Below are 57671 nucleotides of genomic sequence, written 5' to 3'. Positions count from 1 at the left end.
CGCGGGCACCGAGGTCCTCGTCGGCGGACCGAGCGCGGTCCTGGTCGACGCCAAGGCCACGGTGGGCGACCGGATCCCGCCGGCGCTCGCGCTGATCTCCGTCACCACCTTCGCGCTGCTGCTGGGCTTCACGCGCAGTCTGCTGCTGCCGCTGAAGGCCGTCGCGCTGAACGCGCTGAGTCTCGCGGCCGTCCTCGGCGCCATGGTGTGGGTCTTCCAGTCGGGTCATCTGCACCAGTTGCTGGGCTTCACGCCGGGGCCCCTCAGTACGACCATGCCGGTCCTGCTGTTCTGCATCGTCTTCGGACTCTCGGTGGACTACGAGGTGTTCGTCCTCGCGCGCATCAAGGAGGCGCACGACGCCGGGCAGGACAACGCCCGCTCGATCGTCACGGGCATGGCCCGCACGGGCGGCATCGTCACCACCGCCGGCGCGCTGCTCGCCTTCACCCTTCTGAGCTTCGGCACCTCGCAGGTGTCCCTGCTGCAGTTCTTCGGGATCGGCGCGGGCCTCGGCGTCCTCCTCGACGCCACGCTCGTACGGGGGGTCCTCGTGCCGGCGCTCATGCGCCTGGCGGGCGGCCTGAACTGGTGGGCGCCGCGTCCCATCCGGCCCAAGGAGCCGCTCCCGGCGTCCCGTCCGCCCCCGGCTCCCGTCCGCAGGTGTCCCACGGCCCGGCCCGCCCTGCGGACCCCGGCCCGCGCGCGCCACTGACCACCGGCCCGTACCCGTACGCGTACCCGTCCCCTCCCCCGTACCCGTCCCCCCTCACGGCAAGGAAGAACTCCCATGACCGACATCGCCATCACCGGACTCGGCTGCCGCTTCCCCGGCGCTCCCGACATCAGCGCCTACTGGAAGCTCCTGCTGAGCGGGGAACGGCAGTTCTCCGCCGTGCCGAAGGAGCGCTGGAACCATGAGACCTTCCACGAACCCGGCAATCCGTCGGCCCCTCATGCCGCGTACACCGACCAGGTCGCCTTCCTGGACGACGTGGACCGCTTCGACGCCCTGCACTACGGCGTACCGCCCGCTCGCGCCCGGGCCATGGACCCGCAGCACCGGCTGCTGCTGGACGTCACCCGCGAGGCCCTCGACGACGCGGGGCTGGGCCGGGGCGACTTCGACCGGGAGAACACCGGGGTCTTCTGCGGCATGTCGGTGTCCGACTACAAGGACCTCATGTCGGCCCCCATCCGGGCCATCGCCCTGGCCGAGGACGCGCGGCAGGCCGCGGCGGACCCCGGCGGCCTCCTCGACGCCGTCAAGGACCACGCGGGATCGCTCGGCACCGTGCAGGCTTTCAGCCTGCCGGGGAGCCTGCTCAACATGGCCCCCGGCACCGTCAGCCGGCACTTCGACCTCGGCGGGCCCAGCTTCACCGTCGACGCCGCCTGCTCCGGCTCGCTCGTCGCCCTGGACCAGGCCATGGCCCAGCTGCGCCAGGGCAGCTGCCGGATCGCCGTCGTCGGTGGCGTGTACCTCAGCCTCACCCCCGACAGCCTGATCGGTTTCTCCACGCTCCGGGCGCTGTCCGCCACCGGGGTCTGCCGCCCCTTCGACGAGGGGGCCGACGGTTTCGTCCTCGGTGAGGGCGCCGGCGCCGTCGTCGTACGGCCGCTCGCCGACGCGCTCGCCGCGGGCGACCGGGTCTACGCGGTGATCAAGGGCATCGGCACGGCCAACGACGGCGCGTCCCCCGGGCCGCTGGCGCCCGCTCCCGAAGGCCAGCTGCGCGCCATGCGCCGGGCGTACGACGACGCGGGGGTCGCCCCGTCCACGGTCGGCTTCCTGGAGGCCCACGGGACCGGTACCGCCACCGGCGACCGCGCCGAGGTCGAGGCGCTGCGCCGACTGCGTACCGAGTACCCCGACGACGACCCCTCGCTGTGCTACGTCGGCGCCGGCAAGGCCCTCATCGGACACTCGCTGTCCGCCGCGGGCATCGCCGGACTGATCAAGACGGCCCTGGTCGTCCACCACCGGACGATCGTTCCGCAGCCGAAGACCGCCCCGCACCCGGGGCTGGGCATCGACGCCGCGGGCCTGCGTCTCGCCGACGCCTCACGGCCCTTTCCGGAGTCTGGCACTCCGATCCGGGCCGCCGTCAGCTCGTTCGGCTTCGGCGGGACGAACGTCCACGTGGTGCTGGAGGAGCGGCCCGCCCCCGACCCTGCCGCCGGCCGTCTTCCGGAACGGAGCACCGGGGACACCGGGGACACGCGGGACACCCTGGACACCGGCCCTCGGCTCGTCCTGCTCTCGGCCGGCAGTGCCGAGCTCCTGGACCAGCACATCGGCGACGTTCTCGACGCACTCGACACGGCGGACCCCGCCCCGCTGGCAGCCGTGGCCCACACCCTGGGCTCCCGCCGGCCGCTGACGGCCCGGCTCGCGATCGTGGCCGACGACACGGAGGCCTTCGTACGGCGGCTGCGCCACGCCCGCGAGCAGCTCGTCGAGGGCGAGCGGGGCGACCTCGGTGACGACGCCTGCGCCGCCGACGCCCCGCTGCCGGCCGAGCGGCGGCGCCTCGCCTTCCTCTTCCCCGGTCAGGGCAGCCAGAAGCCCGGCATGATGCGGGACCTCTACGAGCGGTTCCCCGGCTTCCGGGCGACCGTCGACGGCCTGGGCGCCGCGGCCCGCGAGGCCACCGGCTTCGACATCGGCGACCTGCTGTACGGCGAGGCGGCGACCGCCGGGGGCGACGCCGAGGAGAGCGGGCGCCTGCTCGCCTCCACCGAGGTGTGCCAGCCGCTGCTCGGGACCGTCCAGATCGCCGCCACCCGGCTCCTCGCCGGCTTCGGCATCGCGCCCGACCTGGTCCTCGGCCACAGCGTCGGGGAGTTCGCAGCGGCCGCGGCGGCCGGCGCCCTCACCGACGAGGACACCGTACGGCTGCTGGTGCACCGGGGCGCGACCCTCCGGGAGGCCGAGAGCAGCCTGCGCGGCGGGATGCTCGCCGTGCAGACCGACAAGGAGACCTGCCGTCGGCTGGTGACCGGCATCGACGACGTGTGGCTCGCCTGCTTCAACCAGCCGCGGCAGGTCGTGGTCAGCGGTACGCCGCAAGGTCTCGACGCCATGCGGCAGGCCTGCGCCGAGGCGGGGGTCGTCACGGTGGCGCTCGACGTGTCGAACGCCTTCCACTCGCCGCGGCTCGCCGCCGCCGACGAGAAGATGAGTGCGGACCTCGCCGGCCGCCCCGTCAGCAGCCCCGTCCTGCCGTTCGTCTCGTCCGTGAACGCGGCCGTCTGCAGCGACCCCGAGCGGCTGCGCGAGCTGTGGGCCCGCCACGCGTCCGCGCCGGTCCGGTTCGGCGATGCCGTGCGCACCGCCTATGACCAGGGGGCACGGGTCTTCCTCCAGGTGACCGGCGGCAACTCGCTCCTGACCTCGGTCCGCCGCAACCTCACCGACCACGGCGACGTCCACGTCGTCCCGGTCGCCGGGGTGGCGCCGGACGGCGGCCGGGGCTTCGTCCGGGCCCTCGCCCGGCTCGCGGTCCTGGGTGCCCCGGTCGACCCGCGCGCCCTGGTTCCCCAGGAGGAGCGCCGGCTGCTCGACCTGCCGGTGGCGAAGCTCGCCACGCAGTCGTACTGGGTGCCGCGCCGGCGCGGCGGGACGACGGGCGCCTCCGCCCCCTCCCACCAGCCCCAGGCCCAGGCCCGGCCCCAGGCCCGGCCCGTATCCCCCGAGGAGATCGCGATGAACGGCTCGCCGCTCCACCCGATGGACGAACTGCTCCAGCTGGTCCAGCAGCAGACGGCGCTGCTCGCCCGCCTCGCCGAAACCCTCCCCGGGCCGAACCCGGCCACGGAGGCCGCGCTGCTGGCCCGCCTCGCCGAGACCCTGCCCGAGCGGAACCGGGCCGCGGAGGCCGTCGCCCCGGCGACGGCCGAAACCACCCCGGTGCCCCCGGACGCTCCCACGGCGCCCGCCGCCCCCGCCGTACCCGCCGTACCCGCCGACGAGGAACCGTCGCCGACCGGGGACATCACCACGGTCACGGAGTCCGTGCTCGCGCACGTGGCCCGCGTCAGCGCGTTCCCCGTGGCCCATCTGCGCGATGACCAGCTGCTGATCGACGACCTCGGGTTCGACTCGCTGATGCTGACCGACCTGTTCACCTCCCTCAAGCGGCAGTGGCCGCAGTGGACCCGTGACGAAACGGCCACCGACCGGCCGACCGTCGGAGGGATCGCCGCGATGATCGCGAGCGGCTGCGGCGACGCCGTACCGGCCCCCGTCCCCGAGCAGCGCTGCGGAACCGGCGAAGCCCCGGCGGCGGCGCCCGCAGACCCGCCCGCAGACCCGCCCGTCTCCCTGGCCCCCGGCCCGCCGACGGCCACGGACCCGGCCGCCTCCCCGCTGCCCGAGCAGCACACACGGATCGAGTGCTTCCCGGAGGTCACCGCCCACTCCGAGCGCATCGCCACGCTCTCCGGGCTGGGGCTGGCCAATCCGTACTTCCTCGTCCACGAGGGCGCGCTGACGGACACCACCGTCGTCGACGGCCGGGAGCTCCTCTCCTTCTCCAGCTACAACTACCTGGGCATGGCGACCCACCCGCAGGTGAACGCGGCGGCCCACGAGGCGATAGAGCGCTGCGGCACCTCGGTCTCCGCCAGCCGGCTGCTCTCCGGCAGCCGACCGCTCCACCTGGAACTCGAGAGCGAGATCGCCGACCTGCTCGGGTGCGAAGCGGCGATCACCCTGGCCAACGGCCACGCCACCAACGTCACCGTGATCGGCCACCTCGTCGGACCGGGGGACCTCATCGTCCACGACTCCCTCGCGCACGACAGCATCCTGCAGGGGTGCAGGCTCTCCGGCGCGACCCGGCGGCCCTTCCCCCACAACGACGCCGCCGCCCTTGACGCCCTGCTGACGCAGGTCCGCGACCAGTACCGGCGGGTGCTCGTCGTCGTCGAAGGCGTCTACAGCATGGACGGGGACATCGCCGACCTGCCCGCCCTCGTCGACGTCAAGCGCCGGCACGGCGCGCTGCTGATGATCGACGAGGCGCACAGCATCGGGACGATCGGCCGGACGGGCCGCGGCATCGGTGAGTACTACGGCATCGACCGCTCGGCCGTCGACCTCTGGTCGGGCACGCTGTCGAAGGCGCTGGCGAGCTGCGGCGGCTACGTCGCGGGGAGCCGCCCGGTCGTGGAGTACCTGCGCTACACCGTGCCGGGCTTCGTCTACAGCGCCGGGATGACCCCGGCCGACACCGCGGCCTCTCTGACCGCACTGCGCATGCTGCGTGCAGAGCCGCAGCGGGTGGCACGGCTCTCGGAGAACGCGGCGCTCTTCGTCCACCTCGCGCGCGAGGCGGGCATCAACACCGGGGACAGTCATGACACACCGGTCGTGCCGTGCATCGTCGGGGACTCGCTGAAGACCCTGCAGCTCGCGGAGGCCCTGTTCCAGCAGGGCATCAGCGTCAACCCCATCCTCCATCCGGCCGTACCGGAGGAGCTGGCCCGGCTGCGGTTCTTCATCACGTACGACCACACGCCCGGCCAGATCCGCCAGGCCGTGGCCGCGCTGGCGCGCGAGCTGCTGCTCCTCGACCCGGTCCCGGTCTCGTGACCGCCGCCGTGACCGCCGCCGTGGATGCCGTCTTCCGGCCGATCGTGCCGGGCCGGGTCCACCGATGGGGCGGAGCCCGCCTGATCGTGGCCCGGGCCCACGAGCTCCGCCAGGTGCCGCCGCTCTCACCGTCCGAGCGGCGCGTGCTCCGGGAGCTGCGGGCCTGGCGGCAGGCCGAGTGGACGGCCGGCCGGCTGCTCGCCAAGCGGCTGGTGGGCGAGGTGGTCTCCGCGCCGGCGGACGGCGTGGAGATCCTCCCCCGGGACGACGGCAGCCCCCGCGTCGTCGTCGGCGGCAGCCCGATGCCCGCCCTGTACGTCTCCATCAGCCACACGGCCGGGTACGTCGCCGCGGCTCTCGCGCCGGAACCGGTCGGGGTGGACCTGTGCGAGATCGGCTCGGCCGACGCCGTACGCCGGGTCGCGGACCATTTCCTGTCGCCCGAGGAGCTCTCCCTCGTCGGCAGGGAGCGGCCCGACGCCATGACCGGGGCCTGGGCTCTGAAGGAGGCCGCGGTCAAGGCCGACCGGAGCGCGGTCTTCGGGGCCGCTCCGCGCGGCATCCCGATCCTCGGCCTCCGGCCGCCCCTCCTCGGCGGACGGCGCCGCGCGATGGTCTGGCGGGCGGACGACGCGGCGCTCGCCCTCGTCCTCGCGCACCCGGGTGGCTGAGTGCCCCGCGTGACGGTACTGCGTTGGTGCTCCTTGCCCGGCTGGATCATTCTGGTCAGAGGAGCGCCTGGCCGTGCACGTCCCCCGTGGGACGGCGGCAGCGGAACGAGCGAGGGCGAGATGAGTGGCGATGGAGCAAGTTCCCACCTCTCCTGGTGAGCGGCCCGAGGAGACGGGCGCCTCCCTCGAGTCGGCCTACACGGCCTCGGCGACGATCAACGAGCAGGGCGTCATCACCGAGTGGAGCGAGGGCGCGACCCGGCTGCTCGGCTATGTGCCGTCCGAGGTCGTGGGGCTGCCCGCCGCCCACCGGCTCGCCGATGTCCTCGGTGACGCGGCGCGGCGGGTGCCGTCCGAGCAGGAGCGGTGGAGCGGCACGGTGGCGCTGCGCCACCGGGACGGTCACCGCATGGAGGTGGCCCTGCTCGCGCACCGCTGGACGTCCAGCGGCGGGACCACCAAATGGTTCGTGGTGTCCGCCGTCGGGGGCGCGCGCCGCTCTCCCTGGGACGAACCGATGAAGGAATGGGCGTTCACCCAGTCCCCGTGCTTTCTGGCGGTCTTCGACGCGGACCTGCGCCTGGTGCGGGCGAACGCCGGCATGGAGCGCACGCTCTCCCTGACGGAGGCCGAGATGCGGGGTCTACGGCTGCCGGAGATCGCGCCGGATCCCGTGAGCGACGAGACCGAGCGCCGGATGCGCCTGGCGTTCGACTCCGGTGAGCCGCAGTACATGGAGGCCTTCGTCCACCCGACGGGCGCCGGCGCGGAGCACGGTTGGGCCACCTCGCTGGCGCCGTTGCGGGACCCGGACGGCCGGGTGCGCGCCGTTTGCCTGGCCGCGCACGACCGGAGCGGGGTGGAGAGCGTCCAGCACCAGATGCTCCTGACGGACGAGGTCGACACCGCGCCGATCGGGACCACGCTGGACAGTGTCCGCACCGCGCACGAGCTGGCCGACGCCGCCGTCCCCCGGTTCGCCGATTTCGCGGTCGTCGACCTGCTGGAACCGCTCCCGCGCGGCGACGAGCCGTCCTCGGTCCAGGCTGACGGGCCGGTCACCGTGTGCCGCGCCGCGGCGCGGTCGGTCCTCGACGGAACCCCCGAGTCCGGCGTCGCCGTCGGGGACACGACCAGCTATCCGCCGCTCTCGCCGCCCGTCGAAGCGCTGGTCGCGGGCCACGGCGCCGTGTACGGGGCCGCGGACCCGGACCTCGCCCGGTGGGCGGCTCAGGACCCCGGGGCCGCCTGGATCGGGGAGTACGGGGCCCACTCGATCATGGTGGTGCCGATGCGGGCCGGCGGGGGCACGCTCGGTGTGGCCGTCTTCAGCCGCCACCGGCGCCGGGAGCCCTTCCAGCCGGAGGACCTGCGGGTGGCCGGCGAACTCACGGCCCGGGCGGCGGCCGGGATCCGCAACGCGTACCGGTCGGGCCGGGAACACACGACGACCATGACGCTGCAGCGCAGCCTGCTCCCGCACACGCTGCCCGACCAGGCCGCGCTGGAGATCGCCTCCCGCTACCTGCCCGCGGCCGGCGAGGCCGGGGTGGGCGGCGACTGGTTCGACGTGATCCCGCTGTCGGGCGCCCGGGTGGCGCTGGTCGTGGGGGACGTCGTCGGCCACGGCATCCGGGCCACCGCCACCATGGGGCGGCTGCGCACCGCCGTACGCACCCTGGCCGATGTCGACCTGGGACCCGACGAGCTGCTCACCCACCTCGACGACCTCGTCATCCACCTGTCCGCCGACGAGGGCGACCAGGAGTCCGGCGGGGAGACGGCCGGGGGCATCGGCACCACCTGCCTCTACGTGGTCTACGACCCGGTCATCCGCCGCTGCACGGTCGCCCGGGCCGGCCACCCGCCGCCCGCAGTGGTCTCCCCGGAGGGCTCCGTGTACCTCCTCGACGTCCCGGCCGGTCCCCCGCTGGGCCTGGGCGGTCTGCCCTTCGAGACGCTCGAGGTCGAACTGCCCGAGGGCAGCATCCTCGCCCTGTACACCGACGGTCTGCTGCAGGCCCGCGACCACGACATCGACGAGGCGCTGGACAGCATGTTCGCGGCCCTGGTCCGGCCCGCGGACACGCTGGACGCGGTGTGCGACCGCGTACTGACGGCCATGCTGACGCACCGCCCGGACGACGACGTGGCCCTGCTCGTCGCCCGGACCCGGGGCCTGCACGCCGACCAGGTCGTCGTCTGGGACCTGCCCTCCGACCCCTCCGTGGTCGCCACGGCCCGGCGCCAGACCACCGACCAGCTGACGTCCTGGGGTCTGGACGAGGCCGCCTTCGTCACCGAGCTCCTGGTCAGCGAGCTGGTCACCAATGCGATCCGGTACGGCCAGCCGCCCATCCAGCTGCGGCTGATCCACGAGAAGAACAGCACCCTGATCTGCGAGGTCTCCGACGCGAGCAGTACCGCCCCGCACATGAGGCGGGCCCGGACCTTCGACGAGGGCGGGCGGGGCCTGCTGCTGGTCGCCCAGCTCGCCCAGCGCTGGGGCACCCGGCACGCGGCCATCGGCAAGACCATCTGGGCCGAGCAGTCCCTCAGCGAGTACTGAGGACGCGTACGAGGCCGGGTGATATGCACGGAAATGTTCCCTGTGACGCGCCTGTGACAGTCGACGGACACCTCCATGAAGTCCCGCCGACAAGCTCTTTATCAGGGACAAACACCGACATTCCGGTATACGTCCCCTGCTTCCGAGGACGTGAGCAGTGATGACCAGGCCGCTCCGTCGGAGGAAATCATGAGTCTCACCCTCGTCGCCCCGCAGACCGAAGCCGCCGCCCCCACCCTCGCCCCGCGCGAGCAGGAGGCACTGCGACACATCGCCGCAGGCTGCACCTACCTGCAGACGGCCCGCCAGATGGGGCTCTCCAAGCACACGGTCGACGCCTACCTGCGCCGCATCCGCGCCAAGCTGAACATCAGCACCACGGCCGAGATGACCCGCCTGGCCATCTCCATGGGGCTGTGACAGCCGCAGGAACCGCGCACGGATCGCGCAGGAACGACGTACGAAGGAATGCGGAAACGCCCGTGACGGGCGAGGCGGTCTACGGACCGCCGCCGGGCAGGCCGTAGAAGACCGGCCGGGCCCAGACCGGGGGCTCCCTCGGGGGCACGGAGTCCCCCGGGACACCGGGGGGACGGGAATCCTCCCGCGACGGCGGATCGGCGTAACGGCCGGTGCCGCCTCCCGTGGCGTCGCGCAGAGCGGCCACGAATTCGAGGCAGGACCCGTAGCGGTCCTCGGGAAGCTTCGACAGAGCCTTGGTCAGTACGTCGGCGGCGGCGGGAGCGATTCCCGGCCGCCGTTCCGTCAGTGGGGGCGGGGGGTCGTACTGGTGCGCCCACAACAGCGCCGCATCCTCCTCGCGCTGGAAGGGCGGCCCGCCGGCGAGGGTTTCGTAGACGACGCACGCCAGACTGTAGAGATCGCACCTGCCGTCCACCGGCCTGCCCGAGATCTGTTCCGGCGCCATGTAGTCGAGCGTGCCGACGAACTCGCCGTCCGTGGTGAACCCGGTCAGCGCCAGCGACTTCTTCGTCAGCCCGAAGTCCGTGAGGTAGATGTGCTCGGGGTGCTCGCTGTCGGTGCCCGCGGCGACCAGGATGTTGCCGGGCTTGACGTCCCGGTGCACGAGATCGTGGTCATGGGCCGCGTCGAGCGCCGATGCCACCTGGGCGGCGATGCGCAGGGCGGTCGCCACGGGCAGCGGGCCCTCGCGGTCCAGCAGCGCGCGCAGGTCCAGGCCGGAGACGTAGCGCATGGCGATGTAGAGGACGCCGTCGGTCTCACCGGCTTCGAAGATGGGCACGATGTGCGGGTGGTCGATCGACGCGGCCACCCGCGATTCGTGCGTGAAGCGGCGCCGGAAGGTCTCGTCGCGGGCGCGCTCGGGGGCGATCAGTTTGAGCGCGACCGTACGGTCCAGGCGCAGGTCCTTCGCGCAGTAGACGACGGCCATGCCACCGCGGCCGATCATGCGCTCCACCCGGTAGCCCGCGATCCGCTTGCCGATGAGGCCCGAGGCACGGCCCGCGTACACGCTGAGGTTGGACACCTCGCTCATCGGACGCCCCCCTCACCCGGCTGGGTGACGCCGCCGGACGCGGCAGGCCGCTCTTCCATACCTGGAAGTCTATCGAGCGGCCCATCCGCGCGCCGCCCCGTCGAGCGGCACGGACGCGCACACGGACGCGCACACGGACGCGCACCGTGACCGGTCCCCGAAGGGAACCGGTCACGGTGCGCACTGCGATCCATGGCGGTCAGTCGTCGTCGCTGCCGCCGGCGCCGCCGTTACCGCCGAAGCCACCGGTGGTCCCGCAGCCGAAGCCGAAGCAGAGGCCACCGTCCCCGCCGTTGCCGCCCTTGCCGCCGTCACCACCGGGCAGCGCGACCCCGCCGTTGCCTCCGTTGCCTCCGTTGGCGCTGCCGTTGCAGGTCCCGGCGCAGATTCCGCCCTTGCCGCCGTTCGTACCGCTGCCGCCCGGCACGCCCGTGGTGCCGTTGCCTCCGTTGGCGCTCCCGTTGCACAGCCCGGCGCAGATTCCGCCCTTGCCGCCCTGGGTGCCGTTCACCGATCCTTCGCAGTTGCCCGCACAGACCCGGTCGCCGACCCGGACGCTGCCCTTGTCCACCTTGACTCCGCCGAGCGCCGCCCGGCCGTCGAACCGGCCCCCGCCCGGACGCGCGTCGCCGCTGCCGAACGCGGAGACCGTCTGGGCGGACGGCGCCGGGGCCGCCGTGGCGACCGGTGCCATCGCACCCGCGCCGATCAGAGTCGCCGAAATGATGAGACCGAGCCGGAACTTCGTGGATCGCGTACGCATGAGATTCTCCCTTGCCTGGAATTGTTTTCCGTGACGCGGTTGCGGTCTCCCGATTTCCCGCTTTCCCGCATTTCCGTCGAATGGGCCGATTCATGTCCGGCCGTTCGTTCCCCGAGGTTTCGCCGGCGCCCCGGCCCGCTGAGGGCCGGGGCGCCGGGGCCTCACGAGCGGACGTCGTCCGCCATCAGGGCGAACCAGTCGCCGTCGACGTAGTACTTCTTCCAGGTGTCGATCTGCTCGTCCGAGATCTTGTACTTCTCGGCGATCTTCTTCGTGGTCTCGTCCGGGTCGTCGGCCGCCAGCACGATGAGCACGATGCGCACCTTGTCGACCACCGTCAGATCCGCCTTCGGCTTGTCCGGCAGGTCCTCGAACTTGAAGCAGCCGGTCCCGCCGGGCTTGCCGGGCTCACCCGGCTGACCGGGCTCGCCGCCCCGTCCGCCCTTGCCGCCCTCTCCGCCCTTGCCGCCGGCGCCGAACCCGATGCAGTGTTCGGGCTGGTCGGCCGGGGCCGAGGCGCTGATGCCCGTGGGGGTGTGGGACTGCGACGCCTGCGCGGCGCACGCCGTACCGGTGACGAGGGCCAGAGAGGCCGTGACCAGGATGATCGGACGCTGCCAGGGCTTCGTGAACATGAGGGGTTTCTCCGTTTCGGCACATACCGACGAGGGGGGTGGGACTGGGGGGTGGGGGGTGGAGGCCCGAAGGCCTCCACCCCGTTGAGCCGGGTACTGCGGTGAGCGGTCAGAAGAGGCTGCCGCCACCGGCGCCGCCGTTGCCGCCGGCGCCACCGATCAGGCCACCGAGGCCGCCGTCTCCGGCCTTGCCGCCGTTGCCTCCGTTGAAGAAGCTGAAGCCGCCGTTGCCGCCGTTGCCGCCCTTGCCGCCCTTGATGAAGCCGTCGCCGCCCCCGCCGCCGCCACCGGCGTTGCCGCCCTGGAGGACGCCGAAGCCGCCGTCGCCACCGTTACCACCGGCGCCACCGATGCGGCCTTCGCCGCCACCGCCGCCACCGCCGCCGGCGCCGCCGACCAGGAAGCCGTCTCCACCGGTACCGCCGTTGCCGCCCTTGCCGCCGGTGCCCAGGACACTGCCGCCACCGGAGCCTCCGGCGCCACCGGCGCCACCGACGAGACCGCCGGTACCGCCCTTGCCACCGTCACCTCCGGCGCCCCCACCGTTCGGGAGGGCCGTAGCGACGTGGGAAGCCACCGGAGCGGCCGAGGCCATGGACGCCGGAAGCACGACTCCTCCTGTGACCACAGCGGCCGCGGCGACCAGAGTGGCGATGCGGAAACCGCGACGGCTGGGACGGACAACGTTGCTGGTGTGCATCTTGCGGTTCATGACTTTCTCCTACAGGTTCAAGAGGTATAAGACGTGCCCGGTTTTCCGGGACGCTGCGGTGATATCGGCGAGAGAAGGGATCCTCGGGGAGGTATTCCGTTTCTTTCGTCTGCCTCGTTTTGTTTCCGGTGAGGCCCGCACCACAAGTAAGCCCCGGGGGCCACATCCGGGTCATGTTCCGGAAACTCGGGACTTGACACCCTCAGGAACACCGGCTAAAAGCGCCCCTCACCCGGCAGCCCGGCCGGGCGGCGGTCCCGCTATTCGGCTCCGGGCGGCGCGGTCAGTGCCCGCAGCCGGCCGCCTCCTGGAGCCGTCCGAGGCCGGCCGGTGCCGCCGCGAGCAGGGAGAGCGCGTCTGCGAGGAGGGCGCCGTGGACGCGGGGATCGCCCTGGCCCAGGTCGGGCAGGATGGCGACCGACTCCTCCGCGGCGGCCGGCGACGCCTCCCGGCTGAAGTGGGTCCGGGCGAGTTGCCGAGCGCCATCGCCACGTCCCGCCGGTGGACCGCCGGCTCGGCCCGCGCCAGCTGCCGGTAGAGGTCCACCGCCTCCTGGGCGAGCCCGACGGCGTGCGCGGCCGGATCCGCCGAGGTCAGCCGCCGGTACAGCGCGACGGACTCCTTGGTGGCCTTCCGTGCCTCGGCGTGCAGCCCCAGACGGGACAGCGCCACGCCGAGCAGGCTGAGCGCGCTGCCGAGCTGCGGGCGGTACGCGGCGTCCGCGCGGGCGAGCCTGCGGTACAGGCCGACGGACTCCCGGGCCATCGCGAGGGCCTCCTGCGGGCGGCCGAGTCCTCACAGGGCTGTGGCGAGGCCCATCGGGTGGCGCCCAGCGGCGCGGCGAAGGGCGCGTCGGCCTTGCTGCGTGCGGCTCAGGGCCACGGCCTCGGAGGCGGTGCGCAGGCACTCCTCCCACCGGCCGGGCTTCGACAGCGCCTCGCAGCGGAACACCAGGACGCAGGCGAGCGAGGCGGCCGCGCCCAGGGCTTCGAGCCGCCCGGCCCGGGCGTCGGCCATCCGCTCCCGGTAGAGCCGCGCGGCCCCGTCCGTCGCCGTCAGGGCTTCCTCGTACCGGCCGGACCGGGTGCGGCCCATGCGGTCCGGCCCCGCCCCGGGAAGCGGGGCGGGGCCGGGGTGGTTCAGCGGGACTGTACGAACGTGTGGCCCTGGTGGCCCTCGGCGGCGCAGGAGCGCTTCTCCGAGGGCGTCATCTTGCGGGTCTTGACCACCACCGCGTTGCTCTTGCCGTCCGTGCCGTTCTTGGCCGGGCTGGTGATCGTGTCCTGGAAGAACCAGTAGTAGTGGCTCCACTTGGGGCTGTCGTAGTGGGTCTGCCAGGTACCGGAGACCTTCTGCATCACCTGGGCACGTGAGATCCATCCGACCTCGCCGGGCTTCACCGTCATGTTGAGCGAGCTGCTCTCCGAATGACTGCTCGACCAACTATGGCTGTAACTCGCGGTTACGCTCAGGTCAACGATGCCCGCTATGTTACCTCCCGCCGTCACGGAGACGCCCAGCGAGTCGGTGGAGCCCACCGTGTCGTCCCAGGTCATCGACTGGGTGGAGTCGGACGTGCTGCAGTTGAACAGCGAGTTCGACACCTGCCGGAGCTCACCCAGGTACGCCTCCCCGAGCTGGGGCGAGTTGAAGGTGCACTTGCCTTCGCCCGAGGCACAGTCCGCCATGAGCAGCTGCCTGGTCGGCTGGTCGGCGGCGGATGCCGGAAGGGTGGTCGCCGCAGCGACGGCGCAGGCCGCGACCGCCATGGTCAACGTGCGTGCCGCGTAACGCCTGACGCGGTGTGTGGTCATCGTGGTGCCTCTCACGGTACTGGGGGGATCGGTGAACCTCCGTACGTCAGCGGCGCATTCACTCGCCCCCACCCGCACGGTCGATCACCGCCTCTTGCTCCTGAGATTCTCCCGACCGACCGGAGGGGTACGGTCCGATTGAGTCAACCTGCCGCCGGGCGCAGCACCGTGACCTCCGGGCCGAAGGCGACCACGAGCCGCCCGCCCGGCGCGGCCCCGAGCGCGGCCGCCGGCAGCGGCAGCGCGTACTCGTTCCCGGCCTCCCGCCCCGTGGCGAGGTCCCAGAACCGCACGGCCCGGCCCTGGCCGATGGCCAGCACCGGCCGGGCGCCCCCGTCGGTGACGACCATGGGCCCGTTCGGATCCGTGTGGCCGGTCAGGGGTTCGCCGGTCTCCCGCATCGTGGCCAGGTCCCACAGGCGCACCGTCTTGTCCCGGCTCCTGCTGACCGCGACCGGCCTGCCGTCGACGAGCGTGGTGGCCACCGATGTCACCCAGTCGGTGTGGCCGGTCAGGGGTTCGCCGATCTGCCGGCCGGTGGTGAGGTCCCACAGCCGTACGGTCTTGTCCCAGCTTCCGGTGACCGCGACGGGCCGCCCCGCCAGTTCCGCCGTCGCGACGGCGGTCACCCTGCTGGTGTGGCCGGTGAGCGGTTCACCGACCGGGCGGCGGGTGGCGAGGTCCCAGATCGCCGCGGTGCGGTCGGCGCCGGCCGTGACCACGACCGGCCGGCCGTCCAGGGTCGCGCCGGCCAGGGCCAGCACCCGGCCGTGGTGGCTGGTGACGGGCTCGCCGAGGCGTTCCCCGCCCACCGGATCCAGCAGGTGCAGGGTGTCACCGGAGCCTGCGGTCACGACCACCGGCCGCCCGTCCACCACCGATGCGACCATGGCGGTCACCTCGCCCTCCAGGCCGGTCACGGGGGCCGTGACCGGCTGACCGGTGGTCAGGTCCCGGACGTGCAGGGTGCGGTCGGCGGCTGCCGTGACGACCACCGGGCTCCCGTCGAGAACGGCGGTGGTGATCGCCGAAACCGTTCCGGTGTGGCCGATGAGGGGACGCAGCCGCCGCTGGTCCGGTACGGGGCCGTCGGCCCACTGCACGGTCCACCGCGGACCGTCGAACGGGGCATTCAGGTCGTCGGGCGCACCCGTGGAAGTCTCAGACATACCCCCGAGGCTAGACACCGCCTCTGACAACGCCCTTCTCTACCACACCGGGTGCCGCCGGCCGGAGCGTGCGGACCACCACCATTCCTCCCCGTGCCGGGCGGCATTCCGGTGGGGGGCGCGGGCGGAGATTATGCGGGGCCACCGCCCATGTGCGGGTGGAGCGGATGGCGTTGAGTCGGACCTGCCGATCGGCCGGCAAGGAATCCACATCAGCGCGACCCGCGCACCCGACCTTCGAGGAGGTGATCCGGATGAGCGTCCTCAAGCTTCAGAACATGGAGGCCCGCGTCACGCCCAGTGCTGCCGCCACCATCAGCCTGACGAGCAGCAGCAGCGACTGCTGCAAGGCTCCGCGCGAGCCGCAGAACCCGAACTGACCTGCCGGGTCCGTGCGTGGGCTCGGCGCGCCCCCGCACGGACCCACCGTTCCCGACGGCCGCTGCCGCAGCCGCTGCTGCCGGCGGCCCCTCGGACGATCACAGAGGCTGACATGCGCAACGAACGCTGGGTCTACCGCTTCCTCTTCGCGTGGAACGACACACTGTTCTTCGACCCGCTCGACGTCTTCTACGAGCCGAACGCGGACCACTTCCTCGCCGCGTTCGACGAGCGGGTGCGGGCCCGGTTCGTCCGCAGCGGTATCTGGTGGAGCTTCCGGCACAACCAGAACCTGCCGGCGCAGGGCTGGAAGATCCACGTCTCGTCGAGCCACCGCCACGTACGCGAGGTCGCCTCTTCGGTGATCGGCCACCTGACGGAACGCGAGATCGATTTCAAGATCGCTCTCGATCTCAACGTCTTCGAGATGCTCAACTCCAAGGCCATCTCCCGGGGCAGCGGCGGCAAGCTCGTCACCGTCTACCCGCGCGACGACGACGAGTTCCGCACGTGCCTGGCCGACCTCGCCCGCCTCCTGAAGGGCGTCGAGGGCGCCTACGTCCTGTCGGACCTGCGGTACCGGGACAGCAAGGCCCTCTACTTCCGCTACGGCCAGTTCCTCGGCACCCACACCGTCGACGTCCTCGGCCGCAGCCTGCCGCGGATCCTCGGACCGGACGGACCCGTCCCCGACGACCGGCGCCCGGGCCACGCGCAGCCCTCCTGGGTGCCCTGGCCGTTCGACGACTGGCAGCAGCCCGCAGACGAGGACGAGGGGGACGACGGCCTGCTCGGGGGCCGCTTCCGGGTGACCGGCGCGATCCAGTTCTCCAACAGCGGCGGCGTGTACACGGCCGAGGACACCGCGGACGACGACCGCCCGGTGCTGCTCAAGGAAGCCCGCCCGCACACCAACATCAACCCGCGGCAGGACCACGACGCCGTGGACATCCTCGGCCGCGAGTGGATGTTCCTGAACCGGCTGGCCGACGCGGGCTCGTACCCGGCGCCGATCGCGAAGTTCCGGCACTGGGAACACCACTACATCGCCGAGGAGTTCGTCGACAGCTCCGACATCCGCTCGGTGCTGCTGGAACGCAACCCGCTGGCGCGGCCGGGGTTCGACATCGAGGGGTCACGGGAGTACCTGCGGATATTCCTCGCCGTCTTCCGCGGGCTGGCCCGCGCGATCCAGGCCGCCCACGACCGCGGTGTGATCCTCGCCGACTTCACCGCCGCGAACCTGCTCATCGACCCGGACACCTACGAGGTGACCATCGTCGACCTGGAGGCCTGCCGGCTGGCCGAGAGCGGTGACGCCGCCCTGGCGAAGCCGGTCGAGCTCTACACGCCGGGGTTCAGCCTCTCCCGCAACCGCTTCAAGGCGCACGGGCCGGAGGGCGACCGGTACGCCCTCGCGTCGACCATGGCGTACTTCATCTTCCCGATCGCCGCCATGTCGTTCCTTCGCGAGGACGTCCTCGATCTGTACCGGATCTTCATCACCGAGGGACTGGGCTGGCCGGAGCGGGTGCACCGGCTGATCACCGACCTGGCCCAGGACCGGATGGACCTCACCGGCCTGCTGAAGGCCCTGGAGGACGAGGCCGGCCTGCTCGACGCGGTCGAGGCCCTGCCGCGGCACCCGGTCGTCGAGGAACGGCTCGCCCTGGCGGAGGCGGAGGCCGGGGTGGCCGCGTTCGTCGAGGCGACCGCCGACACCGGCCGCGACACGCTCTTCCCCGTGGACCCCTTCGCGCACGTCACCAACCCGCTGAGCCTGGGCTTCGGGGCGAGCGGCGTCCTGTGGGCGCTGCACTCCAGCGGTGTCCCGGTCCGGCCCGAGTGGCGTGCCTGGCTGAACAGCCGGCTGGCGGGCATCGATCCGGCCCGCTACCCGGACGGTCTCATGAACGGCCTGTCCGGCATCGCCTGGGCGGCCGACTCCCTCGGGCTCGGCGTACCGGCCAGGGAGCTGCTGACCCGCGCCAACGAGCGCGCGGTGGAGAAGGGCGACCACACCTTCTACTACGGCCTCTCCGGGGTCGGCATGACCAACCTGCGCTTCTTCCTGCGCGGCCACGACCCCCGCGACCTCGCCGCGGCGCAGGAGTGCGCGCAGGCGCTGTGCGAGACGGCTCAGCGGGACGGCGGGCGGGCCCACTGGCTGAACGAGTTCACGGCGAAGGAGCCGCTGACCGGCCTGGGCTTCGGGCAGGCCGGTGTCGCGATGTTCCTGCTGCGCATGCACCAGATCACGGGAGAGGCGCGCTACCTGCGGCTCGGGCGGGAGGCGCTCGCCTGGGAGATGGCCCACGCCAAGCCCATCGACGACGACGGCGGCCCGGTCATGTTCGAGCACGAGGGGACGATGGAGCCGTACGTCGAGGTCGGTTCCGCGGGCGTGCTGAAGGTGCTGCTGCGCTACGGGGACATGGACGCGGCCCGGACCGTCCTGCGCGGGCTGGACGTCCGGTACTCGGTGATGCCGGGCTACGCCTTCGGCATGGCCGGGGTCGCCGACGCGCTGCTGGACGCGGCCGAGTTCACCGGCGACCGGTCGTACCGCGACACGGCGCTGCGCCAGCTCGACTTCGTCCGGAAGGTCTTCCTCTTCGAGCCCGCGGAACGTTTCGGACTGCCCCGCGCCGACGGCCGGCCGCCCCTTCTGGGACTGCCCGGTGACGGGCTGCTGCGCTGCTCCACCGACTATCTGACCGGCTCGGCGGGCGTGCTGCGGGTGCTCCACCGGGTGAACCGGGGCGGCCCGGCCGACTTCCTGCTGGACGAGGCAGGCCGGTGAGGCAGCTCTGGCGCACGCTGCGGGGGCACCGGGCCCCCTTCGTGGTGATCCTCGTCGCCGAGGTCACCACGAGCGGGCTGGAGGCGCTGCTGCACCCGCTGCTGCTCAAGGCCCTGTTCGACGAGGCGATCCTGACCGCCGACCTGCGGCGCTTCCTTTTCCTCGGCCTCACCTACCTCGCGCTCGGGCTGACCCTCAACCTCACGGGGTACTGGATCGCCTGCCGGCGCAAGCGGTTCGAGAACGCGTTCACACTGGTGCTGGAGACGGAGCTGCTGGCCCGCGCCCTCGGCCTGGACGGCCGGAAGGTGTCGCGGGCGGGCAACGCCTCGTACGTCAGCCGCATCCACAACGACGTGTCCCAGGGGGTGCTGCCCGCCGTCGACGTGTCCCTGCGCATCGCACGGCAGGCGGTCACCTCGGTCGTCTTCCTCGGGGTGCTGCTGTACCTGTCCTGGCAGGCCAGCCTCGTCCTGCTGGTGATCGTGCCGCCGCTGGTGTTCGTGAGCAACCGGCTCGGCAGGCGGATCGAGGAGAACACCGGTCCCGAACGCGAGGCGGAGGCCCGGTACGTCAACACGCTGACCCGGACCCTGGAGGCCTTCCCCGCCCTGCGCGGTCTGCCGTCGCTGCTGCCGGGAACGCGCCGCGCGAACCAGGACGCGCTGCGCGGCTTCCTCGGCATCACCTTCGTCAACTTCCGGCTGGCGCAGCGCCAGCGGACCCTCAGCGACCTGGTGATGAACCTGTCGGACACCGCTTCGATGATCGTCGGGGCCTTCTTCGTCTTCTCCGGCCGGATGTCCTTCGGCAGCTTCCTCGCCTTCGTCAACTCGCTGTGGCGGGCGGTGACCGGGATGTTCGACCTCATCAACATGATTCCGCAGGCCCGCCGGAGCACCGCCGTCCTCGAACGGATCGAGTCCCTGCGGGAGGCCCGGGAGACCCCGTACCACGACGAGGGGGCGCTGGTACGGATCCACGGAGCCCGTGTCGTGTACGGCGGCGCCGACGGGGACGGGCCCGGGGCCGGGGAGAGCGGGGTGGCCGGGGTGGCCGGGGTCTCGTTCGACACCTTCGAGCTGCGCGCCGGCGAGCACGTGCTGCTGCGCGGTCCCAACGGCTGCGGGAAGACCACGCTGCTGCACATCATCTCCGGGTCGCTCGCCCCCGACGCCGGGTCGGTCACCCTGCCGCCCCGGGTGGCGAGTCTGACCGCTCCGGTGAACCTGCCCCCGCTGCCGGTGCGCGATCTGGTCCCCGACGAGCGGCTGCGCACCGCGCTGGACCTGGACGCGGCGGCCGGCCAGCTGCCCTCGGAGCTGTCCTCGGGCCAGCGCCAGCGCGTCGGGGTCGCCGCGCTCCTGTGCGAGGACGCGGACGCGTACCTCGCGGACGAGCCGTTCGCGAACCTCGACGACCGTGGCAGGGAGCTGGTGTTCCGGCTGCTGCGCGAGCGGACCGCCGGACGCGCGCTGCTCGTCGTGCACCACGGGGACGAGGACCTCGACGGCCGCTTCGACCGTGTGGTGACCCTGACGGCCGGACACCCGCTGGCCCGCCTTTCCTGACCCCGGAGGAACCCCCTAGGTCCTGTCGTCGAAGTGCCTCCCCCAGCTACCGCCGGGAGGTGCCTCCAGGCCCGGCGCCACTTCGACGACAGGACCTAGGCCACCAGGTCGCGGGTGGCGGTGGCGAAGGCCGTCCGGTTCGGGTGGCCGGTCTTCTGCAGGAGGCTCGCCACGTGTTTCTCGACGGTGCGCAGCGAGATGTGCAGCCGGCCGGCGATGTCCTTGTTGCTGATGCGTTCGGCGACCAGCCGGGCCACCTCGAACTCGCGGACGGTGATCCCGCAGCGGCGCAGGTCCGGCGGCACCCGCTCGGTGCCCGTGCGGCGTTGCCGGACCGACGCTCCCATCCCGCGCAGCAGGGCCCGGCTGGCTCCGGCGACCGCCTGGAGTCCGGCGTCGTGGAAGTACTCCTCCGCCTCGCGCAGCCACTCGACCGGCGTGCCCCAGCCGTCGTCGTACGCCGGCTGCGCGACGAGGCGCAGACACAGCCTGCGTGCCATGGGGAAGGGTTCGGCCGCCTCCAGTGCCTTGCCCGCGGCGGCCGTCGCCTCGTCGGGGCGGCCCTCGCGGCCGAGCAGCACGGCGTGCGCCAGGCCGGTGAACTGATGGTTCCAGCGGGTGGAGCCGGCGCTCGCCAGCGTGACCTCGGCGTGGTGGCGCCGGCCCATGCGGCCGGCTAGTACGCCGAGCAGCAGGATGATGCCGTGCTTGCCGAACCCGCCCATCGCGGGGTTCTCCGCGTCGTAGGCGAGGGCCTGCGCGAACTCCTGCCCGGCGGCCTCGTGCCGCTCCTCCAGCAGCGAGCAGAACGCCCGCGCCAGCCCGTACGACATCGCGCGTACGCCGGGCGCCGCGTCAAGCAGCGGGGCCAGTCGCTCCAGCGCTCCGCACATCTCGGCACGGCGGCCCTGGTGGGCGTACCGTACGGCCTCGGCGAGCCGCAGCATGGCCAGGGGGCGGCCCAGTCCGAGGCGTGAGGCATCGGCGGCGGCCTCCCGGATCCGGTCCCGGGCCTCGTCGTACCGGCCGTGCTGGATCCGGTCCAGCGCGAGGACGAAGCCGGTTTCGTGGGCCAGGGGCAGCAGGCCCATGCCCAGGGCCTCCTGCCGGGCCTGTTCGATCCGGGTGGGCAGGCCGTCGTGGCTCGCGGCGACGATGGCCAGGTGGACGTCGGCGGCCATGCGCGGGACGGGGAGCCGGCGGGCGAGGGCGATGGCGCGCGCCCGCCGGAAGTGGGCCGCGGCGGTCGGCTCGTCCTGTTCCCGGGCCAGCTGACCGAGCAGCAGCAGGGCCCTGCAGGCCACGTCGGGCAGGTCGACGCGCTGGGCGGCTTCCAGGGCCCGGTGGGCGTACCTGGTGGCGGTGCGCAGCCGGTCGGGGGCGAGCCGGCTCAGTTCCACGTGCACGGCGGAGAGGTCCACGAGGGCGGCGTACTGGTCGGCCGGGTGGCTTCCGAGCAGTGCGCGGGCGATGTCGAGGTGCCACAGGGCTTCCGCGGGGCGGCCCGTCAGGGTGGCGATGTCGCTCAGCCGGGCGTGGAGTCCGGCGCGCCGCTGGGCGGGGACGCCGTGCTCGCCGCCGTCGCCGCCGAGCGTGTCCAGGAGGGCGGCGGGCGCGGGCAGGCGGTCGAACCGCGCGGAGCGGGCGACGGCGTCCAGCAGCCGCTCCAGCACCGTGGCGTGCAGTTCGGGCGCGGTACCCGGTTCGACGAGCCGGTGGGCCCGGGTGAGCAGCTCCACCGCCCGGTCCACCGCGCCCTCGCCCGCCGCCCGCCCGGCCGCCTCGGAGTACAGGCGGATGGCCTCGGGGGTGTCGCCGGCGTGCTCGTGCAGCTGGGCGGCGTGCTCGCACCACGTTCCCGGCAGCCCGGGGTGGAGATCGGTGAGGGCGCGCGCGGCCCGCCGCAGGTACCTGGCCCGCTCCCCCGGGCCGAGGTCGTCCAGCAGGGCCTCGGCCGCCAGCGGGTAGCGGAAGGTGTACCACTGGGCGCCCGGCCCGTCCGGCGTGATCAGGTACGAGGCGACCGCGGTGCGCAGGACCGCGGACAGTTCGGCGTGGTCGCGGCCGATGGCGCGCTCCAGTACGGGCAGTGCGAAGCGCCGGCCGAACAGGGCCGCCATGCCGAGGAGTTCCACGCCGAGCGGGCCGAGCCGCCCGGCCTGGCGCCTGACGTTGTCCGCGACGGTGGGCGGGACGGCCGGCGTTCCCGGGTCGTGGCGGGCGGGACGGCCGGTGAGGTCGTGGACGAGCTCCTTGACGACGAAGGGGATTCCGGCGCTGCTGTCGAGCGCGCGGTGGACGAGGTCGGGGCAGACCTCGGCCGGGGGGACGCGCAGCTCGGCCGCGATGAGCAGGTGCACGTCGGGGCGGCTGAGGGGGGCGAGGTCGAGCACCGCGGCGGCCCCGCGCTGGCGGGCCCACGTGGCGAGTTCGGTCGCCGCGCAGGGCGCGCATCCGGTGACGAGGAGGAGTACGGCCGGCTGGTGCCCGATGTTGTCGAGGAGGTATTCGACGACCGCCAGTGTTCCGGCGTCGGCGTCGTGCAGGTCGTCGAGGACGAGCAGGCAGCCCTGCCGCTCCCCGACGACGGTGAGCAGGCGCAGCATGGTTTCGGCGACGACGAGGTGCGGGGCGGCGTCGGCGTCCGTGTTCCGGGCGCCGGTCAGCAGCCGGGCCATGACCGGCCCGTAGCGGCCGAGTTCCTCCGGGTCGGGCAGCAGGCCGGCCCGGGACAGCAGGAGCAGCGACTCGACCAGCGGCCGGTAGGGGACGGGTGAGCCGACCGCGCTGGCCCTCCCCCGTACCGTGACCATGTTCGTCTCGGCGGCCATGGCGAGGGCCTCGGTGGCGAGCCGGGTCTTGCCGACACCGGGCTCGCCGGTGACGAAGAGTGCCGTGCCGCGCCCGGACCGGGCGGCCGCCAGCGCGAGCATGATCTGCCCCATCTCGGTTCCGCGGCCGACGAGTTCCCCTCGCCTCGGGTGCGGGCCGCCGCCCGGGCCCGCGGCGGTACAGTCCTCCGGCAGCGCCGGCCAGAAGATGGACACCGGCTCGTCCCCTTTCCGGCGGGCCCTCCGAGGCGCCGCCGTGGATGACGATAGGGACGGTGCGTGTGCCCCCTGTAGCCGTCCGTTTGGGGGGCTTGTGCGGGTGGTCAGCCCGCGTCGAGACTGTCCTCCCGTACCCGTCGGGCCAGGTCGAGCTTGGTGTAGGTGGGGCGGCCCGCCTGCTGGTACTTGGCCTTGACCCGGTCCAGGTAGTCCTTGGCGGTGTGGACGGTGATGCCGGCGCGCCGGGCGGCGGATTTCAGGGTCAGTCCGGAGGCGTAGTCGAGGAGGATCTGTCGTTCCCGGGGTGAGAGGCGGGGGCGTGCGGGGCTGTCGTCGTAGGCGCAGGCGAAGGCGAGTTCCGCGGAGAGGGCGCCCTGGCCCGAGGCCAGGTCCTTGATGGCGGCGACCAGGGTGGGCAGGTCGTGGTCCTTGGTCAGGTAGCCGTCGGCGCCGGCCCGGATGGCCTCGATGATCCGGGACTGGTCGGGCACCGTGCTGATCATCAGGACGCGGCTGCCGGTCCGCAGCAGCCGCCGGATGTTGTCGGCGGGGGCGGAGCCGTCGCGCAGGACGAGATCGAGGAGGACGATGTCGGGCGGGGAGTAGCCCGTCGCCCCGAAGCCGTAGGGACGTTGCGCGTCCGGTGCGCCGAGGAGCTCCCCGACGGTGGCGGCGGTCGCCACGAGCCGCAGCTCCGGTACGCCGCCGAGCCAGGCCCGCAGTCCGTCGAGGAGCATCCGGTCGTCGTCGACCACCGAGACGGTGATCACCCGGGCCATCTCAGCTCCACCCGTACGCCCTCGCCGGGGGCGGTGTCCACGGTCGCCCGGCCCCCCACCTCCGCCATCCGGCCGTGGACCGAACCGCGCAGGCCGAGGCCGGGCTCGCACCGCTCGGGGTCGAATCCGGGCCCCCGGTCGACGACGGTGACGACGGCTCCCCCGCGTGCGTCCGGGTCCCTGGTGGCGGTGAGGTAGGCGTGTCCGGTGCCCGCGTGGCGCCGTACGTTGTTCAGGGCCTCGCGGACGGCGTCCCCCAGGGCGGCGGCGACCTCGGGGGGCACCTGCGGCAGGTCGTGGTACTGGGCGGTGACCCGCAGTTGGAGGCTCTCGACGGATCCGACCGCCTCCTCCAGGGCCGTGCCGATCTCCCGGTGGTGGACCTCCGCGGCGGTCTGCTGGATCAGCCGGCGCAGGTACGCGGCCTCGCGCGCGCAGCGCTGGCGCACCTCGGGGGCGTTGGCGTCGACCGAGCCGGAGGCCAGGGTGGTCAGGGTGGCGAGGACGGTGTCGTGCAGCACCCGGTGGTGTTCCAGCCGTTCGGCGTAGCGCGCCTTGTGGGCCTCGGCGGCCACCGCGCGGGCGTTGGCCTCGTCGAGGAGGCGGCCCTGGCGGAGCAGGTACCACCGGAAGAGCCAGGTCATCACGGCCGAGGACACGATCGAGTTGAGATGGCCGAGAACGACGGCGGGGCTCGCGCCCACCACCTGGTATCCGATGAAGTGGGTGACCACGAGCAGGGCGATGACGGTGAGGGCCTGGAGTCGTTCGAGGGAGATGGCCGCGACGGCGCTCGCCGACCCGCCGAGCAGCATGGCCCACGCGATCGTGGGCGGCTCGCGCACCCCGCCCCAGGTGCAGAGGGCCAGGGGCAGTACGCAGCCGGTGACCAGGACGTCCGCCCAGATGTGCCGCCGGTCGAACCAGCCGCGCCGCAGGGCGGCGCCGTAGGTCAGCGCGCTCAGCCCGAGGGCGGCGGCGAATCCCGCGTACTGCAGGGGGAGTTCCGACCGGCGCTGGGCGACGGCGAGGGCGCCCACGGTCAGATGGCTCGCCCGGTACAGGAGGGTGGCCACGATCAGGAAGGACTGGGCGCGTTGCAGGCCCGATCCCACTCCGCCCGTCCCCCGTAGTGCCCGTATGCGCCGTACCGGTAAGGACAGCAACGCCAAGACCACACCCTCCCGTACCGATTTGCCCGTGACATCTGCCATTTTGCCCTAGCAGGTGCACGTCAAATAGGCGCGTACCGGCCTGCTCACGGGCTTGGCCGAGGTGGCACCACAGGTCGGCCGGAAAGGTGTTCCCGACACCCGTCCGGCGCCTGTCCCGCACCCGTCCGGCGCCCGTCCGGCTCCCGTCCCGCGCCTGTCCGGCGCCTATTCGGCCATGACGACGACGGAATGCCGGCCACTGGCCCCGTCGGGGATGGTCGGGGTGCGGAGTTCGGTCTGGGTCTCGCCCGTCCGGTCGGTGGCGCGGACGGTGAGGGTGTGCGTACCGGCCGTGGCCTGCCAGGAGTAGGACCACTGGCGCCAGGTGTCGCGGGTGTCCTCGGTGGCGAGATCGGTCTCCTGCCACGGTCCGTCGTCGACCTGGATCTCGACGCGGTCGATACCGCGGTGCTGGGCCCAGGCGACGCCGGCCACCATCACCGTGCCGATGGCGGGGCGCGCGAAGGGCTTGGGGGTGTCGATGCGCGCCTGGGTCTTGACCGGTGCCCGCGCGGCCCACGCGCGCTTGACCCAGTACGGGTCGTAGGCGTCGAAGGTGGTGAGCTCGATGTCCTCGATCCACTTGCAGGCCGACACGTACCCGTACAGCCCGGGGACGACCATCCGGACCGGAAAGCCGTGGGCGAACGGGAGCGGCTCGCCGTTCATCCCGACCGCGAGCAGGGCGTCCCGGCCGTCCATGACGTCCTCGACCGGAGCCCCCAGGGTCATGCCGTCGACGGAGCGGGCCACCAGCTGGTCGGCGGGCCCGCCCTGCGACGGGGGCCGCACGCCGGCCTCCGCGAGCAGGTCGCCGAGGCGGGCGCCGAGCCACCTGGCGTTGCCCGCGTACGGTCCGCCAACCTCGTTGGAGACGCAGGTCAAGGTGATGTCCCGCTCGATGAGCGGCCGGGCGAGCAGGTCCTGGAAGGAGAGGTTCAGCTCTCGGCGCACGCCCTTCCCGTGGATCCGCAGCCGCCACGTCCCGGCCGGGACCCGGGGGACGACCAGCGCGGTGTCGACGCGGTAGAAGTCCTTGTTCGGCGTCGTGAAGGGACTGACCCCCGGTACGCGCAGGGCCGCGCCCCGGGGCAGGTCCGGCGCCGGTGAGGCGGGGGGCGGCAGGACCACGGCCGCCCGGGAGGCGATCGCGTCGCCGGAGTGCGACGAGGTCAGAGCCCGGCCGACGGCCCCCGCCCCGGTACCGAGAGCGGCGGCGGCCCCCGTCAGCAGCAGGAAGCGGCGGCGGCTCCAGCCGGTGTCCCCGCCCGTCGGCCCGGCCGGGGGCGGGGCGGCCACGAGCGGTCCGGTGAGCACGAACAGCGCGGCGGCCCCGGCCAGGCCGCCGGCCAGGGACGGCAGGGCATCGGCGAACCCGTCGGAGTCCGGCCGGTTCAGCGCGGCCACGGCTCCCACCAGCCCGAAGAGGAACACGCCGGCCGCCGCGGTCCGCCGTCTGCGCACGGCCAGCAGGCCCAGGGCCATCGCCAGGAGGGCCGTCACGGCGAGGATCCCGAGCTGCAGGACGAGCTTGTCGTCGGCCCCGAAGGTGCGGATCGCCCAGTCCTTGACCCCGGCCGGTGTGCGGTCGATGGCCGCTCCCCCGACGGCGGTGACCGGACCGGCCTCGGGCCGGATCCCGGCCGCGGCCAGTTCCGCCAGTGCCAGGGCCGCGTAGCCGGACACCAGCCCGGCCAGCGAGGCCGCCGCTCCCCGCTCGATGACTGCCTTGTCGATGCTCACACCGGTGACTTCGCAGCGCTGCCGCCGCCGGATTGGTCGTTCACCCCCTGGGGGTGTCCTGCCGGCCGACGGAAAAGTTCGGTGGGCGGGCGGTGGCCCTGCCTAGGGTGGGCGGATGAACGGGATACGGATCGTGGCCGACCAGGCCGGGTGGCGGGGCGGGTTCGAGGAGCGGGTGCTGGCCGGGTACCGGGCTGCGGGCTGTGCGGAGCCGCTGGCCCGGGCCCTGCTGGAGCGGGCGGTGGAGGGTGTCGACGGCTGGACGGTCGCCACGGACGGCACCGGGTGGATCGCGGTCGGGGTGTCGGAGGACAACGGCGCGACCGTGGGCCAAATCCATGACCTGACGGTGCCGCGGGGGCGCGCGTGGGCCGAGCGGTGGTGCGCCGAGCAGGGGGCGCAGCGGGTGGAGGTCCGGCTCACCGGCGGAGCGGGGGAGTTCGCCGACTACCCCGTACGGCAGCAGATCCGGATGAGTGCCACGGCCGAACGGCGCGAGCTGCCGCCGGGCCTGACGGTCCGCCGGCTCACCGAGGAGGAGTACCCGGCCTGGTACGCCGCCGAGGAGGCCGCGTACATCGCGGACATCGTCCGGGCCGGAACCCTGACCCCGGAACAGGCCAAGGCCAAGTCCGGCCAGGACTTCGCCCGTTACCTCCCGCAGGGGTACCTGACCCCGGGCCACGCCTTCTACGTGATGGAGGCCGACGGCCAGGCGGTCGGCACCGGCTGGGTGAACCACGGCTTCCTTCCGGGCGTCACCTTCGGCTTTTCGCTGGAGGTGTACGAGGAGCAACGTGGCAAGGGCTACGGCCGGGCCGCGATGGCCGTCGGCGAGTGGGCCACCCGGCAGGGCGGCGACGAGGCGATGATGTTCAACGTCTTCGGCGGCAACGACGTCGCGATGAGCCTGTACGACAGCACCGGCTTCGCGGTGCTGGACGAGTACCGCTCGATCGGCCTCCAGGCCCTGTCGGGGGCCGGCCTCAGTCCCGGGTGACCAGGCTGGTGACGAGCGCTGCGGTACGCCGGTGCCAGGCGCCCGCGCCGCGGAGCATCGCGTGGCCGCCCGTGGACATCGGGATGGCGGTGGCGTCGGCGCCCGCGAGCCGGGACCGGCGGACGAACTCCCAGGAGCCGGCGGCCGAGGTGACCCGGTCCTCCTCGTCGTGCAGCAGGTAGAGCCGGCGGCCCGCGAGGTGGTCCACCGGTTCGCCCGGCGGACACCAGGGGGCGAGGGCCACCACGCCGTGGACCAGGGGTGCGCCGGCCGCCCGCAGCGCCGCCCGGCCGCCCATCGAATGGCCGACCAGGACCACCGGTACGTCCCCGGCGAGTCCCCGGAGCCGCGCGAGGGCCGCCTCCGCGTCCCGGGCGGCGTCGCAGCGGGAGCCGTTCCAGCCGCGGTGCCGGTAGCGCACCTCCGCCACCAGGACGTCGCGTCCGCGCGTCGCGCGGACGACGGCGGCCGCGAAGGGCCGCATCCGCAGCGCGGGCAGGTTGACCAGGGGCGGCGGTTCCGGCCCCTCCTCGCGCCCTCCGTGCAGCAGCAGGACCGCGGCCGCCGGTGTCGCGGGGGACGTACGGAGCACGAGGGCGCGGCCCTCGCCGGTGGCCTCCGTGTCCCGCTCGGTCCCGGCCGTCACCCCGCCTCCCGGCGTATGCGGCGCGGCGGGCGCGGGAAGAACCCGCTGGTGCGGGCGGCATAGGCGGCGTACCCGGGCCGGTCCGCCATGTGCGCCTCCAACAGTCTCTTGCCGCTGCCCCAGATCAGCAGCGCGCTCATCACCAGCGGTGACACCAGCGTGAGTGCCGCAGTCTGCCAGGTCGCGCAGGCCAGCAGATACAGACCCCACCAGACGAGGAAGTCACCGAAGTAGTTGGGGTGCCGCGTCCAGCTCCACAGACCGCGGTCCATGATCGTTCCGTGGTGCTCGGGGCGTTCCCTGAAGCGGGCCAGCTGGAGGTCGCCGACCGCCTCGAAGAGCAGTCCGGCCGCCCAGAGCAGCAGGCCGGCGGCGGCGAGCGGCCCGAGCGGAACGGGCACGTACGACGCGGCCTGTACGGGCAGCGAGACGAGCCAGACCAGCGCGCCCTGCAGGAGGTAGACCTTGCGCAGGGCGTAGAGCCGGGTGCTGCCCGGCGCCCGGGCGAGCATGCGGGCGTAGCGCGGGTCCTCGCCGTGCCCCCGGCCGCGCCCGGCGATGTGCAGGGCTAGGCGCAGTCCCCACACGACGGTCGCCGCGGCGACGGCGAGACGCCGGCCGTCGTCGCCGTACCCGCTCGACAGCAGCCAGCTGGTGAGCGCCACCGCGGCGAAGGCGACCCCCCAGGCGATGTCGACGATCCGGTGCAGGCCCTTGACGGCGGCCACGGCGAAGGTGACCAGCATGACGGCGAACGCGGCGCCGGCCGCGGCGGCCAGGTTCACGGACAGCGCGCCCCAGTCGACGTCGGCGGACAGGGCCTGGGCCTGGGTCTCGACGGTCATCGGGGCTCCCGTGGCCCGTGCTGGTCGGCGGTGAGCAGGAGTTGGCGCACGTCCAGGTAGCGCGAGCGGAATCCGGCCTCGGAGTAGGCGAGGTAGAGCTCCCACATGCGGTGGAAGGTGCGGTCGAAGCCGAGGGCGGCGACGGAGTCGGCCCGGCGGTCGAATTCCTCGCGCCACAGCCGCAGCGTCTCCGCGTAGTGGTCGCCGAAGCCGTCGTCCGCCACGGTGCTCAGCCCGGCCGCCCCGCTCGCGCGGGCGATCGCCTCACGGGAGGGGATGAGGCCGCCGGGGAAGATGTACTTGCTGATCCAGGTGTGCGTGCGGGCGGTGAGGAGCATGCGCTCGTGCGGCATGGTGATGGCCTGGAGGGCGACGCGGCCGCCGGGGGCGAGGAGCCGGCGCAGGGCGGCGAAGTACGTGGCCCAGTACTCGGCGCCGACCGCCTCGATCATCTCCACGCTGACGACGGCGTCGAAGGAGCCTTCGACGTGCCGGTAGTCGCGCAGTTCGACGGTGACCCGGTCGGCGAGGCCGGCCGCGGCGATGCGTTCGCGGGCCAGGTCGCGCTGCTCGGCGGAGAGCGTCACGGTCAGCACGTCGGCGCCCCGGGAGGCGGCCCGGATCGCCAGCTCGCCCCAGCCGGTGCCGATCTCCAGCATCCGGGTGCCCGGTCCGACGTCCGCGAGGTCGAGGAGCCGGTCGATCTTGCGGTGCTGGGCGGCGGTGAAGGTGGCGGGTGAGGCGGGGAAGGCGGCGAAGACGGCCGAGGAATAGCTCATGCTCCGGTCGAGGAACAGGGTGAACAGTTCGTTGGACAGGTCGTAGTGGCGGTGGATGTTCTCCCGCGCCCCCTCGGGGGTGTTGCGCTGCTGCTCCGGGCGCCCGCGTACCCAGGCTTCGCGCAGTCGGCGCAGCGGCGCCGGCACCAGGTCGTCGACGTGGGTGGCGAGGACGGTCAGCGCGCCGACCAGGTCGTCGCTGTCCCATTCCCCGGCCATGTACGACTCGCCGAAGCCGATCAGGCCGTCCGCGCCGATCCGGCGGTGGAAGGCCTCGGGGTCGTGGAGGGTGAGGGTGGGCAGCGCTCCCGCCTGCCGGGGAACCCGGAAGGCGGGCGGCTCCCCGCCCCCGTGCCGGACCCGCAGCGGGAGCCGGGCGAGGGCCCGGCCGATGATCCGCTCGGCGACGGCGGTACGCAGGGCCGAGGCGCGGGGCGGCCGGGCCACGTCGGGCCAGCGCGCCGGGTCGACGGGTGCGAGCGCGCTCTCGCGGGCCGGGATGTACGAGACGGTCACAGGGTGCCTTCCTGCGTGGGACGGACGGGACGGGGGCGGACCGGGAGGCCGCGGAGGAAGAGGCGGATGCCCTGGAAGCGGATGCCGGCGGAGACCCGGGCGGTGGACCAGGGGTGGCGCAGGGCGGCGCCGAGCAGGGCGCGGGCACCGGCCGGGCGGTGGCGGCCCGTCACGGTCGCGGTGAACGGGCAGGTCCCGTCGTCGTGGCGCAGTTGCACGGTCAGGTCGAGCAGGTCCCCGGGGACGGGCAGCCGCATCCGGTAGAAGCCCTCGACCGCGAAGAACGGCGAGACGTAGAAGTCCTTGGGGACGTCGGTCAGCCCGTCGGCGCCGGGGCGCAGCAGGTAGCAGTGGCGCTCGCCGTAGGTGTTGTGGACCTCGGCCACGACGCAGACCGGGGTACCGGCGCGGTCGTGGCACCAGTAGAGGGTCAGCGGGTTGAAGACGTGCCCGAGGACCCGGGCGTGGGCGAGCATCAGGACGCGCCCGTCCGCGTTCTTCACCCCGTGGGCGGCCAGCTGCGCCTCCAGGCCCGCGCGCAGGGTGGGTGCCCGGCCGCCGAAGTGGTCCCGGGGGTCGAACCGGGCCAGTGGGCGCAGTGCCCGGGGTATGCGGGGCGGCTCGTCGATGTCGATGAGCCACAGGTAGGTGTGCTGCTGGAAGGCGTGGCGGACGGGGGTGGTGCGGGCGTGGGCCACCGTGCACTCGTACAGGGCCGGTACGCGGGGCGGGACGTCCCGCCCCGCGGAGGTGCCGTTCACCACCGCACCCCCAGGGCCTCGGCGGCGGCGACGCCGGAGAGGCAGCCGTCCTCGTGGAAGCCCCAGCCGTGGTAGGCGCCGGCGAAGGCGGTCACGGGCGTGTTCAGCCGGGGCAGTTCCTGCTGAGCGGCGACGGACTGCGGGGTGTAGACGGGGTGTTCGTACACCATGCGGGCGATCACGTCGAAGGGGTCGACCCGGCCGCGGGCGTTGAGGGTGACGATGTGCGGCTCGGCGGTCGGCAGCCGCTGGAGCCGGTTCATGTCGTAGCTGACCTGGACGGTCTCGGGCCGGGCCGAGCAGGAGGGGAGCCAGTAGTTCCAGGAGGCGCGCGCGTGCGCGGAGCGCGGCAGCAGCGAGGTGTCGCGGTGCAGCACGGTGGGATTGCGGGAGTACGTGAACGCGCCGAGGATCCGGACCTCGTCCTCGGTGGGATCGGCCAGCAGGCGCAGCGCCTGGTCGGGGTGGACGGCGACGACCACCGCCGCGTACGGGGTCGAGTCGCCGTCCGGGGTGAGCACGCGCGCGTGGTCGGCGGCGCGCACGACGGCCCGGACCGGGGTCGAGGTGCGGACGGAGGTCAGGTTCTTGGCGGCCTTGGCCACGTAGCTCGCCGAACCGCCCGTGACCGTACGCCACTGCGGGGATCCCTTGACGGACAGCAGTCCGTGATGGGCCAGGAAGCGGAAGAGGTACCGGGCCGGGTACTGGAGGGCGGTGTCCGGTGCGCACGACCAGACGGCCGCGACGAGCGGGATGGCGAAGTGGCCGACGAAGTAACGGGAGAAGCCGCGCCGGTCGAGGAACTCCCCCAGGGTCTGCCCGCTGTCGGGGGAGGCGAGCAGCTGCCGGGCGGCGCGGTGGAAGCGCGGGACCTCGGCGAGCATGCGCAGGTGGCGGCCGCGCAGCAGGTTGCCTCCGCCGAGCAGTCCGGCCGCGCCCCGGGCGCCCGCGTACTCCAGGCCGCAGCCGTCGCACCGTACGGACATGCTCATCTCGGATTCCTGGGTGGTGACGCCGAGTTCGCGGAACAGCCGCAGCAGGTGCGGGTAGGTGCGCTCGTTGTGCACGATGAAACCGCTGTCCACGTGGACCGTTCCCGCGTCCTCGGTGGGCAGTTCATGGGTGTGGGCATGGCCTCCGAGGCGGTCGTCCGCCTCGTACAGCACCACGTCGTACGTGCGTTGCAGGATATGGGCGGCCGTCAGCCCGGCCACGCCCCCGCCCACCACAGCGACTCTCCGCCGGTCCACGTCACTCAACCCCTCGCGCTCGCCTGCCCGCACGGCCGGTGCCGGGCGTTTCACAGGTACTTCGGTGCCGGACGGGCCGCGGATGGGATCTTGTTTCGACGGCTGCCGGGGACCGGCCGGCTCCACCGCCTCCACCGGCACTGCCGCCACCGCGCGCCTCACCGCCGAGGCAGTGGCGCATCCGGTGAAGCCCCCGGCGGGCGTGGCTCTTGACGGTACCGAGCGGCAGTCCGGTGCGCTCGGCGATCTGCGTCTGCGTGAGATCCGCATAGAAGGTCATGACCAACACCTCGCGCTGCGCGCGGGGCAGTTTCGCCAGTTCGCCGGTGACGAGCAGCCGGTCCAGGACGGTTTCCGGGCCCGCCGCCGGCTCGCCCGTGGGCGGCAGGGCGGCGCCGGCCGCGGCGACGAGGTCGAGTCGGCGGGTACGGGCGGTGAGCGCGTCGGCGATCTTCCGCCGGGTGATGCCGACCAGCCAGCCGGGGAACGGCCCGCGCTCCGGCCGGTAGTTGGCACGGCCCTGCCAGGCGGCCAGGAAGACCTGCTGGCCGACGTCCTCGGCCTCCCTGGAATCGCCGAGGGTGCGGGCCGCCAGGGCGAGGACGAGCCCGCCCCAGCGCCGGTACGCGGCGCTCAGGCACCGCTCGTCGCCGCGTACGAAACCCTCGGCGACCTCGTGGTCGGGAAGCTGCTCCCCGGCCGCGGTCGCGGGGGACGGCCGGACGGTGACGCTCTGTGCGCTCATGGCGACTGCTCCTCGGGGCCGGGACCGGTTCCCGTCCAGATTCCGGCCCGTCGGCGCATCGATTCCACTCGCATCGATTCTGCGTCGCATGATGGATCCATGAACGAGTCCGCACAGCCCGGCGAGGCCGCCGAGGCCGCGCACGGTGTCACCACCGGAGCCGTGGCACGCCGGCTGGGGGTCGCCCCGACGACACTGCGCTCCTGGGACCGGCGGTACGGCATCGGGCCGGCCGCCCGCGAGGACGGCAGGCACCGGCGGTGGACCTCCGGGGACATCGCCGTCCTGCAGGAGATGTGCCGCCTGACCGCGTCGGGCGTGCCGCCCGCGGAGGCCGCGCGCGCCGCCCGGGCCGGGCCGGCGCCCTCCGCGCCCGCTTCCGCCCCCGCCGCACCGGCCGCACCGGCCCGTCAGCCGGGATCGGGCAACGGCCTGCCGCTCGGCGACGTGCGCCAGGAGTGCCGGGGGCTGGGCCGGGCCGCCGTCCGCCTCGATTCACCGACCATGGACGAGATGCTCGGCTCCCTGATCGGCGAGTACGGCCTGGTCACCACCTGGGAGGAGGTGATGGTGCCGACCCTGCACGCCGTGGGGCGCAAGTGGGAGACCTCGGGCGACCAGTACGTCGAGGTCGAGCACCTGCTCTCCTGGCACGTCTCGACCGCGCTGCGCCGCGTGAGCATCGGGGCGCTGTCCGGGCCCCGGGCGAGCGCTCCCCCGATCCTGCTGGCGTGCGTACCGGGCGAGCAGCACACGCTCCCGCTGGAGGCGCTCGCCGCCGGTCTCGCCGAACTGGGCCTGCCCGCCCGGATGTTCGGGGCAGCGGTGCCGCCCGAGGCGCTCGACCAGGCCGTGCGCCGGACGGGGCCGGTCGCGGTCGTGCTGTGGGCCCAGGCCCGCTCCACCGCGCACCACGCCCTGGCCCGGCACGTCGCCGACACCGTCTGGGGCGTCAAGGGCGCCCGGGCCCGGACCACGGTCCTCCTGGCGGGCCCCGGCTGGGCGGGGCCCGTACCCGCCCCGGGCATGCTGCGCCCCGGCGGGCTGCGGGCGGCCCTGGGTCTGCTGCGCGGACTGTGCGAGGCGGCGACGACCGCGATGGGAGGAGGGGGAGGCGCGGCCCCTCAGCGCTCCTGACCGGCACGGGCCTGCTCGACCACGTCACGGATCGCCCGCACGACGAGCCGCGGCTGCTCGGCGGCGATGCCGTGGCCGCTGCCGGTGTCGGTGACGTGCCGGGCCCGCAGGTCGTCGGCCAGGCGCCGCTGGGCGGCCAGCCAGGCCGGCCAGGTCGATCCGCCACCGACCGAGAGGTCCCACGGATGGTCGGGAGGTGAGCACGACGGCGGGCAGGCCACGCGGCAGGGCCGGCGCCCCGCGCAGCTCCCGTACGGCGGCGGGGTAGTCGGGTGTTTCCAGGCCCTTCCCGGGGTTCGTGGCCCGGATCTTGTCCATCCACGCCGACCACTGGGCCGGTGTCAGGGTGTCCTTCAGGAACGGTGAGGCGCCGTCGACGGTCACCACCCCGGTGGTCCGCGCCGGTTCGGTCCGCGCGAACAGCGAGGCGATCATCGCTCCCCACGAGGCGCCGACCAGCACGTACGGCGGATGCTCGCCGGCCGCGGCGAGCGCCGCCCGCAGGTCCCTGACCCCCGCTGCCGCCGTGGTGGGCGGGGTGACCGGCGTCGAGCGGTTCGGCGTACCGTCCAGCCGGGTCGTGCCGGGACGGTCGTAGGCGCACACCCGCGTGAACCGGGCGACCTCGGGGAACACCGCCGACGGATCCGGCTTCAGGCCGGCCTCCGGACGCGCGGCGTCCGCGATGTGCGTCCACTCGTCCGACGCGCCCCCGGCACCGGACACGAGCACGACCGTCGGGGACCCGGATCCGCGGCAGTCCAGCAGCACGCGGCGCCCGCCGCCGATGTCCACCGGGCGGGCGGGACCGTCCCCGTCGTCCCGGGCCCCGCGGGCGCCGCCCCCGCGCACAGCGCGAGCAAGACGGCGAGGGTGACAGCAGCGGCGGACACGTGACGGGCCCGGACCAGGCGTCTTCCGAACACCCGTCCAGTCTGGCACCCGGCGGTGACCGCCGACAGCCGGTGGTGTCAGGGGCCGTCCTTGCCGCGGGCCTGCCGGAAGCGGGCGAGCCCCTCCGGGAGTCCGACCAGGGGGTCCGGGTAGTCGTACCGGGCCCGTTCCAGGCCGGCCAGCCGCCAGGGCTCGTGGACCGACGGGCCCGGCAGTCCGGCGAGCTCCGGGACCCAGCGCCGTACGTACGCGCCGTCGGGGTCGTACCGCTTGCCCTGGATCACCGGGTTGAGCACCCGGTTGGGGCGGCTGTCGGTGCCGGTTCCGGCCACCCACTGCCAGTTGAGCTGGTTGTTGGCCACGTCGCCGTCGACCAGCAGGTCGAGGAAGTGGCGGGCTCCGGCACGCCAGTCGATGTAGAGCGTCTTGGTCAGGAAGGACGCGGCGAGCAGCCGGCCCCGGCCCGGCATCCAGCCCTCGTGGGCGAGTTGCCGCATGGCCGCGTCCACCACGGGGTAGCCGGTGCGGCCCTCCTTCCACGCCAGCAGGTCGGCCTCGGCCGCCTTGCCGCGCCGCCAGCGGTCGGCCCGGGTGCGGTAGTCCCGGGCGGCGGCGCCGGGGCGGGCGGCGAGGAGCTGGTACTGGAAGTCGCGCCAGCAGAGCTGCCGGACGAAGGCCCCGGCGCCCGCCCCGCCCCGGGACCGCGCCCGGTACACGGCCTCGGCCGCCGAGACCGCGCCGAAGTGGATGTACGGGGAGAGGCGGGAGGTGGCGTCGCCGGGGAGGTCGTCGTGGCCCTCCTCGTACCCGTCGGCGTACTCCCCCAGCCAGTCCGTGAGCCGCTGCCTGCCCTCCCGCTCACCCCCGGTGGTCAGGCCCGCCGAGACGGACGCGACCGCGGCGCGGGACGGGAGCGCCTCGGAGCGGATCGCGCCGGGCACCCGGACCTCCTGCGGCGGCGCGAGCGGCTCGCGCAGCCGCTCGCCCGACCAGCGCCTGAAGTACGGGGTGAAGACGGCGAAGTGATCGGATCCGCTCGGTGTCACGGCGCCGGCGGGCAGGGCGGTGACCACACCGTCGTGGACGTACAGGCGCCGCCCGTCGGCCTCCAGGGCGCCGCGCAGCCGCTGCTCGCGGTGCAGGGCGAAGGCGCTGCACCCGGCCGCCATGTGCACCTCGTCGGCGTCGGCCTGCCGTACGACGGCGCACACCTCGGCGACGGGGTCCCCCGAGCGCACCACGAGCCGGCCGCCGCGCTCGCGCAGCCCGGAGTCGAGTCCGGCCAGGCAGTCCGCGAGGAAGGCGAGCCGGTTGGGCGCCGCGAAGCCGGCGCGGTCCACCGCCGGGTCCCGGACGAAGAGCGGAACGGTCTCGTTCCCCGGGCCCAGCGCGGCGCGCAGCGGCGGATGGTCGTGGACGCGGAGGTCCGAGGTGAACAGGACGACCGAGACGTTCATGGTGCTGCTCCTGGCATCGGGCCACCGGGCGGACGCTGGAGGTGCCGCGCGGTGGTCGCTGGGCTGGCCCTGCCCGTCATTCGGCGCGGGCGGCCGCGGCGGATGCAGCGGACGCGGGGGATGCTGCGGATCCGGCGGATGCGGCCGGGCCGCGGTCCTCGCCCGCCTCCGCCGTGCGCGCGATGTTGCGGGCCATGCCCCCGAAGACCACGGCGTGGAAAGGCGAGACGCTCCACCAGTACAGGTGGCCGGCCAGGCCGCGCGGGTGGAAGAGCGCCCGCTGCCGGTACCGGGTGCGGCCGTCCTCGTCGTGCTCGGCGTACATCTCCAGCCAGGCGAGGCCGGGCAGCCGCATCTCGGCGCGGAGCCTGAGCAGCCGGCCGGGTTCGATCTCCTCGACCCGCCAGAAGTCCAGGGAGTCGCCGACCCGCAGGTGTGCGGCGTCCCGGCGGCCCCGGCGCAGTCCGACGCCCCCGACGAGCCGGTCGAACCAGCCGCGGACGGCCCAGGCGAGCGGGAAGGAGTACCAGCCGTTCTCCCCGCCGATCCCCTCCACGACCCGCCACAGGGCCTGCGGCGAGGCTTCGACGGTGCGTTCACGCACATCGGAGTAGAGGCTGCCGCCGGCCCAGTCGGGGTCGGTGGGCAGCGGGTCGCTCGGCGCGCCGGGCACGGAGGCGGAGGACCAGCGGGTGAGGACCTGGGCGTCGCGGACCTTCTGGAGGGCGTAGGCGAGGGCCGTGTCGAAGTCGAGGGGGGTGCCGGGCGGGTCGGGCACCCAGGTGGCGATGTCGTGCTCGTCGCAGACGACCTCGTACTTGAGGGACTCCGCGAGGGGGCGGGCGATGGCGCGGGGAACCGGGGTGACCAGGCCGACCCAGTGGCTGGAGAGCCGCGGGGTGAGGACCGGTACGGGCAGGATGAGCCGCTGGGGCAGCCCGTCGACCCGGGCGTAGCGGCGCATCATGTCGAGGTAGGTGAGGACGTCGGGGCCGCCGATGTCGAAGGCGCGGCTGACGTCGGCGGGCATGCGGGCGCTGCCGACCAGGTAGCGCAGTACGTCGCGGACGGCGATGGGCTGGATACGGGTGCGCACCCAGCTGGGGGTGATCATCACGGGCAGCCGCTCGGTCAGGTAGCGGAGCATCTCGAACGAGGCCGACCCGGAGCCGATGACGACGGCGGCGCGGAGCACCGTGGTGGGGACCCCGGAGTCCAGGAGGATGCGCCCGACCTCGGCGCGGGAGCGCAGATGGGGCGAGAGGTCCCGGTCGGGAACCCCGCTCGGGGTGAGCCCGCCCAGGTAGACGATGCGGCGGACGCCGGCGGCGCGGGCCTGCTCGGCGAAGTTCCGTGCGGCGAGGCGGTCGGTGTGCTCGAAGTCGCGCCCGGTGCCGAGGGCGTGCACGAGGTAGTAGGCGACGTCCACGTCCCGCAGGGCGGGGGCGAGCGACGCGGCGTCGGTGACGTCGCCGCGGACGATCTCCGCCTGCCCGGCCCAGGGGTGGTCGCGCAGTTTCTCCGGGGTGCGGGCGAGGCAGCGCACCCGGTGGCCCGCGGTGATGAGCTCGGGGACGAGCCGGCCGCCGATGTAGCCGGTGGCTCCGGTGACCAGGCACCGTGTGCCCGGGACCGAGGGTCCTTGTGCGTCCGTCATGGAGTTGCTCCGATCGGGTGTCGCGGGTGCTCCCCCGGAGTTCTTCCGGGGGCACGGTCCGGCTGGATGCACGGACCGCCGCCCACGAGCTGATCGTCCGGAGCGCGCCTACTTCGGCATGAGGACCGTGTCGACGATGTAGACGGTGGCATTGGCGGTGGGGACGTTGCCGCAGACCACCTTGGATGAGCTGTTCACCTGGTAGGCGGTGCCCGAGCCCTTGGTGGTGATCATTCCCTTCTGGAGGGTCTGGAAGGAGCCGCTCCCCAGCTGCTGCGGGGTGAGCTTCTCGCCCACCACGTGGTAGGTGAGGATCTTGGTCAGGGTCGCCTTGTCCGCCAGGACCTTGTCCAGGTCCGCCTTCGGGATCTTCGCGAACGCGTCGTTGGTCGGCGCGAACACCGTGATGTTCTGGGCGTTGTTCAACGTGTCCACCAGGCCGGCCTTCTTCACGGCCGAGACCAGGGTCGACAGCGCCGGGTTGTTGGAAGCGGCGGTGGCCACCGGGTCCTGCGCCATGCCGTCGAAGGAGCCCGCGCCGCTCTTGGGCACCGAGGCGCACGCCGGGCCGAACGGACCGCCCGCGCCCGTGTCGATTTCGCCGATCGGCTGGGGTGAAGAGACCGCGTCGGGCGCGGCGGCCCCCTGATTGCTCGTACTCTCCTCCGAACAGGCGGACAGTGCCAGCGGAAGCAGCACTGCGGCGGTCACGACGAGGGCGGCACGGCGGAAGGTGTGAATGCTCATGGTCTCTCCTGCGTCTACGGGACTCACCCAGCGGTGAGTCACGCCGCCTATTCGGCACCGGTCCTCATCCGGATGGCCCCCTCACCCGAACGGATGGCAAGCCGCACAGGCTGTCGGACAATGTTTCGGGGGCTTTCGAAGGCCATGTCCGCCGCGACCCATCCACCTGCCCCTCGGCTCCGAATGAGCTGTGCAACCGAGTACTCCTGGAGGACCTCCCCGGTGAGAGAGAACGTGCGCATAGGCCGGCATCCGTCGGCCGCTCCCGACCTGCCGGAACTGATGGGCCGGGTGGCCCGCGGTGATCAGCAGGCGTTCACGACCGTCTTCGAGGCGGTGTCGGGCCCCGTACTCGGCCTCGTACGGACCGTGCTGCGGGACCCGGCCCAGTCCGAGGAGGTCGCCCAGGAAGTACTGGTCGAGCTCTGGCGGACCGCCGCCCGCTACCAGCCCTCGCGGGGCTCGGTGATGAACTGGGTGCTGACCCTGGCCCACCGCCGGGCCGTCGACCGGGTACGTTCCGCGCAGGCGTCGACCAACCGTGAGAAGCGGGCGGCGCTGCTGGACCACACCACGGCCTACGACGAGGTGGTGGAGCAGGTGGAGAGCCGACTGGAGCGCGAGCAGGTACGGCGCTGTCTGAACGGGCTGAGCGAACTGCAGCGGCAGTCGGTCACCCTGGCGTACTACCGCGGCCTGACCCACCGGGAGGTCGCGGAGTTGCTGGCCCTGCCGTTGGGTACCGTGAAGACACGGCTGCGCGACGGGCTCATCCGGCTTCGTGACTGCCTGGGGGTGGGCGTGTGAACACCGCGGATCCGCACACGTTGACGGGCGCGTACGTGCTCGACGCCCTGGAACCGGACGAGCGGACCGCCGTCGAGCGGCACCTCGCCGACTGCGTGTCCTGCACACAGGAGGTCCGGGAGTTCTCCGAGACCGTCACGCGCCTCGGGCTCGCCGTGGCGGCGCCGCCGAGTCCCGCGCTGCGGGACGCGGTGATGCACCGGATCGCGACGGTACGCCAGGAAGGGCCCTCGACGGTGAAGTCCGGGTCCGGGCGCGGCGGCCACGTACGGCCCCGCTGGCGGCCGGTGTCGAACTGGGCCCTGGCGGCCTGCTTCGCGGCGGCCGTGGCGCTCGGCGGTGTCGCGGTGTCGCAGTACGAACAGGCCGAGGACGCCCGGCAGCAGGCGCAGCAGGCCCGCCTCACGAACGACGCGGTCGGCGCGGTCCTCGCGGCCGCCGACGCCCGGGTGGCCACGGCGCCGCTGCGGGGCGGAGCGGTGGGCACGGTGGTCGTCTCGGCCTCCCGCAACCAGGCGGTCTTCGCGGCCTCCGGCATGCCGGCGCCGCCCGGCGGCAAGGTGTACCAGCTCTGGTACAACGACGGCGGCGGGAAGATGCGTTCGGCGGGTCTGATGGACACCGGTACCCCGGCGACGGCCACCCTGCTCGACGGCCCGGTCAACGCGGCGTCGGGGATGGGCGTCACCGTCGAACCGGCCGGCGGTTCGACGCATCCGACCTCGGCTCCGGTGGCCCTGCTGGCCTTCCCGACGGCCTGAGCCGGGGCCGGTCACAGCACTAGGTCGCCCGGAAGCGGTTGCGGTACTCCGTCGGCGTCGTGTCGAGCTTGCGGCGGAAGGCACGGACGAGGGTGTCGGTCGTGTTGAAGCCGCAGACGGTCGCGACGCGTTCGAGGGTGTCGTCCGTGGACTCCAGCCGGTTCCGGGCCACTTCGACGCGGGCCGATTCGATGTAGGCGGCCGGGGTCATCCCGAGCTCCGTCTTGAAGATCCGGTTGAGCTGCCGTTCGCCGACGTGCGCCTGTTCGGCGAGGTCGGCGACGGTGAGCTGCCCGGCGATGTTCCGCGTGATGTAGTGGCGGAGGTCCTCGATGCGCCGGGTGGCCGACACCGGTTCGAGCGGAACGCTGAACTGGCTCTGCCCGCCGGGCCGTTTCAGGTACATCACCAGCTGCCGGGCGACGCGCAGGGCGACGGCCTCGCCGAAGTCGTCGGCGACGAGGGCGAGCGAGAGGTCGAGGCAGGCGCTGATCCCGGCGCCGGTCCACACGTCCCGGTCCCGGATGAAGATCGGATCGGCGTCGACCTCGACCGAGGGGTGTTCGTCGGCGAGCTGGCGGGCGGTCGACCGACGGTCCCCAACGGGTTCGTCGAGACGGACCTCGGCGACCACGTCGACGCCGCCGGCCACAAGGACATCATCCTCGCCGGGTTCATGACCCACATGTGCGTGACCTTCACCGCGGAAGGCGCGTTCCTGCGGGGCAACCGGCCCACGGTCGTCGCGGACGCGTGCGCGACCCGGCCGCTGCGGACGGCGGTCGCCGAGGTGTCCGCCGAGCAGCTCCACCACGCCGCGCTCGCCACGATCGCCGATCTCTACGGAGTCGTCGTCCCGTGCGTCTCCTCCCTCGGCTGAGCCGGCGGCGGCCGGTCCGGTCAGCCCGCCGTCGCCACGAGGCGTCGCAGTGCGGCCTGGGCGGGTGGGCCCCAGGTGGGCTTGCCGCCCGGGCGGCCACGGACGCCGGCCTCACCGATGAGGATGCCGCCGAGGGCGCGCTGCACGGCCCAGCCGCGGGCGCGACGCAGGGTCGCGTCGTCCGCGGTCGGCCGGTAGGCGGCGTGGAAGCGGTCGGCGGCGCCGTCCGGCAGCAGGATCCAGGGGGCGGCGAGGTCGCAGGCCGGATCGCCCGCGCAGAGATCACCGAAGTCGTTCACGCCGCAGAAGGAGCCGTCGGCGGTGAGGACGTTGGCCGGATGGAGGTCGCCGTGGAGCCACAGCGCCGGGCCCGCCCAGACGGGCGCGGCGACGGCGTCCTCCCAGACCGCGCGGACGGCGTCCGGGTCGGGGATCAGCCCCTGCCCGGTGGCCGAGGCCAGCCCCTGGGCGAACCCGTCGGCGGTTGCCGCCAGCGGCCCCCCGCGGCCGTAGCTGCCGACGGGTACCCCGTCGGGAGCGGGTCGGTGAAGGGCCGTCAGGAAGGCGGCCAGCCCTTCGGCCGCGTCGGCGGCGTTCGTGGCCGGGGTGCGGTCGGCGGGCTCGCCGGGCACCCAGGTGGTGACGATCCAGGGGCGCGGGAACCTCTCGGAGGGCTCGCCGATGCGCTGCGGGACGGGGACGGGCAGAGGCAGGGCCGGGGCGAGGGCGGGCAGCCAGGCGTGCTCCTTGCGCAGCAGCGCGTCCGCGGACGGCGTCGCCCAGGGCAGCCGGACGGCGAGGTCCTCCCCGAGCCGCCACAGCTGGTTGTCCCAGCCACGGGCGCCGAACCGCACGGGGCGGTCCGCCAGATCGGGGTGCTGGTCGCGTAACAGGTCCCGGACCAGCTCCGCGGTGACCTCTGTTTCGGTGTGCGTCATGCGGACCAACCCTAAGCCGTCCCGTGATCCCCGTCGGGGCGTCAGAGTTCCTCGCCGAGCGGTAGCCGGTGGATGCCCGGCAGGTACTCGTCGAGCTCCCCCGGGGTGAACCGGGACATGCCCACGACGTGCCAGAACTCACCGGCCACATCGCCCTCGTACTTGTACCCGCCGGCCGGTGTCAGCGCCGCCCAGCCGCCCGTCATGCCCATCAGCGTCGCGCGCAGGGAGGCCGGTCCCCCGTCCGCCGGGACGTTCCAGAGCCGTACGGTGCCGTCCTCGGCGCCGCTCGCCAGGGTCGTGCCGTCCGGGGAGAAGGCGAGCGAGAGCACCCGGCCGGTGTGACCGACGAGGTCGGTGAGGTGCTCCCCCGTCGCCGCGTCCCAGAGGCCGACGGCCCGGTCGTCGCCGCCGGTGGCCAGCAGCGGGCGGCTCGGGTGGGCGGCCACCGCCCACAGCCTGCCGCCGCGTCCGCGCAGGCGCCGATCCGCCTGCCCGTCCCGCCAGACGATGGCCGTACCGTCCCAGCTCGCACTGGCGAGCCAGGCACTGCCCGGGCCGAACGCGACGCCGTACACCCGGTCGGCATGCCCGCCGAGCTGCTCCAGGAGGCCTCCGGTCCTCGCGTCCCACACCCGTACGAAACTGTCGTCGCAGCCGGTGGCCAGTACGTCGGCGTCCGAGCGGAAGGCGATCGAGCGGACCCGGCCCCGGTGCTCGGTCAGTGTCGACACGGGGGAACCCGTGGGGCGGAACCAGACGCGTACGGAATCGTCGTCGTTGGCGGTGGCGAGCAGGGTCCCGTCGGCGTTGAAGGCCTCCGCCCAGACGTGCTCGGTCTCGGCGTCGAGCTCCCTCAGGTACTCGCCGCCCACCGGGTCCCAGAGGTACATGTCGCCGTCGTTGCTGGCCGTGGCGAGGATGGCTTCGAGGGGGCTGAAGGCCGCCGAGACCAGCCGGTCGCCGCGCCCGGTGAGCTCTTCCGTACGCCGGCCCGTGCGCGTCTCCCACAGCCGTACGACCCCGTCGTTCCCGGCTGTGGCCAGCTGCGTGCCGTCCGCGCTGAAGGCGACACCGCTGATCCGGCGGCCGTGGCCGCGCAGGATGCGCTTGCCCTGGCCGGTGGCCGCGTCCCAGATCTGCGCGCCGCCGTCGTTGCCGACGGTGAGCAGTTGGCTGTCGCCGGGCCGGAAGGCACACGCCCAGGCCGTGCCGCGGTGCTCGGTCGGCTGCTGGGGATGGAGGGCGATCGTGTACCCGTGGGGGCGCCCGGTGACCGTCCACAGCCGGACCGCGCCGTTGCTGTCGCAGGCGGCGAGGAGTTTCCCGTCGTCGCCGAAGAGCACCTGGTAGACGGCTCCGGTGCCCCGTTCGAGGATTCCCGCGGGGGTGCCGACCACCGGATCCCAGAGCCGTACCTGGCCGTCGGTGTCACCGCTGGCGAGGAGGTTGCCCTCGGGGTGGAAGTCGAGGACGTACACCCGGCCGGTGTGTCCGGTGAACTCGTGCAGCAGCCGCGCGTCGGCCGTCCGCCAGATCCGCACCGTGCCGCCCTGCCCGGCCGCGCCCCGGTCGGCGGTGGCGAAGAGGGTCCCGTCGGGACTGAACCGGGCGCGGTAGACGGCCCCTTGGTGGCCGTCGATCTCCCTGACGCAGTGCCCGGTGTTCAGGTCCCAGAGCCGTACCTTCGCGCTGGCGTCGCCGGTGAGCAGCAGGCCGTCGGGTCCGTAGACCGCGGTGTAGACGGGCGCGGTGTGACCCGGCATCCGGTGCACGGGCTCGCCGGTGGCCGTGTCCCAGACCGTGACGAGGCCCTCGCGGTCGCCGGTCGCGAGCAGGCTGCCGTCCGCGTCGAAGGAGACCGGCCACACGCCGTCGGGGTGGACCCGCAGGTGGTGCCGGCACGCCCCGGTCACCGGGTCCCAGAGCCGCACGGCGCCGTCGGAGCCGCCGGTGGCGATGACGTCCGGCCGGAACTTCACGGCGTACACGCGCCCTTCGTGCCCCTGGAGGGTGCGGACGGCCCGGCCGTCGTCGGCGCCGCAGACCAGGATGGAGCCGTCCTCGCTGCCGACCGCGAGGAGTTCGCCGTCGCTGCTGTACGCGATGGGTTCGGGGAGGCGGCTGGTGCGCATGCCGAAGCCGTACGGGACCCCGACGGCGGAGGGCCGGAACCCGGCGTCCACGGGCATCCCGGGGGCGATCGCGGCGGTCCCGAGCTCGGGGGCCGACCGCACCGCGTCGTCCATCGTCACGTCGATGAGCGCGGCCCGGTGCCAGCGGCTGCCGGTCAGCAGGGCGCCCCGCAGGTCGGTCCGGGTCAGCCGGGCCCGGCTGAGGTTCGCACCGGTCAGGTCGGCCTGGCTCAGGTCGGCCCGGTCGAGGCGGGCGCCGGTCAACCGGGTGCCCCGCAGCAGCGCGCCGGAGAGGTTGGCGCCGATCAGCCGGGCGTCCGTCAGGTCGGCGTCGCTGAGGTCGACCCCGGAGAAGTCGCGGTGCGAGAGGTCCTCACCGGCCAGCCGGGCGCCGCGCAGGTCGGCGTTGGCCGGCACCCGGAGCCGGTCGGAGATCCGGACGGCGTTGGCCCGGGCGGCCTCGCTGACCGCGCGCCCCGGGGAGTCGAGGACGTCGCGCACCCAGCGGGCGCACTGCTCGTGGTCGGCGAGGTCGCAGAAGAACTCGACGGCGAGCTGGCTGAGCGGGCGCGCGAGGAGCAGGGTGTGCTGGCCGCGGGCGAGCTGGCGGGCCGCCTCCCGCGCCACCAGCCATTCGATGACGGAGCCGTGGATGAACTGGAAGACCCCGTCGTCGCTGCGGACCAGCAGGCTGCCCGCGCCGACCGCCTGGGCGCGCTCGGAGGGGGTGAGCGGGGACTCGGTGAGTTCGCTGAGGGTGTCGGCCACGGTCTCGGTGAGCTCGTCGAGCCGCAGGGCGCTGCGGCCGCTCTCCCACAGCCGCCAGGCCAGCGCGGTGACCGCGGCCCACAGCTGGTCGATGGTGAGCCCGGGCGGCGCGCCGGGCCCGCCCTGGCCGCGCCGTTCCTCGTGGTCGAGCCAGGAGGTGAACACGTCCTCGTACAGCCGGGCGGGGCTGAGTGCCCGGCCCGCTCCGGCGACCGCGCGCAGCTGGTCCTGGCTCAGGTCGGCGACGAAGGAGAGCAGCCTGGGGTTGCGGCAGAGCATCAGCAGGTCGGGGATGTTGCGCAGGAGCTGGTAGCGGCGGTCGGCGGCGCGCTCGTCGCCGTAGCTGCGTACGAGGTAGGAGCGGATCTGGGCGGGGGTGAAGCCCTCGACGGCCAGGATCCTGCGCTGCGGGAGCAGGCCGACGCGCTCGCCGAGCGCGGTGAGGACCTGGGCGTGCGACTTGAAGTGCTGGGTGCGGCTGCTGACGACGATCTTGGCGTGGTCGACGGCCGCGTCGAGGAGGACCTGGAGGTGGTCGGCGGCCCGGTCGTAGCTGACCCGGTTGACCAGTTCGTCGAAGCCGTCGAAGAGCAGGACGACGCGGCCCTGGGCGAGCATGTAGCGCAGGGCCCGAAGGTCGATGGTGTCGACGTCGTGGCCGGCCAGATGGGCGGCGACCAGGCCTTCGAGGCTGTGCGCCCGGTCGAGGGAATTGAGCGGGATCAGCAGCGGGGTCAGGTGCGGGAGCTGTTCGGAGATGCGCCGGGCGAGCTCGCGCAGCGCGAAGGTCTTGCCGTGTCCGAAGTCGCCGAGGAGCAGGACGAACCGGCCGTGATCGGACTCCAGGAGTTCCAGCAGCTCCTCGACGAGTCCGTCACGTTCTTGGCCGGCACCGTCCTGACCGTCGGGGCGGTCGGCGTCACGGTAGCGCTGGGGGAGGTAGAGGCCGGGGGCGTACTGCTCGCTGCTGCTGAGCCGGGCCGTCTGCGCGGCGACGTAGCCCCGGAGGTCGAGCAGGCCCTGGAACTCGATGAAGCTGCGGACCCGGACCCGGACGCCGTGGGCGGCGGCCCGGCGGCGCAGCCCGCCGGCCGGGGCGTCGCCCGCGTACACCAGGACGGCCTCGGAGCCGGTGTCGGTCGCGTGCACCTGGGCGATGAAGCGGTCGACTTCCTCCTCGGTGGGGCTCCCGGGGTGGACGGCTATGCGCTGCTGCTGGACGACGCCGTCCTCCTGCTCCTGCCAGGTGGCCATGATCTGCACCATGTCGCCCGGTTCACGGCGCGGTACGTCGCGCAGCCGTACGCCTTCCCGGCGCACGCGGCAGATCTCCTTCACCCGTTCGGCGAGTGAGGCGGCCGGGTCGTCCAGGGGGGCCCGGCCGCCGGCCGGCTCGACGTCGATGACGGCGGGCAGTTCCGGTACGGGGAAGACCCGGCGGGTCTGCCGCCATGCGGCGGGGAAGGTTTCGGACGCGGAGGTGATCCGGTCGTCCCACCGGGTCACGCCCTCGGCGCCGATCTGGAGCAGCTGGAACCTGGCGGGGGCCGCGGAGCCGAACAGGGGCAGCTCACCGGCGCCCGCGGAAGCCGCCGAAGCCCCGGAAGCCCCGGAAGCCCCGGCGAGCTGGGTGCGGCTGGGGGCCGAGGTGGTGGTGCGCGGGCCGCCGGTCGGCCCGTGCAGCAGCAGATGCAGCCGCGGTGCGGCCAGCCGGGCGAAGGTGTCGGCGTCCCGCAGCCCGCCGGGGCCGCCGACCGCGTCACCGGGGCGGCGGCCGTCGGTGAGCGGGTGGCGGAGCGCGCCGATGCGCAGCCAGCCCTCCTCCTCGTACCGGCGCATGGCCTCGGCGAACCAGGCGGCCTGGTCGCGGCCGATGAAGCCGTACTGCTCCTCGGGGCGGTGGCTGTAGGCCATGGAGGAGTTGAATCCGGCGACGACCGTGCTCAGTTCGGGCACCGGGAAGAGGGTCCAGGGCTGGTCGCTGTCGAAGACGGTGTCCAGGCCCTGGTAGAGGCCGCGGAACAGCCGGGTGTAGTGGCGCCATTTGGGCCAGTACGGCGGCTGCGGTGCCACCTCGTCGGCCTCGCAGGTGTGGAAGTAGGCCTGGGACGCGGCCTGGTTCACGTCCTGCGCGCCCGGTACCACCATCACGCGCTGGGGGGAAAGGTCGAGCTGGGACCGCAGGGCGGTGAGGAAGCTGAGGGCCTGGTCGCATTCGCGCGGGCTGCCGGACGCGGTGAGGTCGCCGGTGACCACCATCAGGTCGGGGGCGGGTGCCCCCGCGTCCCTGAGCATGATGAGGTCGCCGCGGATCTGCCGGCTGAGCGAGTCGGGTTCGCGGCCGCGCCCGAAGTCGGGCCCGGCCAGGTGCAGGACGGTCACGGTGTCCTGCGCGCTGTGGCCGGCTGCGGCGGCCTGCGGGTAGAGCGGCGCCCGGGCCGGCCGCCGGCGCCCCGACCAGCCGGGGCCGGCGAGCGCGCTCGGCTGCGGCTGGCCCGGATTGGGCTGCTCCGGGTGGCGGACGGGTCCCGGTCCGCTCCCCGGATAGCCGGGACGGCGGCCCGGCCGGGCATGGCCGTCGACGGCCTGCCCGACCCGGTTCAGCAGCAGGGAGCGGGCCGCGTCGATGTCCGCCACTCCGACGAGGTCGACGTAGGTGATCGTGGCGAGGAGCCCCTCGATCGGGATCTCGTCCACCCGGACGGTCAGCAGCCTCCGTTCGGGGGACTCGGGCGAGGCCCGGAGCGCGGCCTGCCATTCCATGCGACCGTAGGTGGAACGCTCGTAGTGGCGGGACAGTACGGCGATGACCGCCAGGGACTCGCTGACTCCCCGGTCCATGAAGTCTATGAAGTTGGTCCCCGGTACGAAGTCCCAGGCCTGCACCACCGTGCGGTAGCCGGCCTCCTCCAGGGTCCAGGCGATCCATGCGGCCCATTGTTCGTCTGCCGGGGAGTAACTGATGAAGAAGTCGAACTCTCTTGCGGGAGCGCCGAATTGCCCGTCCGTCATCATGAGTCCATCGTAGGGCCGTGCCCCCGGCTGCGGGTTTGTCCCGTCAAGGACGAGGCGATCTCGCGCGGGGCGCCGGACACCCCGCCCGGGCAGGCCTGTCCGATTCCTTCCGCCCCGTCTGATGCCGGGGCGTGTGTTTGTGCGAACCTGTTCGCCGTGTCTCTCCTCAGGCGACTGCATCCACTGGACTGGCTGGCCTGCGGCCTGCTCGCACTCGGTGCGCTGTGCGTCGCCACGGGCCTGCTGCCCACCGGACCCGCCGCGGACGTGCTGGAGCGCATCGGTCCGCTGGTGGTGTTCCTGGCCACCGTCATCGTCCTCGCCGAACTGACCGGCAAGGCGGAGGTCTTCGACGTCGTCGCCACCTGGGTGGCCCGGGCGGGGCGGGGCCGGTACCCCCTCCTCTTCTGTCTCTGCGTGCTGTTCGCGTCCGTCACCACCATCACCCTCAACCTGGACACGACGGCGGTCCTGCTGACCCCGGTGATGCTGGCGCTGGCGACCCGGGTCGGTATCGCGCCCGTACCGCTGGCGATGACCACGGTGTGGCTGGCGAACACGGCCAGCCTGTTGCTTCCCGTGTCGAACCTGACGAACCTGCTGGCCGCGGACCGGATCGCGCTGACCCCGTCGGAGATGGCCGCCACCATGTGGGCGCCGCAGCTGGCGGCCATCGCGGTCACGATGGCCTGCCTGTGGGGCTTCTACTGGCGCCCGGGGCGCCGCGGCGAGACCCGCTACACTCCTCCGCCCCTGCCGCGCCCCGCGGACCGGGTCCTGTTCCGGGTGAGCGCGGTGGCGTGCGCCGGATTCCTGCTGGCGATCCTGCTCGCCGACGTGCCGCTGTGGTCGGCGTCGATGGCGGCCGCGCTGATCGTGGTCGTGGCCTTCTGGGTGCGCAGCCGGGAAACGCTGCGCCTCTCCCTGATCCCCTGGCGGCTCCTGGTCCTGGTCCCGGGGATGTTCCTGGTCGTGGAGACGGTCAACGCCCACGGGCTGCACGAGATCCTCGCGGCGGCGATGGGCTCCGACAACGGCGTCGTCGGCATGCTGAGGTCGGCGGCGGTCGGCGCGGGCTTCTCGAACGTGCTGAACAACCTCCCGGCCTATCTGGCGGGCGAGGCGGCCATTCCGGTGGCCAATCACGAGCAGCTGCTCGCCCAGCTGATCGGCGTCAACGTGGGGCCGGTCATCACGCCGTGGGCCTCGCTGGCCACCCTCCTGTGGTTCGAGCGGTGCCGCTGGCACGGCACCCGGATCGGCCTGGGCCGCTTCTTCGGTACGGGCGTCGTGCTGGCGGTGGCGGGCACGCTGGCGGCAACACTGGCGCTGGCGGCCACCACTTAGGACTGGTCCGGGCGATCAGGACCCGCCGATCGGCGTGGCGCGATCGGCCGAACTTTACGTGGGGTCACAGGCTGTGGGCGATGGGGTGCAGCGGTTCGTACAGCGGGAGTTCGGCTCCGCTGGGGAGCCGGATCGCAGTCAGTTTGCCCCAGCGCTGTTCGCTGATCGGGCGGGTGATCTCGACGCCCTGCGCGTGGAACTCGCCGAGCTGGGAATCAAGGTCGTCGCACATCAGGAACAACTCGTGCCGGGGCGGGCCGTCGGTCGGGTGCACGGCCATCTCGGTCGGGGGCAGCTTGAAGATGAGCCAGCCGCCGCCCGCGTCGACGCCGGGAAAGTCGAGGACGTCACGGATGAAGGCGCGGTCCGCCTCGGCGTCCTGGCTGTAGAGGATGACATGTGCGCCGCTGATCATGGCTGGCTCCTGCCCGTCGACGTGCTGGCGGTCGTGTCCCCGGCATCCTGGCACGCTCAGATCCAAGAAGACCTTCGGTTGCATTCGACGACACGGCGAAGCTGAGCGGCATGGCAAGCGACAGCGGCGGCGTTTGCTTCGTTCGCGCAGGATCAGGGGCGTGATGGGCTTCCTCAAAGCGCACGCACCGATCCTGCTTGCCCTCTTCTCCGTGGTCGCCGCCTTCGGCGGCACCTGGCCCGGATCCAAGATCCAGGCGAGCGGCGGCTTTGCCCTCGAGCCCGGCCTGACGCTCCCTAGACGCCCGGGGTGATGGCCCCCACCTCGCCCAGGAGGTACGCGAGGGTCTCGCCGCGGGCCGCCACGAAGCTGCGCCCGGTGTCGGCCCCGGCGAAGCCGGGTCTGAACGCCGCCCCGGACAGCGTGCGCAGCTCCACGCCCGCCTCGGCCGCGAGCAGCGCCCCGGTCGGCAGGTCCACGCCCTCGGCGCGGTAGCCGACGAAGGCGTCGATGGTGCCGCGCGCCAGCAGGCTCCAGCCGAGCAGCGGCGCCCACAGCTGCAGGACGCGCCGGCAGCGCAGCTCCAGCACCGCGCGCAGGGCCACCGCCGTCGCGTCGCCCCGTTCCACGGCGTACCCCTGTGTCCAGGCGACGACGGGGCCCGGGCGTGGCAGGGCGGGGCCGGGGCCGGTCAGCGCGCCGGACGGCCCGTGGGCCCCGTACCCCCTGACCGCGTGCCAGGTCTCCCCGGTGACGGGCTCGTGGACCACTCCCATCACGGGGGTGCCGCCCAGGCACAGCCCGATCCCCACCGCGTACGTGGGCAGCCCGATGACCACGTTGTTGCTGCCGTCCAGCGGGTCGACCAGCCAGGTCCGTTCGCCCGCCGCGTCGAGGAGCCCGGCCTCCTCGGACAGGATCCGGTCGTGCGGGAAGTGGCGCTGTATCCGGCTGAGCACGAGCTTCTCGGCGGCAAGGTCGAGGTCCATCTGCACATCCCCCGACCCGCCCTTCGTACGCACGCACCGTGCCGTGCCGAAACGCCTGCGGAGCAGGCCGCCCGCCTCCTCCGCCGCGGCGACGGCGACCTGCCTCTCATGGTCGAAATCAGGCCCGCTGTTGGGCATCGATCCTCCTGAGGACGGTGTGGACGCTGCGCACGGTCTGCGCGGTGTCGCACAGCCGGCGGGTCGTGCGGCGCGGTCGGCCGTCGAGCGGGCCGAGCGAGAGGTCGAGCTGCCCGGGGATCGACATGCCGTGCACCAGGGTGGCCGCGGGTTCCACGCCCTCCAGTGCGGTGGCGTGGAACTCGCCGGCCGGCAGGGTGTACGTCTCCCCGCCCGCGCTGATGTGGGCGGGTCCGGGCTCGCTCCGTACCAGGAGTGAGGTCGGCCGGATCTCGTCCACGCCGTCGCTCCCGCTGAGCACCTCGAAGACCCGGTGGGTGGCGCCCTCCTCGCCGTCCCGCACCTCGCTCGTCCGTACGGGCAGGTTGGCCACCCGCCCGTACAGCACGCGGCTGCGCAGTTCCCAGCTGTGGGCGTGCATCGGTGACGCGTCCGGATCGGCGCGGTTGCCGATCTCGAAGAGATGCACGCAGATTCCGCGCGGACCCTCTCTCAGCAGTGGCAGGCAGAGAAATCCGAGCGGATGACGGACAGCACGTAACTCCCGTGTCCCGGAGGCGATCTCCTCCAGGGTGACGAGAGTGCTTTCGAGCTCGCGGTCCATGGGCACGCGCCGGAGCGCATCACCTCCTGTAGGGGTCCTCCGCGTGCAGGGCCTTTTCGATGATCTTGCCGATGTCGCTGTCGGTGAAGACGCGCGGCAAAGGCAGCCGCAGGTCGTCGAAGAGCGTCCGCACCTCGTCGACGGTGGGCTCCTGGCCGAGCGGGGAGGCGACGCGCAGATCGAGCACGGTCGCCTGCTCGCGGCTCTGGTGCAACTCGGTCACGTAGTAGTCGTAGAGCGGTTGCCCGCGCTCCACCAGCAGGTTCACCCGGGACTGGTCGTCCTGGGTGATGATGAGGCAGGTCTCCGACAGGTCGAAGCGCAGGGTCGGGACGGCGGCCGACAGGTGCACGCTGATCTCCAGCGTGGTCAGCTGCCGCTGGTACCAGCAGGCGGCGAGGACGGTCGCGTACGACTCCCGGCGGACCCGGTCGGTGGTCCACACGTCGTCTCCGCGACGCTGCCCGCCGAACATCTGCCGGAACCGGGCGTACGCGGCGCAGGCCCGCTCGTCGGCCGGATTGACGATGTCGATCTTCACGTTGAGCTGCGAGCGCTGTTCCTTCGCGGCGGCCACGCACAGGGGCAGTGTGACCGCCCGCAGGTAGGTGCCCGTACCGCCCTTGAAGTACCAGAGGTTGGTGTGCTGGCGGGCCTTGCGCAGCGCCTCACCGACCTCGTTGCCCGACAGCGAGCGCACCATCGCGAGGTCTTCCAGGGCCTGCCGGGTCCCGCTCATCGCCTCCTGGATGCTCGCGGGTCGGCGCACCCGCTCCACGATCGACCCGGTCGCGAGGAGGCCGAGCACGACGAGCGTGGCACCCGAGGAGACGTCGTCACTGATGACGTCTCCGAAGATGTCGAGGAATCCGACCGCCATCGCGATGCCCAGGGCGACCACGACGTCGGCGTTCCGCAGCACCCAGGCAACGAAGCGTTCCAGCCGCCCTACGTGCGCTGCCATGAACGCACCCCCCTCCCCCACCCGTGTTCCGATGGTAGGAGACGCGCCGGTGGCGCCACCAGAGCGACTTCACGTCGCGCGGCCGCCGTCCCCACCGTCGCTGTCGCCGTCCATGTCGCCGTCCCTGTCGCCGTCGCCGGTCAGCAGGCGGGAGCGCAGCCGCTCCGCGGTCCGCTCCGACAGGCCGGCCCGGTCCCTGAGGTAGCCGTGCACGGATCCGTACCGGGCCTCCAGGTCGGCGAGCACCAACTCCATGATCACGGCGGGGGCGCGGCCGTAGCTCGGCCACTTCATGACCCGGCCCGGGTGGGCGGCCCGCCAGTCGGCGGCGAGCCGCTCGGTGGCCAGCTCGGTGAGCGCGAAGTCGGCGAGGATGTCGGCCCGGTCCACCCCGAGCAGGGTCAGTACGAAGACTCCGATGAGCCCGGTCCGGTCCTTGCCCGAGGTGCAGTGGAAGACCACGGGGCCGGGTGCCTGCGCCAGCTCCTCCAGGACCTGCCGAATCTCCTCGGCCCCGTCCTCGGTGACCTCGGCGAACCGGTCCGCGAGGTACCGCCAGGGGTCGATGTCCGGATCGATCTCGGCCTGGTCGTAGGGCCGGTGCTCGATGCTCAGGTTGACGTAGCGAAACCTGTCCGCCTCGGGCACCCGCCCCTTGGTCTCGATCTCCCACGGGTACCGCAGGTCGATCACGGTCCCGATCCCGAGCTCCAGGAACCGCTCCCAGTCGCCGCCCGCCAGCTTGCCGAGCGAGTCGGCCCGGTACACCGTCCCCCATCGGACGGTGCGGCCGTCGGCGGACCGATAGCCGCCCAGGTCACGGAAGTTGTGCAGACGCTCGAACTCGACGTGCCGCTTCACCGGATCTCTCCCCCGTCTTCGGACTCCTTACCGGACACCCTGCCGCAGACCGGCCGCCCGACCGAGGTGCCGTCGTGGACCGGGACGAAGATCACAACCGGGAAGCGGGACTCAGCCCTCCGCGGCGGGGATGAGGTATCCCCAGGTCTTGATGCCGACGATGCCGCCGATGCCGTCCGGCCGAGGCCTGCGGGGCGGCGAATCCGGCGGCCATGAGCAGCGTCGCGCCCAGGACTCCGACGCGGGTCGCCGTACGCCTGATGGTGTTCATGCCAGAAGTTCCTTTCGGTGAAGGGTGGGCGTGCCGCCCACTCGGACTACTCGAAGTAGACGGTGGCGATCAGGTGGTGCCAGGTGTAGCGGCCGACGACGCCGTCCGCACCGCCCTTGGTGAAGGCACTGCGCTGGAAGTTCACCACCGCGTTGTACGTCTTGGGGCCGAAGCTTCCGTCGACGAAACCGGGCTGGTCCTCACTCCACCGTGGGGATCTCCCAGCCCATGTAGTACTCGGAGCCGTAGGCGTTCTTGCACGCCTGCAGCTCATTGCCCCAACTGGCCTGGGCGATGGGGGCGGTGACCAGCAGCGTGCCGATGGCGGACGCGGCGAGCGCGAGGGCCGCCAGAGGGCCGCGCCGTAGGGGCCGAGTACGGCCATGAGGTCCGGGATCCCGCCCGCCCCTGCAGGTCCGGTCACGGCCCGTTCGTTCGTCATGGGGACCATCGCGCAGGCTCCCGTCGCACGGAGCAGCTGCCGGGAACGTTCAGAACGCCAGCCGGAACAGCGCGCCCCCGCCCGGGGCGGCCTCCGCCGTCAGCTCGGCGGAGTGCGCCCGCGCGATCTGCCGGGCCATGGCCAGACCGAGCCCCGACCCCGGCAGGGCGCGGGCCGCCCCGGCCCGGTAGAACCGGTCGAAGACGTGCGGCAGGTCTTCCGGCGAGATCCCGGGACCGTGATCACGGACCGTCAGCTCCGGTCCCCGGCCGCCCGGGACGCCCGCCACCAGCTCCACCTCGACGGGCAGCCCGCCCCGGCTGAACTTGGCCGCGTTGTCGAGCAGGTTCCCCAGCAGTCGGCTGAGTCGCGCCGGTACCCCCGGCACCACGACGGGCTCGGCCGGCACGCGTACGTGGAAGGGCACGGCCGGCCAGTGCGTCCGCGCCGCCTGCGCGCAGTGCTCCACCAGCGTACCCAGCCGGACCTGTTCCACCAGCGGCTGCGGCTCTTCGTCGCGTGCCAGCTCGATCAGGTCGTTGACGAGCCCCGTCACCTCCCGCAGCTGCCGCCCCAGCGCGGCCGAGGCGCGCTCGCGCTGGTCGGGGGTGAGCCGGTCGGCCCGGGCCAGCAGTTCGGCGTTGGTCCGCAGTGCCGTCAGCGGGGTGCGCAGTTCGTGGGAGGCGTCCGCGACCAGTTGGCGCTGCGCGGCGACCGACTGTTCGAGCTCCCCCAGCATGGTGTTGAAGCTGGCGGCCAGCCGGGTGATCTCGTCCTCCCGTCCCGGTGGCGGCAGTTCGATCCGGTGCCGTGCGTCGCGGGTGGCGGCGATCCGCTCGGCCGTCGCGGTGAGCCGGGTGACCGGGGCCAGGCCGGTCCGCGAGACCCAGGACCCCAGCAGGGCGGCCAGCAGCACGCCGATCACCGCTGTCAGCACCAGCCACCGGGCTGCCTCCTCGATGCCGTCCTCGACGGTGTCGGCCCGCAGGGCCACCTGGAGGGCGCGCCCCTTGGCGTAGTCGGTGGTGAGCATCCGGGCGGGATACCCGGACACCGTGATGTTCGTGTAGTAGGGGGCCTTCCGTCCCGCGGCGACCTCCCGCGCGGCCGGGTCCACGGGCAGCAGTCCCGGGGTTTCAGGGTCCTTGGCCGGGTCGGCGGCCACCACCTCCGCGCAGGCGGGAGCCGCCAGGAACCGGCATTCCCCGGCCAGGGTGCCCGGCCCGGCCCCCGGGTTGCGCTGGGCGGCGAGCCGCGCGGACTGGGTGAGGCTGAGGTCGAGCTGCTCGTAGAGTGCGGACCGGACCACCAGGAACGCCGCCGCGCACACGCCGACGGCCACTAGGGCCACGGCGGCGGTGACCGACAGCGCCAGCCGGGTGCGCAGGGGGCCGCGCCTGCGCCAGACCCGGCCGAGCCGCCGGCGGCCGCCGCTCACGCCGCGTCCAGCCGGTAGCCGACCCCGTGGACGGTGTGCACCAGCCGGGCCCCGCCCGCGGCCTCCAGTTTCCGGCGCAGGTAGCCGACGTAGACGGCGAGGGAGTTGGAGTCGGGCCCGAAGTCCCGTCCCCATACGAGTTCGAGGATCAGCTCGCGCGGGAGTACTTGGCCGGGGTGGCGCAGGAGGAGTTCGAGCAGGGCCGCTTCGGTACGGCTGAATTCCAGCGGACGGCTCCCCCGGCGCCCGGTCCGGGTCGCGGGGTCGAGGACGAGGTCGGCGAAGCCGAGCGGGGCGGCGGCCGTGCCGGCGGGTCCGGGCGCGGCCCGTCGCAGGAGCGCGCGGACCCGGGCGACCAGCTCGTCCAGGGCGAAGGGTTTGACGAGGTAGTCGTCTGCGCCCGCCTCCAGTCCGTCGACGCGCTCACTGACGGAGCCGAGCGCGGTCAGGACGAGGACGGGCGTACGGTCGCCCAGCGCCCGCAGCTGCCGGCAGACGGCGAGGCCGTCGAGTACGGGCATCATCACGTCGAGGACGACCGCGTCGGGCTCCCAGGCCGCGACCTGGGAGAGCGCCGCGAGCCCGTCCGGGGCACCCCGTACCTCGTACCCCTCGACCGCGAGGCCGTCCTCGACGGCTGCCCGCACCTCGGGCTCGTCGTCGACGACGAGGATGCGCTGCCTGCCCGTGCCGCCTGCGCTGCCTGTACCGCGTGTGCTGCCTGCGCTGCCTGCGCTGTCCGTGGAGCTCATGGGGCAAAGCCTGCCAAAGGCTTCTGAGAGAACCTCTTAGAACGTTCTTAAGTCGGGGGAAAAGAGGGGCTGAGGAAGCGGCCTCGCGGAACCCTTCCACCCCAAGGGTTCCGGCTCCCCCCTGTCCATGGCAGTCCAGGCAGATCCGGCTTGTGCTGCCTCCGGTGGCTCCCCGATTGGCTCCCCGAGTGCCACCGCTGGCCCTCAGGCATCGGGGCGCCTCCACACTTCGGGGCCGCCGCCCTCCCAGGTGATCGGCCCGTCCTCGCTCAGGTCCACGTCCTCCAGGCCGGCGCGACGCAGGAACTCGGCAACGTCCCTCGGCGTGTGCGCACGCCCGAGGTCCACGTCCACGCCGAGCGCATGAACGGTGACCTTCCGGCCACCCTTCGGGGACACCGGATGCACGATGATTTCCGTCTGGTCCGACACGCCCCTAGCCTGCCGCGCCAGCGCCAGTCCAGCACGCTGAGCGCGCTGTCCGGCCGACGGCGCGTGCCGGGATCCACACCGAGACGCGGCCGGTACGGGCGACCGTGGCTGGGTGGAGCAGGCAATCCACCCACGGCTCCAGATGCCCCGTGCGTCTCGCGCGATTCGGCAGGTCAGGGATTTAGAAACGCCTTAGAGCTCGTAACAGGATCTTGGTGAGATGTCCTGGTCAGCCGTGACCGGTGTGACGATTCGGCCGTTCGTGATGGTGTGAGTACTCGGCCG

At 73.3% G+C, this 57671-nt stretch carries 46 protein-coding genes and 3 pseudogenes (1 of these 49 running past the window's edge); 15 read left to right on the top strand and 34 right to left on the bottom strand.

All coding sequences use genetic code 11. The features are described 5' to 3' along the window. The 5 genes from ACFY04_RS32695 to ACFY04_RS32675 all read left to right on the top strand — a co-directional run. Positions 1 to 715 carry the 3' portion of an MMPL family transporter gene (locus tag ACFY04_RS32695; RefSeq protein ID WP_389122376.1) on the top strand. The gene continues 1535 nt to the left of window position 1, outside the view, so 715 of the gene's 2250 nt are visible here — the last part of the coding sequence; its start codon lies beyond the left edge, outside the window; it ends in the stop codon at positions 713 to 715. Between the two features lie 75 nt (positions 716 to 790). After that, positions 791 to 5599, top strand: coding sequence for a type I polyketide synthase (locus ACFY04_RS32690; protein ID WP_389122374.1), 4809 nt, complete (start codon positions 791 to 793; stop codon positions 5597 to 5599). After that, complete coding sequence (locus ACFY04_RS32685) at positions 5596 to 6270, top strand: 4'-phosphopantetheinyl transferase family protein (protein WP_389122372.1); 675 nt, start codon at positions 5596 to 5598, stop codon at positions 6268 to 6270. Before ACFY04_RS32690 ends, ACFY04_RS32685 begins: the two co-directional genes overlap by 4 nt. Positions 6271 to 6400: 130 nt before the next feature. Continuing rightward, on the top strand, positions 6401 to 8839 hold the full coding sequence (locus tag ACFY04_RS32680) for a SpoIIE family protein phosphatase (protein ID WP_389122370.1): 2439 nt from the start codon (positions 6401 to 6403) through the stop codon (positions 8837 to 8839). Between the two features lie 189 nt (positions 8840 to 9028). Further along, a complete protein-coding gene (locus ACFY04_RS32675) occupies positions 9029 to 9259 on the top strand; it encodes a response regulator transcription factor (protein ID WP_389122367.1) in 231 nt (76 codons plus the stop codon). Positions 9260 to 9338: 79 nt separating this feature from the next. Here ACFY04_RS32675 and ACFY04_RS32670 read toward each other — a convergent pair whose 3' ends face one another. From ACFY04_RS32670 to ACFY04_RS32635, 8 genes are all read right to left on the bottom strand, one after another. After that, complete coding sequence (locus tag ACFY04_RS32670) at positions 9339 to 10358, bottom strand: serine/threonine-protein kinase (RefSeq protein ID WP_389122366.1); 1020 nt, start codon at positions 10356 to 10358, stop codon at positions 9339 to 9341. A gap of 199 nt (positions 10359 to 10557) precedes the next feature. After that, positions 10558 to 11121, bottom strand: coding sequence for a hypothetical protein (locus tag ACFY04_RS32665; RefSeq protein WP_389122363.1), 564 nt, complete (start codon positions 11119 to 11121; stop codon positions 10558 to 10560). 161 nt (positions 11122 to 11282) lie between these two features. Further along, the gene (locus ACFY04_RS32660) at positions 11283 to 11756 is read right to left on the bottom strand and encodes a hypothetical protein (protein ID WP_389122362.1); all 474 of its coding nucleotides are present in this window, start codon (positions 11754 to 11756) and stop codon (positions 11283 to 11285) included. 109 nt (positions 11757 to 11865) lie between these two features. Beyond that, positions 11866 to 12468, bottom strand: coding sequence for a hypothetical protein (locus ACFY04_RS32655; RefSeq protein WP_389122359.1), 603 nt, complete (start codon positions 12466 to 12468; stop codon positions 11866 to 11868). 228 nt (positions 12469 to 12696) lie between these two features. Next, positions 12697 to 13233: a hypothetical protein gene (locus tag ACFY04_RS32650; RefSeq protein ID WP_389122358.1), complete on the bottom strand. Its 537-nt coding sequence runs from the start codon at positions 13231 to 13233 to the stop codon at positions 12697 to 12699. 30 nt (positions 13234 to 13263) lie between these two features. Next, positions 13264 to 13563, bottom strand: a complete 300-nt coding sequence (locus ACFY04_RS32645) for a hypothetical protein (RefSeq protein WP_389122356.1) — start codon at positions 13561 to 13563, stop codon at positions 13264 to 13266. Between the two features lie 44 nt (positions 13564 to 13607). Beyond that, a complete protein-coding gene (locus ACFY04_RS32640) occupies positions 13608 to 14282 on the bottom strand; it encodes a hypothetical protein (RefSeq protein ID WP_389122354.1) in 675 nt (224 codons plus the stop codon). A gap of 143 nt (positions 14283 to 14425) precedes the next feature. Further along, the gene (locus tag ACFY04_RS32635) at positions 14426 to 15451 is read right to left on the bottom strand and encodes a hypothetical protein (RefSeq protein WP_389122352.1); all 1026 of its coding nucleotides are present in this window, start codon (positions 15449 to 15451) and stop codon (positions 14426 to 14428) included. Positions 15452 to 15705: 254 nt separating this feature from the next. On the opposite strand from ACFY04_RS32635, the gene ACFY04_RS32630 reads away from it, so the two are divergent. The 3 genes from ACFY04_RS32630 to ACFY04_RS32620 all read left to right on the top strand — a co-directional run bounded on the left by ACFY04_RS32630 (position 15706) and on the right by ACFY04_RS32620 (position 20206). After that, entirely contained in the window at positions 15706 to 15831 is a 126-nt protein-coding gene (locus ACFY04_RS32630; RefSeq protein ID WP_199810350.1) for a class III lanthipeptide, read from the top strand. 113 nt (positions 15832 to 15944) lie between these two features. After that, positions 15945 to 18635: a class III lanthionine synthetase LanKC gene (lanKC, locus tag ACFY04_RS32625; RefSeq protein ID WP_389122350.1), complete on the top strand. Its 2691-nt coding sequence runs from the start codon at positions 15945 to 15947 to the stop codon at positions 18633 to 18635. Beyond that, positions 18632 to 20206, top strand: coding sequence for an ATP-binding cassette domain-containing protein (locus tag ACFY04_RS32620; RefSeq protein ID WP_389122348.1), 1575 nt, complete (start codon positions 18632 to 18634; stop codon positions 20204 to 20206). Before lanKC ends, ACFY04_RS32620 begins: the two co-directional genes overlap by 4 nt. A gap of 95 nt (positions 20207 to 20301) precedes the next feature. On the opposite strand, the gene ACFY04_RS32615 is transcribed toward ACFY04_RS32620, so the two are convergent. The 4 genes from ACFY04_RS32615 to ACFY04_RS32600 form a co-directional block, all read right to left on the bottom strand. After that, entirely contained in the window at positions 20302 to 23253 is a 2952-nt protein-coding gene (locus tag ACFY04_RS32615) for an AAA family ATPase (protein WP_389122345.1), read from the bottom strand. A 107-nt stretch (positions 23254 to 23360) separates the two neighbouring features. Beyond that, the gene (locus ACFY04_RS32610; RefSeq protein ID WP_389122344.1) at positions 23361 to 24035 is read right to left on the bottom strand and encodes a response regulator; all 675 of its coding nucleotides are present in this window, start codon (positions 24033 to 24035) and stop codon (positions 23361 to 23363) included. Next, entirely contained in the window at positions 24023 to 25150 is a 1128-nt protein-coding gene (locus tag ACFY04_RS32605) for a sensor histidine kinase (protein ID WP_389122342.1), read from the bottom strand. Before ACFY04_RS32605 ends, ACFY04_RS32610 begins: the two co-directional genes overlap by 13 nt. Before the next feature lie 264 nt (positions 25151 to 25414). After that, entirely contained in the window at positions 25415 to 26986 is a 1572-nt protein-coding gene (locus tag ACFY04_RS32600) for a molybdopterin-dependent oxidoreductase (RefSeq protein WP_389122495.1), read from the bottom strand. Between the two features lie 121 nt (positions 26987 to 27107). Between ACFY04_RS32600 and ACFY04_RS32595 the strand changes: the two genes are divergently transcribed. After that, positions 27108 to 27992, top strand: coding sequence for a GNAT family N-acetyltransferase (locus ACFY04_RS32595; protein ID WP_389122341.1), 885 nt, complete (start codon positions 27108 to 27110; stop codon positions 27990 to 27992). Here the strand turns inward: ACFY04_RS32595 and ACFY04_RS32590 are convergent. The 6 genes and pseudogenes from ACFY04_RS32590 to ACFY04_RS32565 all read right to left on the bottom strand — a co-directional run. Further along, positions 27979 to 28638, bottom strand: coding sequence for an alpha/beta fold hydrolase (locus tag ACFY04_RS32590; protein WP_389122339.1), 660 nt, complete (start codon positions 28636 to 28638; stop codon positions 27979 to 27981). The two genes, ACFY04_RS32595 and ACFY04_RS32590, sit on opposite strands and share 14 nt — an antisense overlap. Beyond that, positions 28635 to 29384, bottom strand: coding sequence for a DUF1295 domain-containing protein (locus ACFY04_RS32585; protein WP_389122493.1), 750 nt, complete (start codon positions 29382 to 29384; stop codon positions 28635 to 28637). Before ACFY04_RS32585 ends, ACFY04_RS32590 begins: the two co-directional genes overlap by 4 nt. 95 nt (positions 29385 to 29479) lie before the next feature. Further along, positions 29480 to 30778: a class I SAM-dependent methyltransferase gene (locus tag ACFY04_RS32580; RefSeq protein ID WP_389122336.1), complete on the bottom strand. Its 1299-nt coding sequence runs from the start codon at positions 30776 to 30778 to the stop codon at positions 29480 to 29482. Continuing rightward, entirely contained in the window at positions 30775 to 31539 is a 765-nt protein-coding gene (locus tag ACFY04_RS32575) for a DUF1365 domain-containing protein (protein ID WP_389122333.1), read from the bottom strand. The genes ACFY04_RS32580 and ACFY04_RS32575 overlap by 4 nt, the downstream gene beginning before the upstream one ends. Further along, positions 31536 to 32792 (bottom strand): NAD(P)/FAD-dependent oxidoreductase, encoded by a 1257-nt coding sequence (locus tag ACFY04_RS32570; protein WP_389122330.1) that lies wholly within the window; start codon positions 32790 to 32792, stop codon positions 31536 to 31538. Before ACFY04_RS32570 ends, ACFY04_RS32575 begins: the two co-directional genes overlap by 4 nt. Positions 32793 to 32958: 166 nt before the next feature. Next, a pseudogene (locus ACFY04_RS32565) lies at positions 32959 to 33537 on the bottom strand (sigma-70 family RNA polymerase sigma factor); the annotation flags it as partial. Positions 33538 to 33636: 99 nt separating this feature from the next. Here ACFY04_RS32565 and ACFY04_RS32560 point away from each other — a divergent pair. Next, a complete protein-coding gene (locus tag ACFY04_RS32560; RefSeq protein ID WP_389122327.1) occupies positions 33637 to 34674 on the top strand; it encodes a MerR family transcriptional regulator in 1038 nt (345 codons plus the stop codon). A gap of 24 nt (positions 34675 to 34698) precedes the next feature. Here the strand turns inward: ACFY04_RS32560 and ACFY04_RS32555 are convergent, their stop codons facing one another. The 4 genes from ACFY04_RS32555 to ACFY04_RS32540 all read right to left on the bottom strand — a co-directional run bounded on the left by ACFY04_RS32555 (position 34699) and on the right by ACFY04_RS32540 (position 39429). Then, positions 34699 to 35400: an alpha/beta fold hydrolase gene (locus ACFY04_RS32555; RefSeq protein WP_389122491.1), complete on the bottom strand. Its 702-nt coding sequence runs from the start codon at positions 35398 to 35400 to the stop codon at positions 34699 to 34701. A gap of 245 nt (positions 35401 to 35645) precedes the next feature. Continuing rightward, a complete protein-coding gene (locus tag ACFY04_RS32550; RefSeq protein WP_389122324.1) occupies positions 35646 to 37025 on the bottom strand; it encodes a cryptochrome/photolyase family protein in 1380 nt (459 codons plus the stop codon). A gap of 76 nt (positions 37026 to 37101) precedes the next feature. Next, entirely contained in the window at positions 37102 to 38682 is a 1581-nt protein-coding gene (locus ACFY04_RS32545) for an SDR family oxidoreductase (RefSeq protein WP_389122323.1), read from the bottom strand. Positions 38683 to 38790: 108 nt separating this feature from the next. After that, positions 38791 to 39429, bottom strand: a complete 639-nt coding sequence (locus ACFY04_RS32540; protein WP_389122321.1) for a fasciclin domain-containing protein — start codon at positions 39427 to 39429, stop codon at positions 38791 to 38793. Between the two features lie 222 nt (positions 39430 to 39651). On the opposite strand from ACFY04_RS32540, the gene ACFY04_RS32535 reads away from it, so the two are divergent. Both ACFY04_RS32535 and ACFY04_RS32530 read left to right on the top strand, forming a co-directional pair. Further along, entirely contained in the window at positions 39652 to 40236 is a 585-nt protein-coding gene (locus tag ACFY04_RS32535; protein ID WP_314242254.1) for a sigma-70 family RNA polymerase sigma factor, read from the top strand. Continuing rightward, positions 40233 to 40997, top strand: coding sequence for an anti-sigma factor domain-containing protein (locus ACFY04_RS32530; protein ID WP_389122318.1), 765 nt, complete (start codon positions 40233 to 40235; stop codon positions 40995 to 40997). The genes ACFY04_RS32535 and ACFY04_RS32530 overlap by 4 nt, the downstream gene beginning before the upstream one ends. Before the next feature lie 19 nt (positions 40998 to 41016). Here the strand turns inward: ACFY04_RS32530 and ACFY04_RS32525 are convergent. Beyond that, positions 41017 to 41586: pseudogene (locus ACFY04_RS32525) on the bottom strand (GlxA family transcriptional regulator); the annotation flags it as partial. Positions 41587 to 41592: 6 nt separating this feature from the next. On the opposite strand from ACFY04_RS32525, the pseudogene ACFY04_RS32520 reads away from it, so the two are divergent. Then, a pseudogene (locus tag ACFY04_RS32520) lies at positions 41593 to 41877 on the top strand (isochorismatase family protein); the annotation flags it as partial. A 20-nt stretch (positions 41878 to 41897) separates the two neighbouring features. Here the strand turns inward: ACFY04_RS32520 and ACFY04_RS32515 are convergent. Continuing rightward, positions 41898 to 42815: an aminoglycoside phosphotransferase family protein gene (locus tag ACFY04_RS32515; RefSeq protein ID WP_389122316.1), complete on the bottom strand. Its 918-nt coding sequence runs from the start codon at positions 42813 to 42815 to the stop codon at positions 41898 to 41900. A 41-nt stretch (positions 42816 to 42856) separates the two neighbouring features. Then, positions 42857 to 48730 carry a TIR domain-containing protein gene (locus tag ACFY04_RS32510; protein WP_389122489.1) on the bottom strand — a complete coding sequence of 1958 codons (5874 nt, stop codon included), beginning with the start codon at positions 48728 to 48730 and terminating at the stop codon, positions 42857 to 42859. Positions 48731 to 48889: 159 nt separating this feature from the next. On the opposite strand from ACFY04_RS32510, the gene ACFY04_RS32505 reads away from it, so the two are divergent. Beyond that, positions 48890 to 50080, top strand: coding sequence for an SLC13 family permease (locus ACFY04_RS32505; protein WP_389122314.1), 1191 nt, complete (start codon positions 48890 to 48892; stop codon positions 50078 to 50080). A 64-nt stretch (positions 50081 to 50144) separates the two neighbouring features. Here ACFY04_RS32505 and ACFY04_RS32500 read toward each other — a convergent pair whose 3' ends face one another. After that, positions 50145 to 50495, bottom strand: coding sequence for a VOC family protein (locus ACFY04_RS32500; RefSeq protein WP_389122312.1), 351 nt, complete (start codon positions 50493 to 50495; stop codon positions 50145 to 50147). A gap of 160 nt (positions 50496 to 50655) precedes the next feature. On the opposite strand from ACFY04_RS32500, the gene ACFY04_RS32495 reads away from it, so the two are divergent. Next, complete coding sequence (locus ACFY04_RS32495; protein ID WP_389122311.1) at positions 50656 to 50808, top strand: hypothetical protein; 153 nt, start codon at positions 50656 to 50658, stop codon at positions 50806 to 50808. On the opposite strand, the gene ACFY04_RS32490 is transcribed toward ACFY04_RS32495, so the two are convergent. The 8 genes from ACFY04_RS32490 to ACFY04_RS32455 all read right to left on the bottom strand — a co-directional run bounded on the left by ACFY04_RS32490 (position 50792) and on the right by ACFY04_RS32455 (position 57386). Then, complete coding sequence (locus ACFY04_RS32490) at positions 50792 to 51622, bottom strand: inositol monophosphatase family protein (protein ID WP_389122309.1); 831 nt, start codon at positions 51620 to 51622, stop codon at positions 50792 to 50794. The genes ACFY04_RS32495 and ACFY04_RS32490 overlap by 17 nt on opposite strands. After that, on the bottom strand, positions 51603 to 52091 hold the full coding sequence (locus ACFY04_RS32485; protein WP_389122306.1) for a hypothetical protein: 489 nt from the start codon (positions 52089 to 52091) through the stop codon (positions 51603 to 51605). The genes ACFY04_RS32490 and ACFY04_RS32485 overlap by 20 nt, the downstream gene beginning before the upstream one ends. 154 nt (positions 52092 to 52245) lie before the next feature. Continuing rightward, positions 52246 to 53190 carry a hypothetical protein gene (locus ACFY04_RS32480; protein ID WP_389122305.1) on the bottom strand — a complete coding sequence of 315 codons (945 nt, stop codon included), beginning with the start codon at positions 53188 to 53190 and terminating at the stop codon, positions 52246 to 52248. A gap of 69 nt (positions 53191 to 53259) precedes the next feature. Continuing rightward, positions 53260 to 54051 carry a tyrosine-protein phosphatase gene (locus ACFY04_RS32475; protein WP_389122303.1) on the bottom strand — a complete coding sequence of 264 codons (792 nt, stop codon included), beginning with the start codon at positions 54049 to 54051 and terminating at the stop codon, positions 53260 to 53262. A gap of 317 nt (positions 54052 to 54368) precedes the next feature. Further along, complete coding sequence (locus ACFY04_RS32470) at positions 54369 to 54596, bottom strand: peptidoglycan-binding protein (protein WP_389122301.1); 228 nt, start codon at positions 54594 to 54596, stop codon at positions 54369 to 54371. Positions 54597 to 54813: 217 nt separating this feature from the next. Beyond that, a complete protein-coding gene (locus ACFY04_RS32465) occupies positions 54814 to 56202 on the bottom strand; it encodes a sensor histidine kinase (RefSeq protein WP_389122299.1) in 1389 nt (462 codons plus the stop codon). Next, positions 56199 to 56954 carry a response regulator transcription factor gene (locus tag ACFY04_RS32460; RefSeq protein ID WP_389122297.1) on the bottom strand — a complete coding sequence of 252 codons (756 nt, stop codon included), beginning with the start codon at positions 56952 to 56954 and terminating at the stop codon, positions 56199 to 56201. Before ACFY04_RS32460 ends, ACFY04_RS32465 begins: the two co-directional genes overlap by 4 nt. A 204-nt stretch (positions 56955 to 57158) precedes the next feature. Continuing rightward, positions 57159 to 57386, bottom strand: a complete 228-nt coding sequence (locus tag ACFY04_RS32455) for a hypothetical protein (RefSeq protein WP_389122295.1) — start codon at positions 57384 to 57386, stop codon at positions 57159 to 57161. Positions 57387 to 57671: the final 285 nt, after the last annotated feature.

Origin of the sequence: Streptomyces sp. NPDC001549 (assembly GCF_042894025.1) — a bacterium.
Classification (GTDB): Bacteria; Actinomycetota; Actinomycetes; order Streptomycetales; family Streptomycetaceae; genus Streptomyces; species Streptomyces kutzneri.
This window is presented reverse-complemented; position numbering and strand designations above follow the sequence as displayed.

What these genes read in the sequence shown, in the direction of transcription:
- ACFY04_RS32690 (WP_389122374.1), top strand. Translation starts at nt 791, where the DNA reads ATGACCGACATCGCCATCACCGGACTCGGCTGCCGCTTCCCCGGCGCT.
- ACFY04_RS32680 (WP_389122370.1), top strand. Translation starts at nt 6,401, where the DNA reads ATGGAGCAAGTTCCCACCTCTCCTGGTGAGCGGCCCGAGGAGACGGGC.
- ACFY04_RS32675 (WP_389122367.1), top strand. Translation starts at nt 9,029, where the DNA reads ATGAGTCTCACCCTCGTCGCCCCGCAGACCGAAGCCGCCGCCCCCACC.
- ACFY04_RS32670 (WP_389122366.1), bottom strand. Translation starts at nt 10,358, where the DNA reads ATGAGCGAGGTGTCCAACCTCAGCGTGTACGCGGGCCGTGCCTCGGGC.
- ACFY04_RS32665 (WP_389122363.1), bottom strand. Translation starts at nt 11,121, where the DNA reads ATGCGTACGCGATCCACGAAGTTCCGGCTCGGTCTCATCATTTCGGCG.
- ACFY04_RS32660 (WP_389122362.1), bottom strand. Translation starts at nt 11,756, where the DNA reads ATGTTCACGAAGCCCTGGCAGCGTCCGATCATCCTGGTCACGGCCTCT.
- ACFY04_RS32655 (WP_389122359.1), bottom strand. Translation starts at nt 12,468, where the DNA reads ATGAACCGCAAGATGCACACCAGCAACGTTGTCCGTCCCAGCCGTCGC.
- ACFY04_RS32650 (WP_389122358.1), bottom strand. Translation starts at nt 13,233, where the DNA reads ATGGCCCGGGAGTCCGTCGGCCTGTACCGCAGGCTCGCCCGCGCGGAC.
- ACFY04_RS32645 (WP_389122356.1), bottom strand. Translation starts at nt 13,563, where the DNA reads ATGGGCCGCACCCGGTCCGGCCGGTACGAGGAAGCCCTGACGGCGACG.
- ACFY04_RS32640 (WP_389122354.1), bottom strand. Translation starts at nt 14,282, where the DNA reads ATGACCACACACCGCGTCAGGCGTTACGCGGCACGCACGTTGACCATG.
- ACFY04_RS32635 (WP_389122352.1), bottom strand. Translation starts at nt 15,451, where the DNA reads ATGTCTGAGACTTCCACGGGTGCGCCCGACGACCTGAATGCCCCGTTC.
- ACFY04_RS32630 (WP_199810350.1), top strand. Translation starts at nt 15,706, where the DNA reads ATGAGCGTCCTCAAGCTTCAGAACATGGAGGCCCGCGTCACGCCCAGT.
- lanKC (WP_389122350.1), top strand. Translation starts at nt 15,945, where the DNA reads ATGCGCAACGAACGCTGGGTCTACCGCTTCCTCTTCGCGTGGAACGAC.
- ACFY04_RS32610 (WP_389122344.1), bottom strand. Translation starts at nt 24,035, where the DNA reads ATGGCCCGGGTGATCACCGTCTCGGTGGTCGACGACGACCGGATGCTC.
- ACFY04_RS32595 (WP_389122341.1), top strand. Translation starts at nt 27,108, where the DNA reads ATGAACGGGATACGGATCGTGGCCGACCAGGCCGGGTGGCGGGGCGGG.
- ACFY04_RS32585 (WP_389122493.1), bottom strand. Translation starts at nt 29,384, where the DNA reads ATGCTGGTCACCTTCGCCGTGGCCGCCGTCAAGGGCCTGCACCGGATC.
- ACFY04_RS32560 (WP_389122327.1), top strand. Translation starts at nt 33,637, where the DNA reads ATGAACGAGTCCGCACAGCCCGGCGAGGCCGCCGAGGCCGCGCACGGT.
- ACFY04_RS32550 (WP_389122324.1), bottom strand. Translation starts at nt 37,025, where the DNA reads ATGAACGTCTCGGTCGTCCTGTTCACCTCGGACCTCCGCGTCCACGAC.
- ACFY04_RS32545 (WP_389122323.1), bottom strand. Translation starts at nt 38,682, where the DNA reads ATGACGGACGCACAAGGACCCTCGGTCCCGGGCACACGGTGCCTGGTC.
- ACFY04_RS32540 (WP_389122321.1), bottom strand. Translation starts at nt 39,429, where the DNA reads ATGAGCATTCACACCTTCCGCCGTGCCGCCCTCGTCGTGACCGCCGCA.
- ACFY04_RS32515 (WP_389122316.1), bottom strand. Translation starts at nt 42,815, where the DNA reads ATGACGCACACCGAAACAGAGGTCACCGCGGAGCTGGTCCGGGACCTG.
- ACFY04_RS32510 (WP_389122489.1), bottom strand. Translation starts at nt 48,730, where the DNA reads ATGACGGACGGGCAATTCGGCGCTCCCGCAAGAGAGTTCGACTTCTTC.
- ACFY04_RS32500 (WP_389122312.1), bottom strand. Translation starts at nt 50,495, where the DNA reads ATGATCAGCGGCGCACATGTCATCCTCTACAGCCAGGACGCCGAGGCG.
- ACFY04_RS32490 (WP_389122309.1), bottom strand. Translation starts at nt 51,622, where the DNA reads ATGCCCAACAGCGGGCCTGATTTCGACCATGAGAGGCAGGTCGCCGTC.
- ACFY04_RS32480 (WP_389122305.1), bottom strand. Translation starts at nt 53,190, where the DNA reads ATGGCAGCGCACGTAGGGCGGCTGGAACGCTTCGTTGCCTGGGTGCTG.
- ACFY04_RS32470 (WP_389122301.1), bottom strand. Translation starts at nt 54,596, where the DNA reads ATGAGCTGCAGGCGTGCAAGAACGCCTACGGCTCCGAGTACTACATGG.
- ACFY04_RS32460 (WP_389122297.1), bottom strand. Translation starts at nt 56,954, where the DNA reads ATGAGCTCCACGGACAGCGCAGGCAGCGCAGGCAGCACACGCGGTACA.